We start from the raw sequence: 52,532 nt of genomic DNA, 5'->3' as shown, positions 1-52,532 counted from the left end.
AAAACTCATCTCGGAATCGATCAAAGAACAAAGCATAAGCTCTATCCATCTTTCAAATTCATGAGTATCTGGCACAACACTTGCACCAAACACCCACGCTTATCGGCTGTTAATTTTTAAAGAACATCTCGCTTGAGGCTTTTGCTTTTCAGCTTTTGCCTGATCTGTTTTGCTGCCTTGCTTGCAGCACCGTGATCAGCGAAGAATGCAATTATGGCATGGTTTCAAGGGGGTGCGCAAGCCTTTTCAAAAAAAGATCAAAAAAGTTGTGCGAGTCTCGGTTTCCAATGTTTTCGGACACCCAGGATCGGCTTGAGCGCCCGCGCCTCTTAGAGGGCGCGCACGGGGCTGTCCGGAGAGCATGGGTTCGATCCGGACGGGTTATGCGGGGCAGATCCACGCAACGGGCGAGCTGTGCGAACCAGGATATGACGCGCGCTACCCCGTCCATCTACCTCGTGACAGGCGTGAGGCATCAGGCAAGCTGGGCCGGACAGTGCACGCAGCCATGCCGAGCACCTGCCCCTGCGCGCGCCCTCATGTCGCCCATGCCCTATATCTATCAACAGTAAGGCTGCAGCGGCAACACGGGCAGTCGCAAGCCAGGGCGTCATCCGTCAGCGTCAGGCAGCCAGGCGCCGGGCATCGCCCTACGCCGTCAACTAGTGCGACACTCGCGCGGCAGCTGGCGCACGGCGCTGGCGGATCAGGCAACGCGGCCGGCCCTGGCGCCCGCCGCCCATGCCGTGGGCAGCCACGGGGAGCGAGGGATGAGGTGGGATTGCGTCTGTTCTTGAAGGATGTGGTGTTGAGCGAAGGGCTGGCCCTGGCGCTGCCGGAGGGTGCCGCACGGCATGTGCAGGTGCTGCGTCAGCAGCCCGGCGATGAGGTGGTGCTGTTCGACGGGCACGGCGGGGAGTGGACGGCCGTCATCACGCAGATGGGGCGGCGCGACGTACAGGTGGCTGCGGCATCACGGCAAGACGTGGACCGGGAGCTGCCCGTGGCCGTGACGCTGGCCCTGGGCATGCCCGCCAATGACCGCATGGACGCGCTGGTGGAGAAGGCCGCGGAGCTGGGGGTGGCTGGCATTCAGCCGCTGGTGTGCGAGCGCTCGGTGTTGCGCCTGGATGGCGAGCGTGCGGCCAAGAAGGTGGCGCACTGGCAATCCGTGGCGGAAGCGGCCTGCGAGCAGAGTGGCCGCACACGGGTGCCGGTGGTGCATGCGGTGCAGCCTTTGAAGCATTGGCTGGAGGCGGCGGGTGCAGGCATGCACCGAGCCACCTTGAGCTTCAACCCGAGGCTGTCGGGGCTGCAGTGGTTGCAGCAGGCGGATCGGCTGACGCCTCAGGCCTCACATCCTGGGCTGTGCTTCTTGAGCGGGCCGGAGGGCGGCCTGACCGATGCGGAGGAGAAGCGGGCCAGCGAACTGGGCTGGACGCCCGTCGGACTGGGGGCCCGTGTTCTGCGCGCGGACACAGCCCCGCTGATGATGCTGTCGCTGGTGGCAGGGCAGTTGGCCTGATCGGCGGGCAGCGTCCAGCGAACGGATTTGCTGGCATCGCCTCGCCCTCGATGCGCGCGCCATCCATGGGTAGCGCGCATGGAGCACGACACGCTCAATCCTCGCTGGCGTCTGCCTGAGACGGTGCTTGCGCCCGCGCGGAGCCCGAGACCAGGTCAAAGCGGAACAGGCGGCACTCGATGGGGCCGTTGAACATGACGACGCGGCGGCTTTCCTTGAGGCGCATGGCGCTGGGCAGCTTCATGTCAGGGCTGAGCACCCAGGCGGTCCAGCCGCCGTACTGGCGCTTCCAGTGGGAGGCCAGGCGGGTGAAGAAGTCGCTGGCGCCCTGCTGATCGACGAAATCCTCGCGGGCAGCACGAACTGCGCCCCCGTGGCCCGTGCCCTTGGGATCGATGCGTTCGCCATAGGGCGGATTGAACATGAGGACGCCTCCTTCGGCCGGGGCTGGGCGCTGCAGCGCATCGGCTGTCTTGAACTCGATGGTGTGCAGCACGCCGGCGCGCTCGGCGTTGCGGGTGGCGAAGTCGGTCATGCGGAAGGAGACGTCGCCGGTGTAGATGCGCACGGCCGGGGCATGAATGCGATCGCGCGCCTGCTGCTTGAGCTGCTGCAGGCCGCCCAGGTGGGCCGCGAAGGGGCGCAGGCGCTCGAAGGCAAAGCGGCGTTGCAGGCCGGGGGCGATGCCACAGGCGATCTGGGCAGCCTCGATGGCGATGGTGCCGGAGCCGCAGCAGGGATCGAGCAAGGGGCCGTCTTCAGCACGGCCTTTCCAGCCGGCGGCGGCGAGCATGGCGGCGGCCAGCGTCTCCTTGAGCGGGGCCTCACCCTTGTCTTCGCGCCAGCCGCGCTTGAAGAGCGCCTCGCCAGAGGTGTCGACGTAGAGGTAGGCCACGTCGCCATCGAGGTGCAGTTGCAGGCTGAGGTCGGGGTGACGGGTATCGACGTCAGGACGTTCGCCGAACTGGTCGCGCAGGTGGTCGCAAACGGCGTCCTTGATGCGCAGGCCAGCGAAGTTCAGGCTCTGCAGCGGGCTGTGGCGGGCGGTGACGTCGACGCGCAGGGTGTGGCGCGGGGTGATCCAGTCGTCCCACTGGACGCTGCGGGCCAGGTGGTAGAGCTGGTCTTCGCTGGCGTAGGGGCCGAGGGCGACGCGCCATAGCACGCGCTGAGCCAGACGGCTTTGCAGGTTGAGCAGGAAGACGGCACGGACCATGGTGAGCGCCAGCTCGCTGCTGAGATCAAAGGAGAGGTCCGTGGCACGACGCGGCTGTTCGGAGGGGGCGACGCGCACGCCGCCGCGCTCCGGAATGATCTCCAGGGGCAGATCGTGCAGCCAGGGGGCCAGTTCTTCGGCCAACAGGGGCTCGACGCCCGCGGCACAAGAGAGGAAGAGCACGGGAGTCAGGTCACGCCGAACCGGTGCGGGCGCCGGGCGCCGCTGGGCGCCTTGGCCCGGGCCGTCGCCATAGCGGCCGCCCGCGCCACCGCCTCGGGCGGGGCCATCGCGGCGCTCTGCCCCACCCCGGTCCTGCTGAGAGGCGCGGGAGGAAGGGCCGGGGCGGCGACGGGGGGGCGTGGAGTTCATGGCGGAAGGATAGCGGCTGAGGGCCGGCATCGCAGCCCCCAGGGTAGGTTGGTGTGGCGGTGGGCGCTCGGTCAAGCCAGCGCCGCGGCCCAGGCGCTTGGCTCAGAGGTGCCCGGGAGCGTCCTCACGCAGGATGGCGGACACGTCGGAGCGGAATTCGCGGCGGAACAGCACCCACAGCACGGCCAGGGTGAGCAGCATGAAGACACCCGGCGAAATGAACCACCCGATGACGGCGAAGGACATGTAATAGGCGCGCAGGCCGTCGGCGAAGCTTTCGGCGGCCAGGCCCATGAGGCGCCCAGCGCGATCGGCGTATTCATCCCGGTCGGCTACGCCGCTGTCGAAGACGGAGACGTTGGGCGCGGCCCCCACCACGATGGCGCCGAAGGAGTAGACGCGCATCGACCAGGTGAAGCGGAAGAAGGCGTACACAAAGACCACCAGCATGGTGATGATCTTCAGGTCGAAGATGAGCATGGAGGTGCGCGCGGCGAAGGGCAGATCCTGCACCAGCACATTGGCCTTGTCGCTGGTGCCCAGCACGGCCAGCAGACCACCAAGCACCAGGATGGTGGTGGAGGCCCAGAAGGACGGGCTGGCCGACAGGTTCTGCACCACGGCGGCATCAACGATGCGCTGATCACGGAAGGTGACCTGGCGCATCCACAGCTTGCGATAGTGGTTGGTGCTGGCCAGCAGGGTGCGCTGGACCTTGGCGCGCCAATCCGCAAACAAGGCATAGCCGATCCAGCCGCCGATGAACAGGGCCAGCGCCGCCCAGTCCTGCCAGGGCAAGACGGTGATGAGGTTGGTGATCAGGTTGGGCAGCTGCGGCATGGAAGCGTGGCGAAGAGGGGGTGGACGGCGGGCCTGCCTTGATGCGGCCCAGGCGGCTCAGAGCGCCTTGCGCAGGTTGGCCGGGGCGATCTTGAGGGCTTCGCGGTACTTGGCCACGGTGCGGCGCGCCACCTGGATGCCCTGCTCTTCGAGCATGCTGCTGAGCTGGCTGTCGGACAGGGGCTTCTTGGCGTCTTCGGCCGACACGAGCTGCTTGATCAGCGCGCGCACCGCCGTGCTGGAGGCATTGCCGCCGGCCTCGGTGTTAAGCGAGGAGCCGAAGAAGTACTTGAGCTCGAAGGTGCCGAACGGCGTGTTCATGTACTTGGCCGTGGTCACGCGCGAGATGGTCGATTCGTGCAGGCCGAGCTCGTCGGCGATCTCGCGCAGCACCAGCGGCTTCATCGCGATCTCGCCGTGGGTGAAGAAGTTCTTCTGGCGATCGACGATGGCCTGCGACACACGCAGGATGGTGTCGAAGCGCTGCTGGATGTTCTTGACGAACCAGCGGGCCTCTTGCAGACGCGAGCTCATGCTGGCGTGGCCTTCGGAGGCGGCGCTGCCACGCGGCGCGCGGCTCTGCTTGAGGGCCTGGGCGTAGAGGTCGTTGATGCGTAGCTTGGGCATCACGTCGGGGTTGAGCACGACCTTGAAGCCGCGGCCGGACTTCTGCACGATGACGTCGGGCACGATGATGTTGGCCTCGGCACGCGTGAAGGGGCGGCCCGGCTTGGGTTCGAGCTGCACGATCATGCCCTGCGCTTCCTTGAGCAGGGCCTCGTCGGCACCGGTCGCGGCCATGAGCTTCTTGAAGTCGCGGCGGGCCAGCAGTTCGAGGTGGCTCTTGCAGATCAGGATGGCAATGGCCTGGGCCTCGCAACGCTCGCGGGCGCGCAGCTGCAGGATCAGGCACTCGGACAGGTCGGCCGCGCCGACGCCCAGAGGGTCGAGGTTCTGCAGCCAGCGCAGGGCGCAGCGCAGGCGCGAGAGCACCTCGTCGCGCATTTCTTCATCGGCGTCCTCGGAGAACAGGGACTCGGCGATCTCTTCGAGCGGGTCGGCCAGGTAGCCGTCTTCGTTCAGGGACTCGATGAGCATGTCGACCGCGGCCATGTCCTGCGGCGACAGGCGGGTGCCGCGCAGTTGCTGGCGCAGGTGCTCGGCCAGGCTGATGGCGATGCTGTTGCGCTCGAGCGGGTCGAAGTCGTCGTCATCGTTGTTGCGCGAAGGCGTTTCGCGGATGCCGTCGAAGTCGTCGCGCTCGGTGCCGTTTTCCCAGTCGTCGCGCTCGGTGGTGCCGAGTTCGGCCGTGTCCAGGCCAGTGCCTTCGGCCGCACTGTCGCCCTCGGACGAGGCGGCGCTCTCGGTCTCGCGGCTTTCCTCACGCTGCACGCGCTCGGACTGCTGGCGTTCAGCCTCCAGGCTGACCAGGCTGTTGTCGAAACCGCCTTCGTCCTCCGGCTCCAGGAAGGGGTTCTGCTCCAGCATCTGCTCGACCTCTTGATGGAGTTCGAGCGTGGAGAGTTGCAGCAGGCGGATGGACTGCTGCAGCTGGGGGGTGAGCGCCAGGTGCTGCGAGAGCCGGAACTGCAAGGAGGGCTTCATACCGCCAGCGCGCCTTACATGCGGAAGTGTTCGCCCAGGTAGACCTTGCGGACCTCGGCGTTGTGGATGATCTCGGAAGGGCGGCCTTCGGCCAGCACGCGGCCTTCGCTGATGATGTAGGCACGGTCGCAGATGCCGAGGGTTTCGCGCACGTTGTGGTCGGTGATCAGCACGCCGATGCCGCGTCCCTTGAGGAAGCTGATGATGCGCTGGATCTCGATCACGGCGATCGGATCGACGCCGGCGAAGGGCTCGTCGAGCAGGATGAAGCGCGGCTGCGTGGCCAGGGCCCGGGCGATCTCGACGCGGCGGCGCTCGCCACCCGACAGCGCCAGCGAAGGGCTGGTGCGCAGGCGCTCGATGCTCAGGTCGTGCAGCAGGGTGTCCAGGCGCTGCTCGATCACGGCAGACGTGAGCGGCTTGCCGCGCTCATCCACCTGCAGCTCCAGCACGGCGCGGATGTTCTCTTCCACATTGAGTTTGCGGAAGATGGAGGCCTCTTGCGGCAGGTAGCTCAGGCCCATGCGCGAGCGCTGGTGGATGGGCAGGCGCTCGACGCGCTGGCCATCGATGTCGATCATGCCGGCGTCGGCGCGCACGAGGCCCACGATCATGTAGAAGCTGGTGGTCTTGCCGGCGCCGTTGGGGCCCAGCAGGCCGACGACCTCGCCGGCGCCCACGGCCACGTGGACATCATGGACAACGGTGCGAGCGCCGTAGCGCTTCTTCAGGCCCTCGGCGCGCAGCTGGCTGGGGGCGGCGGCTGCCGGTGTGGCAGGCGCGGGGGTGGCGGGCGAGGCGTCCGGCATCAGCGGTTGCTCTCCAGCGCAGGTTGAGACAGGCTGCCGGAGGGCGCCAGTTTGGCGCCATCACGCGGCGCGGCATTGCCCGGTGCGGAGGCCGGATCGTTGCGGGGCGCGATCACGCCACGCACACGGCCGCCCGTCGTGGGCGATCCCGTGGTACCGCCGCCACTGCCGCCACCAGCCACCTGGAAGACCTCGGTGCGGTTGTCGTAGACGATGCTCTGACCCACGACCTCGTCGGCCACGGTGGCGCCATTGAGGCGGCGCATCACGGCGCGGCCCTTGAAGTAGACCTTGTCGCCCTGGCCGTCGTACTCGATGCGCTCGGCCTCGCCTTCGATGTATTCATCGAGGCCCTGGCGGCGCTGGCGGAAGTAGGCTCGCCCGCCGGCCCCATTGGTGGCCACGGCCGTCTGGGAGCCGTCGGCCTGCTGGCGCACCTCGACCTTGGCGGACCTCAGCACGATGGTGCCCTTGGTGATCTCGACGTTGCCGGTGAGCACGTTGACGCGCTGGTTGTCATCAACCCGGGCGTTGTCGGCCGCGAAATTGAGGGGCTGGAAACGGTCGGAGCTGTCGGCCCAGGCCGACTGGGCGACCAGGACGCCGCCAAGCGTCAGGGCCAGGCCAAGCACCAGGGCGGTGCGGCGGCGTTGGGGGGCAGCGGGGGGCAAAGAGGACACGTGCATGTGGCGAGCCACTATCGGCATGAATTTTGCATTCATTCTAGCCGCGAAGCCCGTGGCATGGACAGAGCCCGAGTGGGATGTCCATGCAAATCATCCGGAAAGATCCGGTGAGAGCCCCGCGAACGGGGCCTTAGGTGGGCAGTTTACTTACCCTTGCGTGCCAGGCCGATCAGGTAATCGGTGGTGGCCAGGGCCTTGTCGGGCGTGCCGTTGAGCGACACCGACGTGAAGTAGCGGCCGGCCACGCCGATCGCGGGCACGCCGTCGATCTTGTAGGCGTCCATCAAGGTGCGGGCCTGGGCCGACTTGGTCTGCAGCGCAAACGAGTTGTACATGGCCATGAACTTGGTCTTGTCCACGCCTTGCTTGGCCACCCAGTCGGCGATGAGATCAGGCTTGTCGAGCTTGAGCTGCTCCTGGTGGAGCGCATGGAACACCTTGGCGTGCAACGTGGGGATCAGGCCCAGGGCTTCGATGGCGAAGTACAGGCGCTGGTGGGCCACGAAGGGGTTCTCGCGGAAGGCCACGGGCACGCGCTTGAAGATCACATCAGGCGGCAGCTTGGCGGCCCAGGCGGCCAGCGAGGGCTCGAAATAGAAGCAGTGCGGGCAGCCGTACCAGAAGAACTCGACGACCTCGATCTTGCCGGCCGGTGCGGACACCGGCGCCGGCTGCGACAGCTTGACGTAGTTGGTGCCTTCGGCCGGCGTCTGGGCCTGGGCGGATTGCCAGGGGGCCAGGCCTGCGGCCATGCCAACGCCGGCGATCGCGGCGGTCTGCTTGGAAAACTCTCGGCGGTTCATCTAGACGGTGTCCTTTCTGTTCACTTCTGGACGCGCACCAGTGCCGTGTCGATGCCGCTGCCCGAGAGCTTGACCCGAACTTCCTCGGCCAGTTCCCTTTGGGCGAAGGGCCCCAGGCGGACACGGAACATGGTGCGGCCGTTGACCTCGCGCTCGGAGACGCCGGCCTCCAGGCCCAGCATCGACAGCTTGGCGCGCTGCTGTTCAGCTTCGGCCGAGTTGCCATAGGCGCCGGCCTGCACATAGAAGCTCAACGCATCGGCGGGCGGGTTGGTGGACACGGGTTCTCCGCCTGACAGGATGGCCGCGGGATTTCGGACAGACGAAGCGGCCGCGCTGGCCGGCTTGGCGGGCTCAGCAGGCTTGGCCGATGCCGCGGGCGTCGGTGCGGACGCCGCCGCGTTGGCCGGGTCCGTGGCCACGTCTTCGACGATGGGCTTGGGCACGGGCTTGGGCTTGGCCGGGTTGTTACCGTACAAGGGGGCGTTGGGGTCCCAGTTCTTGTTGTGCTCGGCCTCGGCCGCATCTTGCTCGGCCGTGCGCTGGGGCACCTTGTCGACGAAGGGCAGCGGCACCTTGGTGACGTACAGGGCCACGCCCAGCGCCAGCGCCAGGCCGATCAAGAGGCCCACGATCATGCCGAGGAAGAAGCCTCCGCGTTGGGATTTCATAGAGGAGCGTCCTTTGTTGGGGATCACATTTTGTCCGGTGCGCTGACGCCCAGCAGAGCCAGGCCGTTGCGCAGCACCTGGGCAGTGGCTGCCAGCAGGGCGACGCGCGCACGGGTCAGTTCGACATCATCGACCAGGAATCGTTCCGCCGCGTAGTAGCTGTGGAAGGCCCCAGCCAGGTCGCGCAGATAAAACGCCACATCGTGCGGAGCCAGGCCCAAGGCCGCCTGCGTGAGCATGTCGGGGTATTCGGCCAGCTTGCTCATCAGGGTGAGCTCGCTGGGCGCGGCCAGCAGCGCCAACTGGGCCTGGGACAGGCCGGCCAGATCACCACCACGCTCAGAGGTCCAGTCGCGCATCACCTTGCTCATGCGGGCATGGGCGTACTGCACGTAGAACACGGGGTTCTCGTCATTGGTCTTGAGGGCCAGGTCGACATCGAAGGTGAACTCGGTGTCGGCCTTGCGGCTGATCAGGAAGAAGCGGACGGCATCCTTGCTGGTCCATTCGATCAGGTCGCGCAGGGTGACGTAGCTGCCGGCGCGCTTGGATATCTTGACCTCCTCGCCGTTCTTCATCACGGTGACCATCTTGTGCAGCACGTAATCGGGCCAGCCCTGGGGAATGCCGACACCGGCCGCCTGCAGGCCGGCGCGCACGCGGGCGATGGTGCCGTGGTGGTCCGAGCCCTGGATGTTCACGCACTGCACGAAGCCACGCTCCCACTTGGCGATGTGATAGGCCACATCGGGCACGAAGTAGGTGTAGCCGCCGTCGGACTTGCGCATGACGCGGTCCTTGTCGTCACCGTAATCGGTGCTGCGCAGCCACAGGGCGCCGCCTTCTTCGAAGGTCTTGCCGGCGTCTTTCAGCTTTTGCACCGCCGCCTCGACCCGGCCCGAGGTGTACAGGCTGGATTCGAGGTAGTAGTTGTCGAAGCGGACGCCAAAGGCCTTCAAGTCCAGATCCTGCTCGTGGCGCAGGTAGGCCACGGCGAACTGGCGGATGCCGTCCAGATCATTAACGTCGCCGCTGGCGGTGAACTCGCGGTCATCGGCCTTGACGGTCTTCTTGGCCAGGAAATCGCGGGCGATGTCGGCGATGTAGTCGCCGTTGTAGGCGGATTCGGGCCAGTCGGCATCACCGGGCTTGAGCCCCTTGAGGCGCGCCTGGGTGGAATTGGCCAGCGTGGTGATCTGCACGCCGGCGTCGTTGTAATAGAACTCGCGGGTGACCTGCTGGCCCTGCGTCTCGAACAGGTTGCACAGGGCATCGCCCAAAGCGCCCTGGCGGCCATGGCCCACGTGCAGCGGGCCGGTGGGGTTGGCCGAGACGAACTCGACCAGCACCTTGCGCTCGGTGGCGGGCTGGCAGCCGAAAGCGGCGCCCTCGGACAGCACATCGGCCACGATGGACTGCTTGGCCTCGGGCTTGAGGCGCAGGTTGATGAACCCGGGGCCGGCGATCTCGACCGCCGAGACCCACTGCTGCACGGCCGGCTGGGCCTGCAGGGCGGCGACGAGGGCCGTGGCCAGCTCGCGGGGGTTCTTTTTCAGGGGCTTGGCCAGTTGCATGGCGGCGGTGACGGCCAGGTCGCCATGGGCGGCCTGCTTGGGCGCCTCGAACACGGGGGTGAAGAACGCATCGGCGTCGGGCGCCGCCTGGCGCAAGGCCTCACCCAGGGCCTTCAGGAGATCACGCTTGGCTTGAATCATGGGGGCATTTTACGGGGTGGCCCCAACGGGGCGCCCAAGCGGCAGAATGTCACGAAATGCCGGTGCGCGGGCGGGCTTTTCGTGCCATGAAACCCTGGGCCGGCATGGAAAGATGGGGCCATGGAAGCCATCGACATCGAACTGGGTGCAAGCCGCCTCGGCAAGTACCAGATGATCCGCCGCTTGGGCGAAGGCGCCACGAGCGAGGTCTTCCTGTGCCAGGACGACTTCTTCCAGCGCGAGGTGGCCTTGAAGCGCGTGCGCTCGGCCGCGCTGATGGACGCGGTGGACGGGCCCGTCTACGCCCGCTTCTTCGCCGCCGAGGCCGCCCTGGTGGGCCGCCTGCAGCACCCCAACGTGGTCCAGATCTACGACGCGGTGGCCGATCCGACCTCACCCTACGTGGTGATGGAGTACGTGCCGGGCACCACGCTCAAGAGCTTTTGCCGGCCGGACAACCTGCTGCCGCTGGAGCTGATCGTGGAAATCGGCTTCAAGTGCGCGATGGCGCTGAGCTATGTGTACAAGCAGGGCCTGATCCACCGGGACGTGAAGCCCGCCAACATCCTGGCCATCACCAACGCCCAGGGCCTGGTGACGGACGTGAAGATCACCGATTTCGGCAGCGTGCTGAACCTGCAGGCCGATGCCACGCAGGTGCACCAAGTGGGCTCGCTGGCCTACATGTCGCCCGAGCAGCTCGAAGGCGAGGTGCTGGACAGCCGGGCCGACATCTACTCGCTGGGCGCCGTGCTGTACCACCTGATCGCCGGGCGGCCGCCCTTCGAGGCGAACTCGCAAGCTGTCCTGATGAACCAGATCTACAACCAGACGCCCGCCCCGCTGACGGGCATGCGCGCCGGTGTGAACCAGGCCGTGGACGACGTGCTGCAAAAGGCCCTGGCCAAGGACAAGAACGACCGCTACCCGCACTGGGATGCCTTTGCGGAGGCGCTGTCGGACCTGGTGTCCAGCCACAAGGTGCCGCGCGGACACCTGCAGGGCGTGCTCGATTCGGAGCGCTTCAACCTGCTGCGCTCGCTGGATTTCTTCATCAGCTTCGGCGATGTGGAGCTGTGGGAGGTGGTGCACCGCGCCAAGTGGCAGCGCTTTCCCTTCGGGCACTCGCTGTACAAGCGTGGCGAGGAGGGGCGCACCTTCCACATCATCGCGCAGGGCAGCGTGGAGGTGTTCCGCAATGGCAAGCGCGTGGCGCTGCTGGGCGCGGGCACCTCGGTGGGCGAGATGGCCTACCTGGCGCCCAACCCCGAGCTGCGCCGGCACAGCACCGACGTGATGGTGTCGGAGCCGGCCACGACGATCTCGTTCACGCCGGAGACGCTGGGCCAGCTCAGCCCCAACTGCCGACACCTGTTCGACGAGGCCTTCATCCGCGTGCTGGTGCGGCGCCTGCATGCGGCGCACGAGGCGCTGGCCCACCCGCGGCGGATCATGTAGCTTCGGTTCAGTCGCGCCGGGCACCCCCGATGGCGCTCGATAGAATCTGCGGCACCCGAACAGCCCGCAGGAGCGCCCGATGTCAGGCCATGGATTCCACGTGCACGGACCGCACGACCACGAGATCGAACACGTGGCCCAGCATGGCGGCGACAACTTCACCTCGCGCGTGGCGGTGCTGACCGCCGTGCTGTCGACCATCGGCGCCATCTTCGGCTACATGGGCGGGCACTCGCAGAACGAGGCGCTGATGTTCAAGAACGAGGCCGCGATCCAGAAGACCTCGGCCTCGAACCAGTGGAACTACTACCAGGCCAAGAGCAACAAGCAGAACCTGGCCGAGCTGTCGGTGACGCTGACCACGGGTGAGGCGCAGGCCAACTTCAAGCAAGCCGTGCAGCGCTACACCAAGGAAAAAGAAGACATCAAGCGCGAGGCCGAGAAACTGGAAGAGCGTGCCCACCATGCCGACGAGCAGAGCGAGCACGCCATGCACGAGCACGAGCGCTGGGCCTTGTCGACCACCTTGCTGCAGATCGCCATCGGCCTGTCGGCCATCACGCTGCTGTCGCGCAAGCGCTGGATGCTATGGACGGTGTACATCTCTGGCGGGCTGGGCCTGGCGGCCGGTGCGGTCGCCATCATGGGCGCCTGAGGCCTGGGCAGCCTGATGACAAACGCCCGTTTGCTGCCAGAAATGCTGCGGTGGGCATGCGCCATGGCCCTGGGCTGGGGCACAGCCGCCTGGGCCGCCGAGCCCACCGCGCCGTGCCGCATCGCCTTCGACCTGGGATCGTCGGGGATCCGTGCGGGCAGCACCGCATCGACGGCTGAACCCCGCATGGACCTGGACGTGCTGGCGGCCGTGAACAGCGGCACCGGCATCGACGCCGTGGTGCCCCACACCGCCGTGGCCCTGCGCGTACTGCGCGAACAGGGCCGCTGGCCCGACTGCCATGGCCAGGTCGGCGTGGGTTTCTCGGCCTGGCGGCTGGCCTTGCAGCGTGAACCGGACGACCTGATTCAGGCCCTGCGCAACATCCGCCGGGCCAGCGGGGTGTCGCTGCTGATCTCCGCCCCCGCGCAGGAGGGCCACTACGGCTATGCTGGTGCCCGCCAGGCGCTGGGAGATCGGCTGGGCGAGCGCCGGGTGCTGGACATCGGCGGCGGCAGCCTGCAGGTGACGGGCCCGCAGGCCGTGTTCGGCGTGCCCTTGGGGCAAAAGGCCTGGCACCGCCTGCTGTGCCAGAGCCTGGGCCGCGGCGACGAGGTGCCCTGTGCGCTGCAACCCTTGTCCGCGGCCGAACTCACGCGGGCACGCCAACTGGCCGAGACACAACTGCAAGGCCTGCCTGCGGCATTGGGCACCCCCTTGGACATGACAGCCACCACCCGGCCCGTGAGCCGGGGCGTGGCCCCCGCCGTGCACCGGCTGCGCCAGACACCCGCCGAGAACCGGCTGGCGCGCACCGACCTGACGGCCACCATCGAGGCCTGGGCCGGCCAGACAGGCCAGGCCCTGGGCACGGCCGCCGGCTTGCCTGCGGAGCACACGGATTTTTTGATGTCCGACATGCTGCTGGTCGAAGGCCTGATGACCGCTGCCCGCAGCGACACGCTGATGGTGGCCGAGGCCAGCACGACCAACGTGCGCGGGATCTTGTCCGACGAGCGGGCCTACCACTGGGCACAGCGCTACGAGTGCTACCTGGCCCGCCTGCGCACACTGGGCGAGGCCGCCTACGCCAGCGATCCGCTCACGTGCGGCGCCGCGCGCTAAAGCGCCCCCCCCTGCACGGCCACCACGTGGGTCTGCACATCGATCGAGGTCAGGTAGATCTGCCCCTCGCCCAGATCGCTCTCGTAGCGGTGGACGGGCTGTTCGATGTAGACCGGTTCGCTGCGGTAGTAGCAGGTGAATGGATCTTCTGTCTCACAGTAGTCGAGCACCTGTTCGTCATGTGAGTACACCTGCTCGTAATGATCAAACACCTCGACATAGCTGATGTCTGCCCAGGCGGACAGCTCGCCCGCGATCTGCGGCGCTACCACCCCGCCGTAGTAGGCATCGATGCTGAAGCTGTCGCCCCCGACATTGCCATTGAGCAGCACCTCGCCAGTGGACCACTGGATGGATTGCGCCTGGACCAAGGTGGCCACCCATGGCAAGGGTGGCGGCCAGAGGCGACGCGTCATCCGGATCAGGGCGCGCGGCGTTGAGACCACACTGGCGAGCCCCGCCAGCGCCCGCTAGACTGAGACGACAACCACCCCGCAACCTACGGAGAGTTCCCATGCGCCTGATGATCGCCGCAATGACCCTGGCCCTGACCGCCAGCCTGGCCCACGCCGCCGACGCCACCTGCGAGGCCAAGGCCGCCGACAAGAAGCTGGCGGGCGCCGCCAAGAACAGCTTCGTCAAGAAGTGCGAGAAGGACGCGGCCAAGAGCACCTGCGCCACCACCGCTGCGGACAAGAAGCTGGCCGGCGCCGCCAAGAACAGCTTCATCAAGAAGTGCGAGAAGGATGCTGCCGCTGGCGCTGCCCCGGCCGCCTCGAAGTAAGCAAGAACAGGCGTCGGTCAGGCCTCACGGCCTGGCCGATGCGCCGGGCACCAGCTGATCGGGGCGATCAGTGTGCCCACACCCCGCGCGCCAGCAGCACGGCCGCCAGCGGGATCAGCATCACCAGGTGCGCCTGCACCATGATCAGCTTGCGGACCTTGCGCACCTCGGCCTCAGGCGGCAGCGCGCCGTTCGCGTCGACCGCCTTGCGCCAGCGGATGAAGGCCCGTGTCGGCGCGATCGAGATCAGGCCCACGATCACGAACAGCGTCACCTTGATGTGAAGCAGCGGCTGGTGCCAGTACCACTCGAAGCCCTTGGCGCCCCAGTAGGTGCGCGCGAAACCCGTGGCCAGCACGGCCATGGCCGCCCCCATGTAGATGATGTCCACGCGCGCCAGACGGCGCACCACGGCGGCGTTCATCCATTCGGGGCGGCACAGCGCGGCCTCGCTGGTGATGAAGACGACGAGCGTGAGGATGGCCACGAAGTGCGCGTAGGCCAGCAGCGATTCAGTCAACATGGGGACTCCTGGACGAGGTGGACCAGTATGCCGGGTCGCCATACGTGGCCTTGATGAAATCGATCCACAGGCGCAGGCGCACGGGCAGGTGCTTGCGCTGCGCGAAGACGGCGTAGATGCCGTTGGGCGGCGCAGCGAAGTCATCCAGCACGCTGACCAGGCGGCCGGCGTGCACATCGGATTCGACCTCCCACCACGAGCGCCAGGCCAGCCCCAGGCCTTCCAGGCACCAGGCGTGCAGCACCTGGCCATCGGAGCAGTCGAGCTTGGTGGCGGGGCGCACATAGGCGGTCTGGCCGTCGATGGTGAAGGCCCAGCCGCGCGTCTGGCTGGCCTCGGAGCTGAGCGTGAGGCAGTCGTGGCGGGCGATGTCGGCGGGCACCATGGGGCGGCCGTGGCGCGCCAGGTAATCAGGGCTGGCCACGCACAGGCGGCGGTTGTCGGCCAGGCGCACGCTGACCAGGCTGGAATCGGGCAGGTCGCCCACGCGCACGGCGCAGTCGAAGCCTTCGTTGACCAGATCGACCAGCCGGTCGGCTAGGTTCAGCGAGATCGACACCTCGGGGTGCTGGGCCACGAAGCTGGGCACCAGCGGCGCCACGTGCCGGCGCCCGAAGCCGGCCGGCGCGGTGATGCGCAGGTGGCCGCTGGCCTTCACGCCCCCGGCGCTGACGCTGGCCTCGGCGCTGGCCAGATCGGCCAGCAGGCGGTGCGCGTCTTCCAGAAAGGCCGCCCCCTCGTGCGTGAGGCTGATGCGACGGGTGGTGCGCACCAGCAGCTTCACGCCCAGGCGTTCTTCGAGCGCGTCGATGCGGCGGCCGATCACGGCAGGCGCCACGCCCTCGGCGGTGGCCGCGGCGGTGAGGCTGCCCTTAGTGGCCACGGCCACGAAGGATTCGATCTGCTTGAGTCGGTCCATGGGCTGGGATGCTGCCTGATCTTTGCGTAAAAGTCATGAATCCCATGACTTTTAGCCCCGGTAATGTTCAGCCAAGTATCGAATAAACTGGCGACATGGCAAAGAGGGACTTGGCCGCTGCGGCCTCGCGCTCCTCTCGATTCGCCTTCTTCAGACTCCCCTTTTTTTGCGACCCACCTATTCGACGAGGTTACCCATGACCGCACGCACCACCGTCCATGGCCTGCAAGTGGCCACCGAGCTCTACCGTTTCATCGAAGACAAGGTGCTGCCGGGCACCGGCGTCGACAGCGCCAAGTTCTGGGCGGGCTTCGACCAGATCGTGAACGACCTGGCCCCCAAGAACGCCGCACTGCTGGCCGAGCGCGACCGCATCCAGACCGAGATGGACACCTGGCACGCCGCCAACCCGGGCCCGATCAAGGACTTCGGCGCCTACAAGGCCCACCTGGAAAAGATCGGCTACCTGGTGCCCGTGCCCGGTGACGTGAAGGCCACGACCACCAACGTCGATGCCGAGCTGGCCACGCAGGCCGGCCCGCAGCTGGTCGTGCCCATCCTGAACGCCCGCTACGCCCTGAACGCCGCCAACGCCCGTTGGGGCAGCCTGTACGACGCCCTGTACGGCACCGACGCCATCAGCGAAGCCGACGGCGCCGCCAAGGGCCCTGGCTACAACGAAGTGCGCGGCAACAAGGTCATCGCCTGGGCGCGCAACTTCCTTGACCAGGCCACGCCGCTGGAAGCTGGTTCGCACAAGGATTCCACCGGCTACACCGTGGTCGGCGGCAAGCTGGTCGTCGCCCTGGCTGGCGGCAAGACCACCGGCCTGAAGAACCCCGCCCAGTTCCTGGGCTACCAGGGTGATGCCGCAGCCCCGAGCAGCGTGCTGCTGGTCAACAACGGCATGCACATCGACATCCAGATCAACCGCAACACCCCCATCGGCCAGACCGATGCCGCCGGTGTGGCCGATCTGGTGCTGGAATCGGCCGTGTCCACCATCCTGGACCTGGAAGACTCCGTCGCCGCTGTCGATGCCGAAGACAAGGTGCTGGGCTACAGCAACTGGCTGGGCATTCAGCAAGGCACGCTGACCGAATCCGTCGCCAAGGGCGGCAAGACCTTCACCCGCGCGCTGAACCCCGACCGCGTCTACACCGGCGCCAATGGCGGCGAAGTGAAGCTGCACGGCCGCTCGCTGATGTTCGTGCGCAACGTGGGCCACCTGATGACCAACCCGGCCATCCTGTGGGGCGCCGAAGGCAAGGAGATCCCCGAAGGCATCATGGACGCCGTGGTGACCACCACCATCGCCCTGCACGACCTGCAAGGCCACGGCAAGCTCAACGGCCAGGCCATCCGCAACTCGCGCACCGGCTCGGTCTACATCGTCAAGCCCAAGATGCACGGCCCCGCTGAAGTGGGCTTCGCCGCCGAACTGTTCAGCCGCGTCGAACAGCTGCTGGGCCTGCCCGACAGCACCGTGAAGCTGGGCATCATGGACGAAGAGCGCCGCACCTCGGTCAACCTGAAGGCCTGTATCGTCGCTGCCAAGAGCCGCGTGGCCTTCATCAACACCGGCTTCCTGGACCGCACCGGCGACGAGATGCACACCGCCATGCTGGCCGGCCCGATGATGCGCAAGGGCGACATCAAGAACAGCGCCTGGATCGCCGCCTACGAGCGCCGCAACGTGCTGATCGGCCTGCAGACCGGCCTGCGCGGCCGCGCCCAGATCGGCAAGGGCATGTGGGCCATGCCCGACCTGATGGCCGGCATGCTGGAGCAGAAGATCGCCCACCCCAAGGCCGGTGCCAACACCGCCTGGACGCCCTCGCCCACCGCCGCCACGCTGCACGCCACGCACTACCACCAGGTGAGCGTGGCCGACATCCAGGCCGACATCGAGAAGAACGGTGAAGACCCGCAATCGCTGCTGGACAAGCTGCTGACCATCCCCGTGGTGGAAACCGCCAACTGGTCCGACGCCGACAAGCAGCAGGAGCTGGACAACAACATCCAGGGCATCCTGGGTTACGTGGTGCGCTGGATCGACCAGGGCGTGGGCTGCTCCAAGGTGCCCGACATCCACAACGTGGGCCTGATGGAAGACCGCGCCACGCTGCGCATCTCCAGCCAGCACGTGGCCAACTGGCTGCACCACGGCGTGGTGACCGAAGCGCAAGTGCGCGAGACCTTCACGCGCATGGCCGGCGTGGTGGACAAGCAGAACGCCGCCGACCCGGTCTACAAGCCCCTGGTGGCCAACCCCAACGGCGTGGCCTTCCAGGCTTCGCTGGACCTGGTCTTCAAGGGCAAGGAACAGCCCTCGGGTTACACCGAGCCGCTGCTGCACGCCTGGCGCCTGAAGGCCAAGACTGGCGTCTGATCCTCAGCGCCCCCAGTGAAAAGGCACCCTGCTGGGTGCCTTTTTCATGTGTCCACCCCATGCCATGGCCCTGGCGTCATCCATGAACTTCAAAACAGGCGCTTGACCGTGGCCGTCACGGCATCCGCCTGTCGCCCGGGGGTGAAGCGCCTGCTGGCCTGCAGCACCAGCGTGTAGCCCTCGGCGAAGTACTTGGACTGGGTGAACGCCACCTCGCTCACACCTTCGCTGCGCCCCAAGGGACGATCGATGTGGGACAAGGTGAGGTGCGACTTCATGCCATAGACCTCCCGCACGATCGCACCGATCACCGGATTGACATAGCCGTAGCCACCATGGCGAACGCCCAGGCCGGCGTTGGCCAGCGCGTAGACATCGACGTCAGACAATGGGCGCCAGGCAGCACCCAGGCCACCCTCCATGAGCAGGGCCGTCCGGTCTTCGAGTTCGCGCCCGGGTTGCGACTCCCAGCCCACCTTGAACTGCCCTGACCAGCCGCCGGTGAAGGCATCACGAGGCAGCACCGACTTGGCCGCGTAGATGGTGAACCGCTCCAGGCCCACACGACCAGTGTCGAGATCCACCCGCAGTTCAGTGTCGAACAATCGAAGCTCGTTCTCGCCGAAGTACTGCTCGTTGTCGTCGGCCAGGGTGTGGGACACGGGCAGGACACCCACGGTCAATTGCCGGCGGCCGCCCTGCTGGTGCTTGAACCCGAGGCGCACCTGCGAGTCCTGGGGCGACTTCACGGGATCCTTGCGCGGCATGGCCTCCACGGCGTAATCCGCATAGGTGGCCGATTTCAACGCCTCGATCGCATCCCGGTACGAGCGCCAATCGGCTGCCGGGCGGGCCTCGTGCTCATGCAGGTACTGGTTGTAGGCCGATGCCAGCTCAAGGGACAGGTAGGACTGCCTCGATGCCGCCTGCGCGGGATCGACGATGTCGGTGCGCCCGGACTGAACGGCCTCACGCACCCGGTCGGCCACACCTGCAGGCAAGGCGGGCGCGATGGCCCTGACCCGCCAGCGCGCAGGCGCACGCACGATGGTGGTCTCCACGGCACCGGCCTGGCTCGCCAGCTTGACGATGTCCTTGGGCGTGTCGATCCAGGTGTCCTGCGACAGCATCCCGGGCCAGGCCACCGCCACGATGTGCTTGATCAGCGTCGCACAGTTGTGCCGGTGAAAGAAATAGGTGAAGGACGATTGCTTTAGTTCGATCAGGTGGTAGCGCACCAGCGTGCGCTGCGCCTCATCCAGCCGCAGTTCGTACTCCCACAGCGTGCGCTGCTCCCTCTCCACGTACTGGCTCACGTCCTGTGCGTAAGGCGACAGGGCGAAGTACCCCTGCTTGCCGATCACCAGGCTGTCGAACAGCAGCTTGGGCAGGTTGAAGGTGGCGGCGTCCGTATAAAAGGAGATTGCGTGCTCGCGCTCGACGCCTTGCGCGTCCGGGCCGGCCACCTTGAGGAACAGGTGGCCCATCATGCTGGAGGGCTGCGCCAGGTTCTCCGACGCGAACACCAGGGCGACATGGTCAGCAGGTGCCCTGCGCAGGAACTCCTGCAGTTCCTCACAGTGATCGAGCGGCAGGGCCGGCAAGCCCAGGCGCTGCGTCAGCCACGCATGGCGCGCCGGAAAGCGACAAAGCATCTCCCGGGATCGCACACCATAGAGGGCTTCAATCGTCGCATCCAGTTCGGATGAGGCCGAAGGATTCGGCATGGAGAGCAGGAAACCTGCATCTTCCAGGGTGGGGCGCCCATGCACCAGATGGAGCAAGGCCGCCCACACGGGATCATTCGCCAGGCCCTGCGCGCGCGCCATGGCCTGCAGGGCCGGCACATCGTGCCCAACCACCTGGGCACGCGCTGGCGGAACCCAGCCAAGCACGCCCATCAGGCCGATCAGCCCCGCGAGCCCGGTGAGCACACGCACAAAAAAGGCGGCCCGAAAGCCGCCCTGGCCCAGCCAGCGGAGCATCACTGACCGCAGGAGATCACCACGTTGTCAGCGTACTTCCACATCTTTTCGGTGGAGTAGTCGGTGGTCGAACCGAAGGCGCCGCCCGACAGGATGTTGATGAAGAACTTGGGATCGACCGAGCTTTCCACGGCGGTTTCCTTGGCGCAACCTTCGGTGCTGGAGGTCACGATCTTGGAGGCCTTGGCACGCTGCAGCGCGACCACGCCAGGCGTGGTGAAAGTCTTGCCGTCCACCGAGCCTTGCACGGCCTTCCCGTTGGAGGCGGACACATTGACCTGCTGCGTCTGCTCATTGAGGATCGAGGCGCAACCGGTCATCAGGACGACCGAGCCCATGGCGACATAAAAAGCCAACTTCTTCATAAAGATTCCTGGTGATGTAAATGACAGATGACGAATGACTGTCATACCCCGCAGATGACGACATCACGGCCGGATAAGGCTTCTTCTGGCACGGCAACGCCACACCGCTCCCGTCACTGGTTCGATGCTGGAACTGTCATGCAGACGCTTGGGTGCAGCAGGGGATCACGTCGCCCTTTTGACCTGCCCTCTCCCTGGTACTACTGGTCGGGTCGGATTCTATGAGTTCAGGAGACATTCACCATCCAGGGTTTGTCGCTCGATGCGCCGGTTGTGGCGAAGTAAATACACATTTACATACAAACGCGGGGAGTCAAACAGACACCGCGCCCTTCGCACGGTTCCTGCATTGGGTCTCAACCCCTTGCCCGGAGCCCCGCCATGCCCTCAGCCCCCGCAGTGGTCGTCATCGGTGCCGGATTCGCCGGCCCCCCCTGGTCCGGACGCTGGAGCGGCGCTGGCCCATTGGCGCACGGATCACGCTGATCTCTGACGAGAGCTACACCACCTTCAACCCCATGCTGCCCGAGGCCGTGGGTGCCTCGGTGTTCCCCGAGCAGGTGGTGGTGCCGGTGCGCGAGATGCTGCGTGCCGGCCATGGCTGCCGCTTCATCATGGGCAGCGTCACCGCCGTGGACACGGCCCAGCGCACCCTGCGCTGCCACTCGCTGGCCGGTGAGTTGAGCATCCCGTACGACCACCTGGTGCTGGCCTTCGGCAACCGCGCCAAGCTGGACATGCTGCCCGGCATGGCCGAGCACGCGCTGCCGCTCAAGACGGTGGGCGATGCCATGCACATCCGCAACTCGGTGCTGCGCCGCCTGGCCCGCATCGAACTGGAGAGCGACCCGGCCCTGCGGCGCTGGCTGGGTCACTTCATCGTGATCGGCGGTGGCTTCTCGGGCGTGGAGGTGATCGGCGAGCTGGTGGACTGCCTGGCCAGCATCCGGCGCTACTACCTCAAGTACCCAAAGGTGCAGGCCGACGAGCTGCGCATCACCGTGCTGCACTGCACCGACCGGCTGCTGCCGGAGCTGTCGCCGCGCCTGGGCGCCGCCGCGCTGGAGTCGCTGACCAGGCGCGGTTTGGAGGTGCGCCTGTGCACGCGGACCGAGGCCCTGAGCCCGCACGGCGTGACGCTCAAGACCGGCGAGCAGATCGAGGGCCAAACCCTGATCTGCACCATCGGCACCGAGATCAACCCGCTGGCGCAGATGCTGGACCTGCCCCTGCAGCAAAGCCGCATCCTGACCAACGCGGATCTTTCAGTGCAAGGCACGCCGAACATGTGGGCCCTGGGCGATTGCGCGGCCGTGCCCAACGCGCACGATGGGGAGTTGTCGCCACCGACTGCGCAGTTCGCGGTGCGCCAGGCGCGGCACCTGGCGGACAACCTGATCGCCATGTCGCAGGGCCGGCAGACGCAACCTTTCAGCCACCGCTCGCGCGGGATGATGGCCTCCATCCGGCATCTGAAAGGCGTGGCCGAGGTGGGTGGTGTCGCGTTGACTGGCTGGCCTGGGTTGTGTGGCGGGCCTACTATCTGTCGCAGATGCCCTCGTGGGGGCGGCACCTGCGCGTGTTCCTGGAATGGGCCTGGGGCAGGTTCTACCCGCCGGACATCACGCACCTGCGTTTCACGCGCAGCCATGAGCAGCGGGGCGGGCAGCTGCCGCAGGCTGTGGCGGATGAAGAGCGGGGGGCACGCCAGACCGACACCTGGGCCACGTCGGATCAACACACCGGCACCTGAGGTCGGGGTTCACCCCCCCCATCCAGGCAGGCGCAACGGATGACATCCTGCGAGATAATTTGATAATCATTCTCATTCAAATCATCTGCAACAGGGGAAGACGCCGATGCCCGACCTCATCCGCGAGTTGCTGCTGCACTACCGCGACCTGTTGCGACACTTGAAGCACAAGCTGCGCAACCCCGACGATGCGGCCGACATCGCCCAGACCACCTTTGCGCAGGTGTACCAGTACGCCCTGGCCGCGCCGGGCAGCGCGTCGGCCATTGAGTCCCCCCGGGCCTTGCTGTTCCGCACCGCACACAACCTGTGCATCGACCAGGCCCGGCATCGGCAGGTGGTGCAGGCCTGGACCGACGAGCGCACGGCCCTCAACCCGCATCCCTCTGCGCCATCGGCCGAGCACATGGCCGCCTATCGCCAACTGGTGGAGCGCGTGGTCGAGCTGCTGGAGCAACTGCCGCCCCGCCGCCGCGAGGTCTTTCTGCTGTTCCGCGCCCAGGGCCACACGCAGACCGAGATCGCGCAGCGCCTGAACATCACCGAGGCCGCCGTGGCCAAGCACGTGGTGCGCGCCACGCTGGACTGCGCCCGCGCCTTCACCGAGCTGGCCGATGGGCTGCCAGTGCTGGTGGAGCCGCACATCCGCGCCAGCACCCAGCCCATGCTGGCGGAGGAGCGCGCATGAACCCGGCCAGCACCCTGCCCCTCAGCGCCTCGGAGCGCCTGATCGAACACGGCCTCAAGCTGATTGCCAAAGCCGCCGTGGAGCCCCCTGACGCGGCCGAGCGTGCCCGCGCCTCGTTGGCCAAATGGCGCCTGACATCCCCCGCGCACGAGGCCGCCGCCACCGAAGCCCAACGCCGCTGGCAATTGCTCGGGGGCATCGCCGCCGATGTGCGCGATCGCTTCGAGCCGGCACCACCCGCCCCCTCACGTCGACAGGCCTTGCGTGGCCTGGCCGCGTTCGCGGGCTGCGCCGTGCTGACCGGATCGGCCGGGGGCTGGTACTGGTGGCGTCAGCCGGTGTTCGAGCAGCGCTATGCCACCGGCACCGCCGAGTTTCTCACCGTGGCCCTGCCTGACCTGGGCCATGGCACGGGCAGCCGCCTGGACCTGAACGCCCGCACCCGCGTGTGGGCGCGCCTGTACCGCCACCAGCGCGTGGTGGTGCTGGACGAAGGCGAAGCCCGCTTCGACATCGCCCGAGACCCCGAACGGCCCTTCCTGGTCGACACCCGCCTGGGCCGGATCACCGTGCTGGGCACGGCCTTCACCGTGAAGGACCGGGGCGGCCCGGTGTCCATCCATGTCGAGCACGGGCATGTGCGATTCGATCCGCGCGTCAAGCCCGGCGAGCCGGCCCTGCCCACGGTGGACCTGCGTGCCGGGCAGGCGCTCACGCTGCGCCCGGGCCAGCCCGCGCAGCTGCGCTCGGCCATCGACGCGGGCCAGGCCAGCGCCTGGCGCGATGGCTGGCTGGTGTTCGACAACACCCGCCTGGACGAAGCACTGCCCGCCATCAATGCCCACCGCGCCCAGCCCATCACGCTGGCCGACGACAGCGTGGGCCGCCTGCCCCTGACCGGGCGCTTCAAGGCGGCCGACTCCGCCAGCCTGCTGGCCGCGCTGCCCGCCATCCTGCCGCTGAGCGTGCAGGCCCTGCCCGATGGGCGCGTGGCCTTGCGCGCTACAAGAAGCAACCCGCCGTGAACAGACCCTGTCCTTGTTTTTCGCGCTGATCCGTCTCTACAGGTGAATGCCCTTGGCGATTGCTCCCGCGACCGCCACAGACACCTTGTAAAACGGAGTTCCAGTCCATGTTGTTCACGACACGCCAGCGCCTGCTGACGCTCGCCCTTGCCGGCTGCTTCGGCAGCCTGCTCGCCACCCACCATCCCGCGGCCCTGGCGCAAGCGGCCAGCCAGGCGGTCGACATCCAGTTGCCCGCCCAGAGCCTGGCCAGCGCCCTGGCCGGCCTGTCCAGCCAGACGGGCGCGCAGATCTTCGCGCCGGGTGATTTGGTCTCGGGCCGAACCGCCCCGGCCATCTCTGGCCGGCTGACGCCCCAGCAGGCCCTGGGCAAGCTGCTCGAGGGCTCGGGCCTGCGTGCCCAGCCCGGCACGAATGGCTCGTTCACGCTGCACCCCGCGCCGCTGGAAGACAGTGCGCTGCCCCCCATCAAGGTGCAGGCCCGCGCCATTCAGGAAGACGCGCAGGGGCCGGTCAACGGCTTGGTGGCCCGTCGCAGCGGTACCGGCACCAAGACAGACACCGCCTTGATCGAAGTGCCGCAATCGATCTCCGTGATCGGCCGTGAAGAGTTGGAAATGCGCGGGGCGCAGAGCGTGATGGAAGCTCTGCGCTACGTGCCCGGCGTCACGGTGGACAGCTACGGTGTCGAAACCCGCGGCACCGAATGGGCACTGATGCGTGGGTTCGACGCCAACGCCACCAGCACCCTGGTGGACGGACAGCGCCTGGCCCGGAGCCAATGGATCAACTTCCAGACCGAGACCTATGGGCTCGAGCGCATCGAGGTGCTGCGAGGCCCCGCCTCGGTCACCTATGGCCAGGTGGAAGCGGGCGGCACCATCCACCGCGTGAGCAAGCGCCCTGATGCCAACGCCCCAAGCGAGGTACTGGTGCAGACCGGCTCACATGGCCGCAAGCAGATCGCGGCCGACCTGGGAGGCGCCCTGGATGCCAACGGCACGCTGCGGTACCGTCTGGTGGCGCTGGCCCTGGACACCGAGAACCAGATGAAGTTCGACAACGGTGACCGTGGCAGCAATGAGCGCCTTTACATCGCGCCATCGCTCACCTGGAAGCCATCGGCCGCCACCACCCTGACCCTGATGGCCGAGCAGCAACACAATGTCGTCAAGGGATTCTCGCTGTACGTGACCACACCCAGTCGAAGGGAGGGCATCCTGACCGGGGATCCCGACTACCTGCGCTACGAGCAGAACCAGACCCTGCTGGGCTACCAGTTCGAGCACCATGTCAACGACACGTGGACGATCCGCCAGAACCTGCGCTATGCCGAATCGGGCGTGAACAACCACTTCATCTTCAAATACGACATCACAGGCAACACCGTGCCACGTGATGCCCGCTACGCGGACGACAACCTCAACCAGATCGCCTTGGACACGAATGTACAGGCCCGTTTCGGCCAGGGCCTCGTGGCACACACCGTGCTGCTCGGCATGGACTTGAGCAAAGTCGGCACCAACTACAAGGAGTGGTGGTCCACGCCGGGAAGCACGCCGTCGCTCGACCTGGACAACCCCGTACATGGCGTGCCAATGCCCACCCCCAGCGTGCTGTCCGCCATCCGCTCACGAGAGACCGATTCGCGTCAACTGGGTCTGTATGCGCAAGACCAGATCAAGATCGATCAACGCTGGCTGGTCACACTGGGCGGCCGGCATGACGAGGTCCGCACGGACACACTCAACCGCGGCCTGCTCGATCGCCGAAGCGACAAGGCTTTCAGCGGCCGCGCCGGCCTGACTTACCTGGCCAGCAACGGCCTGGCCCCCTACCTCAGCTACGCCGAATCCTTCGTACCTCAAAGCCTGAAGACCAGCGCGGGCGAGCCGTTCAAGCCCTCGCGCGGCAAGCAATGGGAGGTCGGCGCCAAATACCAACCCGCCGATGGCCGCAGCCTCGTCACCGTAGCCCTGTTCGACCTGACCAAGACCAACGTCATGTCATACGACGCTGGCGGAGCCTTGTTCCAGTCAGGAGAGATCCATTCACGCGGCCTGGAACTGGAGGCCAAGGCTCGGCTGGCGCCAAACCTCGACCTCCACGCCGCCTACAGCTACACCGACGTCAAAGTGACCAGAGGCGTGGACCTCGACCTGGGCAAGGTGCCAATGCAGGTGCCGCGTCAGCTGGCATCCATCGGCATCGACCATGCCTTGGGCGGTGCGCTGCAAGGCTTGAGCCTGGGGGCGGGTGTGCGCTATGTGGGCAGCCGCTACGACGACCTGGAGAACACCCAGTCCACGCCCGCATTCACGCTGGTGGATGCGGCCATCCGCTATGACCAGGGACCCTGGCGCCTGGCCCTGAACGTGGCCAACCTGTTCGACAAGGACTATGTGGCTTCGCGCGCCCAGGGTGGCTACTACCCTGGTGCTGAGCGCAGCTTCACCTTGACGGCCAGGTACCGCTTCTGAGGTCTTTGACACGCCGCCTGGGCCCGAGCCGACAGTGGGCCGTGCTGGCCCACCGCTGGGCCGGGCTGGTCATGGCCGGCTTCCTGTTGCTGGCCAGCCTGACCGGCAGTGCACTCGCGTTCAGGGACGAACTGGATGCCTGGCTGGCACCTGAACTGCGCCTGGTCACGGCCATGGGCTTGGACACCAAGGCCCGGGCCACATCGCTCGATCCCTTCGCACTCAGAGCGCGGGCTGAACAGGCTTTGCCCCCCGGTGCGCGACTCGACGGTGTGCAACTGCGCAGCGAACCGGGCCACACCGTGATGCTGCGCGCCACCGGCCCAGGCCTGGGGTATGACGAGGTCTACGTCAACCCGCACACCGGCCACATCCAGGGCACGCGCCACAGTGAGGCCAACGGCATGGCGCCAGCTCAGTTGATGCCCTTCCTGTTCAAGCTGCACCACTCACTGGCCCTGCCCGGCCTGTGGGGCACGCTGCTGCTGGGCCTGGTCTCACTGGTGTGGACGATCGACTGCTTCGTGGGCGCCTGGCTGACCTGGCCTCGTGCCCGCCCCGCCCTGCCGCGCTGGGGGTCGGCCTGGCGCGTGAAATGGCGCGCCGGCTGGCAACGTGCCAACCACGACCTGCACCGTGCAGGCGGCCTGTGGTTGTGGGCCGTGCTGCTGATGTTCGCGTGGTCCAGCGTGATGTTCAACCTGCGGGATCCGGTCTACCAGCCGGTGATGGGCGTGGCGTTCAAATTCGACGACTCCTGGAGCAGCGTACCCGCCCGCGCAACGCCCGCCATGCATCCCGGCCTCGATTGGCACGCCGCGCACCAAGCGGCCCGCCAGGTGATGCAGACCATGGCCACCCGCCACGGCTTCACCATCGACCATGAAGAACGCCTGCTGCTCAACCGGCACAAGGGCGTCTACATCTACATGGTGCAAAGCAGCCTGGACTTGCGGCGCACCATCGGCAACACCGCCGTGATGATCGACGCCGACACGGGCGCCTGGCGCGGCCAATGGCTGCCGACGGGCGGCCCCACCGGCAACACCGTGAGCAACTGGCTGGGCGCCCTGCACATGGGCCATGTGGGCGGATTGCCCTGGCGCATCGCCGTGGCGTTGAGCGGCCTGCTGGTGTGCGGGCTGAGCGTGACGGGCGTGCTGGTCTGGTGGGTCAAGCGCCGCGCGCGGCGCCACCGCCCCCAAGGCCTCAAGCGGCCACGGCCTTCCACGCCGCCAGGGCCAGCGTCTCGCGGTACTTCTTAGGCGAGGGCATGCCCGTGCTGCCGGCCAGCCAGGCGCGGCAGTAGCTTTGCACCGGGCCCATCACCAGCGAAGGCATCACCTCGCAGGGAATGTCGGCCAGCACGCCGGCGCGGCGGTGCGGCTCGAACCACGCCAGCAGGGCCAGGTTGCGCTCACGCGCATGCGTGGCCAGCTCATCAGCACGTGGGCCGCCGGCCACCACGCTGCGCGCCTGGAACAAAAACCGCGCGCGATCCGGGTGCGCCACCACCCAGTCCAAGTAGCCCATCACCAGCGCCTTCACGCCGGTGGGCACATCTTTCGACCTGGCCAGTTGCGCCTGCACACCCTGCGTCTGCTCGGCCAGGATGTCGAAGAACAGCGCGGCGATGATGCCTTCCTTGCTGCCGAAGTGGTGGTAGATACTGCCCACGCTGGCGCCACAGTGCTGGCGCACCATCTCGATGGAGACGGCCTCCAGGCCGCCTTCGGCGAAGCAGGCCAGCGCCGCGTTCAGGATGTCCTGGCGGCGGTCGCCTGCGGCAGCGCCCGAGGCGTGATCAGCAGTGGCGGTGGATTTTCGGCTTGCCATAGAACGTGATTCTAGAATACGATTCTAGTCGCTGTCCCCCACTTTCATTTTCGATTCGAGCGCCCATGCCCCCCACATCGCTGCCCGGCCACTCGCTGTACCCGCACCTGCTCAAACCGCTGGACCTGGGCTTCACCCAGCTCAAGAACCGCGTGCTGATGGGCTCCATGCACACCGGCCTGGAAGATGGCCGTGACCTGAGCAAGCTGGCCGCCTACTTCCGCGAGCGCGCCGAAGGTGATGTGGGCCTGATGGTGACGGGCGGCTTCTCGCCCAACCTCGCGGGCTGGGTCAAGCCCTTCGCGGGCACGCTGTCCACCTCGGGCGCGGCCAAGCGCCACCAGACCGTGACGCGCGCCGTGCACGAGGCCGGCGGCAAGATCGCGCTGCAGATCCTGCACACAGGCCGCTACGCGTATCACCCCTTCGCGGTAGCTCCTTCGCGCATCCAATCGCCCATCTCGCCGTTCACGCCCTTTGCGCTGTCGGCGCGCGGCGTGGAGCGCCAGATCCGTGCCTTCGTGAACTGCGCGCAGAAGGCGCGCGAAGCCGGTTACGACGGCATCGAGATCATGGGCTCCGAGGGCTACTTCATCAACCAGTTCCTGGCCCGCCACACCAACAAGCGCACCGACCAATGGGGCGGCGACTACAGCCAGCGCATGCGCCTGCCGGTCGAGATCATGCAGCGCACGCGCGAGGCCGTCGGCCGCGACTTCATCATCATCTACCGCCTGTCGATGATCGACCTGGTGCCCGACGGCTCCACCTGGGACGAGGTGGTTCTGCTAGGCAAGGCCATCGCACGGGCCGGCGCCAGCATCATCAACACCGGCATCGGCTGGCACGAGGCGCGTGTGCCGACGATCGCCACCAGCGTGCCGCGCGCGGCCTTCGCCTGGGTCACGCAGAAGATGAAGGCCGATCTCACCGCGTCGGGCCTGGACATCCCGCTGGTGACATCGAACCGCATCAACACACCCGAGGTGGCCGAGCAAGTGCTGGCCGATGGCTGCGCCGACATGGTGTCGATGGCGCGCCCGCTGCTGGCCGATGCGCACTTCGTCAAGAAGGCCGCGCAGGGCAAGGCCGACGAGATCAACACCTGCATCGCCTGCAACCAGGCCTGCCTGGATCACATCTTCAAGAACAAGCTGACGAGCTGCCTGGTCAACCCACGCGCCTGCCACGAGACGGAACTGGTGTTCCACAAGACACCCGCGCGCCGCAAGCTGGCCGTGGTGGGCGCCGGCCCCTCGGGCCTGACGGCCGCCACGCTGCTGGCCGAGCGCGGCCACGAGGTGCACCTGTTCGATGCGGCCAGCGAGATCGGCGGCCAGCTCAACATGGCCAAGCAGGTGCCGGGCAAGGAAGAGTTCCACGAGATGATCCGCTACTTCAACAAGCGGGTTCAGCTCACCGGCGTGCACCTGCACCTGGACACCCGCGTGGATGCCGCCGCGCTGCAGGCGTATGACGAAGTGATCGTGGCCACGGGCGTGAACCCGCGTGACCCGAAGATCCCCGGCCAGGACCACCCCAAGGTGCTGAGCTACATCGACGTGCTGCGCCACAAGAAGCCCGTGGGCCAACGCGTGGCCGTGGTCGGCGCGGGCGGCATCGGCTTCGACGTGGCCGAGTTCCTGGTGGCCGATGGCCATTCGGTGACGCTGGACCTGCCCGCCTGGCAGGCCGAGTGGGGCGTGACCGATCCGGCGCTTGAGCCCGGCGGCCTGCGCCGCGGCCAACCCGAGGTGTCGCCGCCTGCGCGCCAGGTGACGCTGCTGCAGCGCAAGAAGGGCAAGCTGGGCAACGGTCTGGGCAAGACCACCGGCTGGATCCACCGCAGCGCCCTGAAGATGAAGGACGTCGAGATGGTCGGCGGCGTCAACTACGAGCGCATCGACGACGAGGGCCTGATGGTGACCTACGGCGAAGAGCGCAAGGACCCGACCTGGATCCCGTGCGACAACGTGATCCTGTGCGCGGGCCAAGTGCCGCTGCGTTCATTGGCTGATGAGCTGGGCGCGGCAGGCAAGAAGGTGCACCTGATCGGCGGTGCGCTGGAGGCCGGTGAGCTGGATGCGAAGCGTGCGATCGATCAGGCCGCGCGGCTGGCCGCCACTTTGTAAGCCTGTTCAGGACGTCTTCGCGACCCACGCCAGCGGCGCATGCCGCATGAACCACCCCACCAACACCCACGGCCACGCCGGCACGCAGGCCGTGGCCGGCTCGCGCTCGATGGCCGCCACCAGCGCGCGGCAGCCGCTGGCCGTGTCCACCATCAGCGGGGTCTTGGCGGCCTTGCTGCTCAGCTCGGTCTCAATGTAGCCCGGGAAGATGGTGGTGACCTTGATCGGCAGGCGCAGCACATCCGCGCGGATGCCTTCGAGCAGGGCTGCGAAGCCCGCCTTGGTGGCCGCGTAGGTGCTGAGGTTGCGCGGCAGCCCGCGCATCGCGCTCATCGACGAGATGCCGACCAGGTGGCCGCTGTTCTGTGCACGGAAAATCTCCATGGCCGCCTCGCACTGCGCCAGCGCGGCGATGAAGTTGGTCTGCGCCGTCTGCAGGTTGGCGTCGAAGCGGCCCTTGCCCACGGGCTGGCCCTTGCCCAGGCCGGCGTTGACGATGACACGGTCGATCTGGCCGAACTCAGCCTGGAAGGACTTGAACACCTCGAAGACCTGGGCGTGGTCGTTCACGTCGAGCGGGCGCACGGAGATGCGCACACCGGCGTGTTTGGCCTCCAGCTCGGCTTTCAGCGCCAGCAGGCGGTCGGTGCGGCGCGCGCACAGGGCCAGGTGACGGCCCTTGGCGGCGAACTCGCGGGCCATGCCCTCGCCCAGGCCGGAGCTGGCGCCGGTGATCAGGATAGTCTGTCGCTGGGGCATGGCGTGTCTTTCAAGGCGCGGTGATCACTGAATCTTCAGGAAGGCCTTGAAGGCCGCCACGGTCTGTGCCGGGTCTTCCTCCTGCGGCACGTGGCCCAGTCCTTCGAACACCACCACCTGGCTGCCGGCGATGTCCTGCTTGAAGTGCGCGGCGTTGTCGGGCGGGATCAGGCCATCCTTGCTGCCCCACAGGATCAGCGTAGGCTGCTTCACGCCCTTGATCAGCGCAGCGTTTTCACCACCGGGTGACTGCTTGAAGCGCTCGCGCAGCGCGCCGCGGTTGCCTTCGCGCAGCGTGAGTTCGTAATAGCGCTCGACCAGCTCGGGCGTGACCTTGCTCGGATCACCATAGACATTGCGCACGCTCGATTCGATCATGCTGCGCGGCAGCACGTTGGCGATGATGGGGCGCAGCGCGGGAATGGCCGCCAGCTTGAAGCCGATGGGCACCGAGGTGGCCTTGTACGGGTAGCCGCCCGAATCGACCAACGCCAGCTTGGCGACACGGTCCGGGTAGGCCTGCGCCGTCATCCACGACACGGAGCCACCGAAGGAGTTGCCCGCCAGCACGACCTGCTTGAGGCCCAGTTGGTCGAACACGTCCTTCATGAAGCCGGTGTAGCGCGTGAGGCGGTAGTCGTTGTCGGGCGCGGGGCCGGTCAGGCCGAAGCCCGGCAGGTCGAGACGGATCACGCGGCGCTGGCCCTTGAGCGCATCGACCCAGCCATCCCAGGTGTGCAGGCTGGCGGAGGTGCCATGCAGCAGCACGATGGGCTCGGGGTCGTCCTTCGGGCCTTCATCGCGCAGGTGCACCTGCATGCCCTGCACGGTGATGAACTGCGAAGGTGCTGGCGCCCAGCGCGCTTTCAGCGACTCAACCGGGCGGTCAGGCGCCCAGGCCATGACCACGCCGCCCGCGATCAGCACCACAGCCAGCAGCAACATGCCGAGCACGGCCTTCAGCAATGTCTTCATCGGTGTCCCCTTGTTGTAGAAACGCGCCCTGCCCGGCGTCATGCCGGCAGGCCAGCCCTCAACGATAAGTCAAGAGCGCCTTCTCACCGCCCTCCAGGTGGGCGTGTTCGTTGATGGAGATGAGGTGCAACCCGTCGCGCCCGGCCAGCAACTTGGTCACGCCCGCGTTGGCCAGTGTCCAGTTGATGGTGAAGGCCTGCGCATCGCTCAGGCCCAGCAGGTGCGCGCAGATCACGCTGATGGTGCCGCCGGAGGTAAACACCAGGGTCGTGCCCTTGGGGTTGGTCTGGCGCACGATGTCGTCCAGCGCGGCCACGCAGCGGGCACGGAAATCGGCCCACGATTCGGCGTACTCGTGCGCGAACTCGCCCTCTACCCAGCGCGAGACCGCGCCCTTGAAGAAGGTCTGAAAGCTGCGCTTCGGATCACCCGACGCGGCCATCTCGCCCATCATCACCAGCTTGTCGACGTAGCGCGGCTCGGCCACTTCGATCACGTTCTCGTGGTGGAACTCGTTGACGCCCTGGTGCAGCGCCATCTGCAGGCTGCAGCCCAGCGTCTCCAGGCAGTTGATGGCCGTCTCTTGATGGCGCTTCATGCTGCCGCTGATGATCAGGTCCGGCTCCACGCCCCGCGCCTTGAGCGCCGCGCCCAGCACGCGGCCTTGCTCATGGCCCAGCAGCGAGAGCTGGTCGTAGTTGTTGCTGCCAAACGAGGCCTGGCCATGGCGGATGAAGTAGATGGCACCCATGGTGTGTCTGCCTTGTCAGCCGCGCGCACGCTTGATCAAGCCCTTGCAGCGCCAGTCCAGGTAGTTGGACATGATCCAGAAGTTCTTGAACGCGGGGTTGCGGGTCTGCTTGTAGTGGTAGCGGTAGTAGATCTGCTGCACGATCACGGCCAGGCGGAACAGGCCGTAGACCTCGTAGAAGGCCCATTGCTGGCGGTCGAGCTTGTGGCCGCTCTTGTCCAGGTAGTACTCAACCACCTCTTCGCGGCGCAGCATGCCGGGCAGGTGCGTGGGCTGGCGGCGTGTGGTCTGCAACAGGGCGTTGTCATCGGCGTGCACCCAGTAGGCCAGGGCGTTGCCCAGGTCCATCAGCGGATCGCCCAGCGTGGCCATTTCCCAATCGAGCACGCCGATCACCTTGGTCGGATCGCTTTCAGCCAGCACGACGTTGTCAAAGCGCCAGTCGTTGTGGATCACGACGTTGGCCACGTCCTCGGGCGTTCGCTCTTTCAGCCAGGCCATCACGCGCTGGTAGCTGGGCGTGTTCCAGGTGCGGGCCTTGGTGTAGCGGTCGCTCCAGCCCTCGATCTGGCGGCGGCAGTAGCCGCTGCCCTTGCCCAGGCTGTCCAGGCCGGTGGCTTTGGCGTCCACGCCGTGCAGCTCGATCAGCTTGTCGAGCACGTTCATGCACAGCTTGCGCGTGGTGGCCACATCCAGCGCCAGCCCCTTGGGCATGTTCTTGCGCGGGATGATGCCGGCAATACGCTCCATCACGTAGAACTCGCTGCCGGTGATGGCTTCATCCGCGCAGTGGCCGATCATGGTCGGCACCACGGGGTAGACGGGCTTGAGCGCGCTTTGCACGCGGAACTCGCGCCCCATGTCATGCGCGCCCTTGGCCTTGGTGCCAGCGGGTGGACGGCGCAGGATGTAGTCGCCATTGGCGTACTGAAGCCGGTACGTCCAGTTCGACGCACCGCCCGAGAACTGCGTGACCTCCGGCGCGCCCTGCAGGCCGGGCACCTGCTGCTTGAGCCAGGCATCGACGGCGGGCGTGTTCAGCTCTTCGCCGGGGCGCACGCGTCCGCCCCGGTCCTGCACGTTGGATGAAGCCGTGGTGGGTTGAGCCACCACGCTCACTTCATGACCCCGTACTTCATCAGTTCCAGGCGGGCGATCATGCCCTTGTGCACTTCATCGGGGCCGTCGGCCAGGCGGATGGCGCGGGCCTGGTTGAAGAAGGCCGTGAGCGGCGTGTCGTGCGAGACACCCATGCCCCCGTGCAACTGGATCGCGAAGTCGACCACGCTTTGCAGCACGTTGGGCGCCACCACCTTGATGGCGGACACGTCCGTCAGCGCGCCCATCACGCCCACGGTGTCGATCTTCCAGGCGGCCTGCAGCGTCAGCAGGCGGGCCTGGTCGATGGCCACGCGGGCCTCGGCGATGCGCTCGCGGTTGCCGCCCAGGTTGATCAACTGCTTCTTGAACGCGGTGCGGTCGATCGCGCGCTTGATGCCCAGCTCCAGCGCCTGCTCGGCCGCGCCGATGCAGCGCATGCAGTGGTGGATGCGGCCCGGGCCCAGGCGGCCCTGCGCGATCTCGAAGCCCTTGCCGGGCCCGACGATGAAGTTGGACACCGGCACGCGCACGTTGGTGAAGTGCACCTCGCCATGGCCGTGCGGCTCGTCCCACTCGCCGAACACGGGCAGCATGCGCTTGATCTCGACACCGGGCGTGTCCAGCGGCACCAGCACCATCGAGTGCTGGCCATGGCGACCGGCGTCGGCATTGGGCGTGGCCGCCATGAAGATGCCGATCTTGCAGCGCGGGTCACCCACGCCGGACGACCACCACTTCTTGCCGTTCAGCACGATCTGGTCGCCCTCGACCACGGCCGTGGCCTCCATGTTGGTGGCGTCGGACGAGGCCACGTCCGGCTCGGTCATGAAGAACACGGAGCGGATCTCGCCGGCCAGCAGGGGCTTGAGCCAGCGCTCCTTTTGCTCCGCGCTGCCGTACTTCCACAGCACTTCCATGTTGCCGGTGTCGGGCGCGTTGCAGTTGAAGATCTCGGGCGCCATCAGGCTGCGGCCGGTTTCTTCGGCGCTGAAGGCGTACTCCAGCACGCTCAGGCCCGCGCCCAGCTCCGGGTCGGGCATGAAGAGGTTCCACAGGCCTTCGGCGCGGGCCTTGGCCTTGAGCTCTTCCACACGGGGCGGGATGGTCCACTGCGTCCAGTCGCCGCCATGGCGCTTGGACAGGATCTCCTGCCAGTGCTGGGATTCAACGGGTTCGATGTTCTTCTTGATGAAGGCACGGACGGCATCGGCCGTCTTCTTGGCACGTTCACTGGGCTGGAAATCCATGGCCGCTCCTCAGGGGTGGTGGTCTGTGTGTGGCGCGATCCTACGCCGGGGCAGGTCTTGCAACAAATGATGAATTCTTATCGCAAGTCATGCGCCTGATGCATAGCCTGTCGGGCACCGGTGGCCACGCTGTCACGCATCCAGCGGTGCACCGGGTCGCCGTCGCGGTCGGCATGCCAGTACATCCAGATGCCCATGGGCGGCACGCGCACGGGCAGGTCCAGCAGCACCACGGGCAGGGCTTCGCACAGGCGCTCGGCGTAGGTGCGCGGCAGGGTCAGCAGGGCGTCGCTGGCGGCCACCACGTGGGCGGCGGCAAAGTAGTGCTGGCAGCGCAGGGTGATGCGGCGATCACCCTGGCCCAGAGCGGCCCAGACGGCCTGCAATGGATCAGCCTGATCGGGCAACATGCTCACCATCACGTGCCCTTGCTGAAAGTATGCACTCACATCAAGACCCTTCTTGAGCGCCGGATGTCCACGCCGCGCCACCACGGCCAGGGCCTCGTCGGCCAAGTGCGCGCCCTTGATGCGGCCAGCCACGCGGCGCTGGCGATCGATCACCAGATCCACCTCACCCAGGCTCAACAGGCGCTCCAGATCAGCCCGGGGCACGCGCACGCTGGCCAGGCGCACGCCGGGGGCGGTGTCGGCCAGGTGGGCCATCAGCGGCGGCAGGGTGATGGCCTCCATCACGTCGCGCATGCCCAGGCGCAGGGTGATGTCCAGCGTGCGGGGGTCGAAGGTCTCGGCCTGGGCCAGGCAATCCTGCAGGCCGCGCAGGTGGGCGCGCACCTCACCGATCACGCGGCGCGTGAGCTCGGTGGGCACCATGCGGTTGCCCTGGCGCACGAACAGCGGATCACCCCAGATGCGGCGCAGCCGGGCCAGCGCATGACTCACGGCGGGCTGGCTCAGGTGCAGCTGGCGGGCCGCGCCGGAGATGCCGCCATGCTCGTGCACGGCCTCGAACACGCGGAACAGGTTGAGGTCCAGCCGGGACCAGGGCGAGGGGGTCATCAAAGCATTATGAAAGAGGCTCGATGAGCGCCGCCCGCCTGAACCAGCCCTGTGCAACCCAGGCAAGACGCAGGTGATTCGGCCGCTTGTCACGCCACGAAGCCCCGCCTCGCGCGATAATGTCGTGTTGCCGACGCTGGTCGGCGCTACTGGAGCGATCACCTTGGACATCCCCCCTCGGTGACCGCCCACTCCGGCCACCTGGCCATCCCGCCCCGAACAACACGGTAGCGACACGGCCCCGCCGCGTCAGACCACAACAAGAGGCGTGGAGCCGGTGCGCGGGCCCCGCCGTTCGCATGCCTGCGCGCGGCCGCCGGCCCAACTGCGGGAGGGGGCGGACACCCATCACCCCCTCTCCCAGATCCCTGTGAGCGTGCAGTGCCGAGCGCCTGCCGCCCACGTGCCGGAGTTCCCATGCTCAACGTGTTCACGCTGGCCAACGGCCGGCTATTCCAAGAAGAAATCGACCGCCCCGAGGACCTGCCCCCGGTCAACCCCGTCTGGGTCGACCTGGAAGATCCCACGCCGGAAGAAAAAGGCTGGATCGCCGCGCGCTTCAACCTGTTCATCCCCCAGGACATCATCGACGACGACCTGGAGGAATCCGCCCGCTTCTATGAAGAAGAAGGCGCCATCCACATCCGCTCCGACTTCCTGATCGACGACGACGAGACCCCGCGCAACGTGCGCGTGGCCTTCATCCTGCACAACAACGTGCTGTTCTCGATCCACCGTGAAGATCTGCCGGTGTTCCGCCTGCTGCGCATGCGCGCCCGGCGCATCCCCGCCCTGATCGAGGATTCGAAGGACGTGCTGCTCAAGCTCTACGACGCCGACGCGGAATACTCCGCCGACGCGCTCGAAGGCATCTACGACGAACTGGAAAAAGTCAGCAAGCGCGTGCTGCAAGACGAGGTGAACGACCAGGCCGCCGCCGAGGCCCTGGCCGCCATCGCCCGCCAGGAAGACTTGAACGGCCGCATCCGCCGCAACGTGATGGACACGCGCCGCGCCGTGAGCTTCATGATGCGCGCGCGCATGCTCAACGCCGAGCAGTTCGAGGAATCGCGCCAGATCCTGCGCGACATCGATTCGCTCGATTCGCACACGGCCTTCCTGTTCGACAAGATCAACTTCCTGATGGATGCGACCGTCGGTTTCATCAACATCAACCAGAACAAGATCATCAAGATCTTCTCGGTGGCCTCGGTGGCCTTCCTGCCGCCCACGCTGATCGCCAGCATCTACGGCATGAACTTCCAGGCCATGCCCGAGCTGAACTGGGCCTGGGGCTACCCCTTCGCCGTGCTGGTGATGATCGCCTCGGCCATCACGCCCTTCTGGTATTTCCGACGCAAAGGCTGGCTGAACTGAACCCCGCTGCTTCCCTGCCGCAACTGATGCGGCACCTGCCGCCCGGCCTCGGGCGCGTGATGCTGGGCACCGCCCTGGTGGTGCTGAGCTACAGCCTGCTCAACCCCGTGCTGGCCGTGCGCCTGCAGATGGCCGGCGCCAGCAGCACGGCCATTGGCCTGGTGGCCATGCTGCCCTTCATCAGCGTGGCCCTGCTGGTGCCGCTGGTGCCACGCCTGTTCGCGCGCATCGGCGTGGGCCAGGCTTACCGCATCGGGCTGGTGCTCGAACTCATCGCCTGCCTGGGCTACCTGGTGACGGACGCCTACCTGGCCTGGTGCCTGTTCGGCCTGCTGGCCGGCGTGGGCGCGGCCGCCGCCTGGAACGCCACCGAGGCGCTGATCGCACACAACGTGCCGGCCTCGCACCGTGGCCGCCTGACCGGGCTGTACCAGGCCGTGCTGGGCGCGGCCATGGCCGCCGGCCCGCTGCTGCCCGGCCTCACGCGCATCGATTCACTGCAGGCCAATGGCGTGGCCGCACTCGCCCTGGCCGTAGCCCTGGTGGTGACCGCCCCGGCCAGTGTGACCGCGCTCAAGGCCATGCACGATGATGGCCCGGTGATGGGCATCGGCGCGGCCCTGCGCTTCAGGCCGGCGCTGGTGTGGGCGGCCATCGTGGGCGGCGTGTTCGAGGTGGGCCTGGGCTCGGTCACCACGGCCTATGGCTCGCAGACCGGGCTGAGCCTGGCCGCTGCCACCTCCATCGCCGGCGCGTTGGGCATCGGCAGCTTCCTGCTGCAGTACCCCACGGGCTGGCTGGCCGACCACCTGCCGCCCCGACGTCTGTTCGCCGGTGGGGCCGCCCTGCTGGTACTCAGCGCGCTGGCCTTCACGCAGGCCGTGCACTGGCCCGTATTGATCTGGGTGTGCGCCGTGGCCTGGGGTGCCATCGGTGGGGCGCTCTACACGCTGAGCATGATCCGCGTGGCGCATGATTTCGCCGACACGTCCGCCCTGGCCGGTACCTCGGCCATGATCGCCGGCTACACGGCTGGCGGCGCCTTGGGGCCTATCGTTAGTGGCTGGGCCTTCGACCACCACGGCGTGGCAGGCCAGGGTCTGTGGCTGGGCCTGCTGGCCCTGAGCCTGCTGCTGCTTCAGCTGCGCCGGCCTGCATCCACCTGAGTGCTGGGCCCGGCGGTCAGCCGCTCGACGCGCAGCAGATCGGCCAGCACCGCGTGCAGTTGGGCCGCAGGCACCGGCTTGTGCAGCAGCACCGCGCCGCTGGCCTGAGCCTCGCGCAACCGCTCCACCGAGGTATCGCCCGTGACCAGCACACCCGGTATGGGCCGGCGCGCCCGCAGGCGCACCTGCTCGATCACCTCGCGCCCATTGCTGGGGCCGCGCAGGCGGTAATCGGCCACCACGATCTGCGGTGTGAAGCGGGCCATCAAGGCCTCGGCCTCCGGGCCTGATTCGGCCACCTCGCACCAGGCGCCCCACTGCGTGAGCAGGTCGGCCATGGCGCTGCGCACGGATTCGTCGTCGTCGACCACCAGCACGCGGGCACCACCCAGATCGCCGCCATCCAGCGCCAGCGGCGTGGGCAGCGGCAGCACTGCCTCGCGGCTGCGCGGCAGGGTCAGGCGGAACACCGAGCCCCGCCCCGGCACCGACGACACGGTGACGGACACGCTCATGGCCCGCGCCAGCCCATCGACGATGGCCAGCCCCAGGCCCAGGCCCTTGCGGCGGTCCCGCTCGGCGTTGCCCAGCTGGTGGAACTCCTGGAAGATGGCGCGGTGCTGGTGGCGCGGGATGCCCACACCGGTGTCCCACAGCTCGATCACGACGCGCTCACCACTTTCGCGCAGGCGGCAGGCAACCAGCACCCCGCCATGCTCGGTGTAACGCAGGGCGTTGCTGAGCAGGTTGCGCACGATGCGCTCGACCAGGGCCGGATCCGCCACCGCCACGGCGGGCGAAGGCCGGCAACGCAACGCCAAGCCCTGCACCTGCGCCTGGGGCGTGAACTCCTGAACCAGGCGTTCCAGCATGGGCTGCAGCGCGAAGGGCTGAGGCCGGGGCGTGATGACGCCTGCATCCACCTTGGAGAAATCCAGCAAGGTGCCCAGCATGTCGCTGGCGGCCTGGGCCGAGGCGTCGATCTGGCTGACCAGGCCGCGCTGGCGGCCCGACAGCCCCGTGCCGGCCAGGCTGCCGATGAACAGGCCCAGCGCATGCAGCGGCTGGCGCAGATCATGGCTGGCCGCGGCCAGGAAGACACCCTTGGCGCGGTTGGCGTTCTCGGCTTCGAGCAGAGCGTCCTCGGCCATCTGGCGGGCCTCCACCGCGCGCTGGGTCTGGTCACGCAGGCGCCCCACCAGGTCCGCGTTGACGAAGCGCAGGTCGATGGACTGGCGCACGGAACGCGCCGCCTGGTAGCCAAAGCCCAGCATGGCCAGCATGTAGGTGAGCGTGGCCAGGCCCATCAACTGTGCAGAAGGCTCAGCCGAACCCAGCAGCACCAGGGCCACCGGCGTGGCGCTGGTGACCAGGAACACAAAGGAGATGGGCAGTACCGAACAGAACAGCACCATGCCCCCGGCGTTGATGCCGGCCAGCGCCCCGATCACGAGGTTGGTGGTGTGGGGGTTGGGCGTGACCATGAACGCCCACGCGAAGTAGCCCCACAAGGTGCCCAGGCCCAGCGACACCATCAGCAGGCGGCGGGCATGCCGGCGCACCCGGGCTGGCGGAGCCCCCACGGCGGGGCGGGCGCGCAGCACCAGCAGGCCCAGCACACACACAGCCACCGCCAGCGCCCCCCAGATCACCACCTGCGGGTTCTGCGCCAGGCGCAGATGCATGCCAGCGAACAGCACCGTCACGACGATGGCCGCCAGCATGCCCATGGGCATGTTGCGATCGATCAGCCGCAGTTGCTCGGCCAGGTGCGCGGGCACGTCGAACCGCACGAAGCGGGTCAGGCCGCGCAGGCGGATGGGCGAGCCCTCAGGCCACATGGGGCGCACACGCTGCCAGGGCAGCGCGCTCGTCAGAGGGGATGGACAGCGGGGTGTTCATGGGGCCATGGGGCCGTGGGGCCTGTTGCACGTGTCACACGGATCACCCACACGGTACCGCAAGCGGCCCGGCCGTGGCGCGCTGGCGCCCCCCTTCGTCATGGGGGGCGCCACCCAGCCAGGGGTCAGCGAGGGATCACCCCTTGCGGCGGGCCTTGACGGCGTCGCTCAGGATCTGCAGCACGCGCTCGGAATCGTCCCAGCCGATGCAGGCATCGGTGATGCTCTGGCCGTAGGTCAGCTTGGACGCATCGTCCTTGCCCGGCGTGAACTTCTGTGCGCCGGCGCACAGGTGGCTTTCCACCATCACGCCGAACACGCGGGTGGAACCACTCGACACCTGCCCGGCGATGTCCTCGGCCACCACCACCTGGCGCTCATGCTGCTTGGAACTGTTGGCATGCGAGAAATCGACCATCAGCGAGGGGTGCAGCCTGGCGGCTTCCAGGTCCTTGCAGGCGGCGGCCACGCTCTCGGCGTCGTAGTTCGGGCCCTTGCCGCCACGCAGGATCACGTGGCAATCGGGGTTGCCGGCCGTCTCGACGATGGCGACCTGGCCGTTCTTGTGCACCGACAGGAAGTGGTGCGGGCGGGCCGCGGCCTGGATGGCATCCGTGGCGATCTTGATGTTGCCGTCGGTGCCGTTCTTGAAGCCGATGGGCGCGCTCAGGCCGGAGGACAGTTCGCGGTGCACCTGGCTTTCGGTGGTGCGCGCGCCGATGGCGCCCCAGCTGATCAGGTCACCGATGTACTGCGGCGAGATCACGTCCAGGAACTCGCTGCCGGCGGGCAGGCCCAGCTGGTTGATCTGCAGCAACAGCTGGCGGGCCATGCGCAGGCCTTCGTCGATCTTGAAGGACTCGTCCAGGTACGGGTCGTTGATCAGGCCCTTCCAGCCCACGGTGGTGCGGGGCTTCTCGAAGTACACGCGCATCACGATCTCGAGCGTGTCGGCGTAGTGCGCGCGGGCCTTGAGCAGCTTGCGGGCGTACTCGATGGCGGCGGCCGGGTCGTGGATGGAGCAGGGGCCGATGACGACGAGCAGGCGGTCGTCCTTGCCGGTCATGATCTTGCGGATGGCCTTGCGGGTGTCGGACACCAGGGTCTCGACGGCCGTGCCGCGGATCGGGAAGAAGCGGATCAGGTGCTCCGGCGGCGGCAGGGGCGTGACATTCTTGATGCGCTCGTCATCGGTCTTGGAGGTCTTGTCCGCGGGCGGTTCCCAGCCGGCGGAGGCGCTGCTTTGGGTCATGGTGGGCTTTCGTGAAGCTCTCGTGGAAGCTTGTTGAAGGGGACGGGCGGGGTGCCGGGAGTCGTCAGGAGGTCGAAAAAAAACCGCCGGGGACTCCGGCGGTCTTCAGGAACTTGTGTGGCTGGCTTATGCGTCTGCCACTCCTGCGCCGGATTGAGGCGGGAGTTGAAAGTACGCAAAGTAAAAGCGGGCCGAGTTCATGCCTCCAAATGTAGCACGAGTAAATGGCTTGTGCACAACCTAGGGATAGGGAGTTGCGATGGGCGGCATAGCCCTTGCAGAATCCGCCGCGTTGTTCACACACGCCTCAGGGAGAGGCTTCACACCATGAATTTCACCGACGCCGTCAAGACCTGCTTCAGCAAGTACGCCGATTTCACCGGCCGCGCTTCGCGCCCCGAGTACTGGTGGTTCTTCCTGTTCATCGTGGTAGGCAGCATCGTGCTGTCCTTCATCTGGACGCCGCTGAGCTGGGTGTTCTACCTGGGCGTGATCGTGCCCTCGCTGGCCGCCGCCGCGCGGCGCCTGCACGACACCGACCGCAGCGGCTGGTTCCAGCTGATCGGCTTCATCCCGCTGATCGGGCTGGTGGTGTTGTACTTCCTGGCATTGCCGCCCAAGGAGCCTAACCGCTTCTGAGCCCGTGTCCGAGTCGCCCCCTTTGGGAGCTGGCTCACCGGGCCTTACAGGGTGCGCACCACCCGTTCGCTGCCCTCTTGCAGGGTGCGCTCGGCCTGAGCCACCTGCTCGGGCGTGTCCGGGTGGGCCACGACGGCCCAGCGCCCCTGCCGCAGGTACTGGCGCACCAGGGCGATCACGCGGCCGTGGTCCGGGCGGATCGACAGCACGCCGCCTGCCAGCAGCCCGAAGGTGGTGCCGAAGCCCGCCATCGCGACCATGGCCAGGCCGGGCGAGCTGGTCACGCCCGGCTGCCCGGCGATCCACATCACCAGGCACAAGGCCACACCAGCCAGGAAGCCTATGACGCCGGCCAGCACGTGGGCGCGGATGATGGTGCTCCAGATGCCCCTCTCCTCGGGCTCCATCTTGCGGGCGAGCGCATCGGCGCGCTGCCAGGTGCCGTCAGTCGGCGCGAGCACGGCCACCTGCTGTTCATCGAAACCCGAGGCCAGCGTGAGGCGACGGGCAGCCTGTTCGGCCTGGGCGCGGGCGGGGAACACACCCGCCACCTTGGTGAGCGAGCGTTCTCCGAAAAATGCGTGCATCAGTTGTTGGGCCATGATGACACCTCCGTTCAGAATCCAACGCCGCCCCCATGCCGGCCAGTTGCATGCTTCACAGCTTAGGGCGGCAGGCAGGTGCCACCCAGCGGCCAACGCCGCAAGGCGGTGTCAGCGGCAGCGGCTTGGTGTGTGGGGATCGGCTGACGCAGAACTGCGGACAGCGCCCGTGAGGCACAGCCCGTGTCAGACCGGATCGGGCGGGGCCACCAGCCAGTGCAGGCTGAACAAGGCCTCCTCATCGCACCACACGGCCGCGGGCAGCAGGCCCGCCTGCAGGGCCAGCGCCTGGAAGCCAGGCACGGTGAACTTGTAGGAATTCTCGGTGTGGATGGATTCGCCCTGGGCGAAATCCACCGCCTCGCCGCAGACGTGCACGCGCTGGGCCTTGCGGCTGAGCAGGTGCATCTCGATGCGCTGCAGGCCGGGGTGGTAGTAGGCGTAGTGGTCGAAGGCGTCCAGGTCGAAATCGGCATCCAGCTCGTGGTTGGCGCGCAGCAGCACGTTCTTGTTGAAGGCCGCGGTGACGCCGGCTGCGTCGTTGTAGGCGCGGTGCAGGCGATCAGGGTGCTTGACCAGGTCGATACCGATCAGCAGCCCACCACCGGCCAGCAGGCTGGCGCACTGGCGCAAAAAGGCCAAAGCCTCGGCCGGATTGAAATTGCCCAGCGACGAGCCCGGGAAGAAGCCGACACGGCGCGCCGCCCCTGGCGCCAGGGGCGCCAGGCTCATGGGGCCGGAGAAATCGCCGGCCAGCGGTTGCACGGCCAGCCCCGGGAAATCAGCGCGCAGCGTGGCGGCCTGGCGGTGCAGGTGCTCGGCCGAGATGTCCAGCGGCAGGAAGCGCGTGGGCGCCTGCAGCGCGGGCAGCAGCAGGCGGATCTTGTGCAGCGAGCCGGCGCCGAACTCGACGATGTCGGCATGCGGGCCGATCTTGTCGGCCATGTCGGCCGCGTGGCGGCGCAGCAGCGCCATCTCGGTGCGGGTGGGGTAGTACTCGTCGAGATCGCAGATCAGGTCGAACAGGGCGGAGCCGCGCTCGTCGTAGAAGTACTTGGGCGACAGGCTCTTGCGGCGCTGGCGCAGGCCGGCCAGCAGGTCGTGGGCGAACACCGACCGCGCGGGGCCGAGGTCGGGCTGCAGCAATGCGCTCATGGGTGAGTCTCCTGGGGTACTGCAGTGGTTGGGGTGGGTTCTGGTGTGCTCAGCGGGGGGCAGATGTGCTCATGGCACATCCCGCGCCAGGCGCAGGCCGGCGCATTGCCAGCGGGTGGCCGGCGGGAAGAAGTTGCGGTAGGTGGGGCGGATGTGGCCCGGCGGCGTGAAGCGGCTGCCACCGCGCAGCACGATCTGATTGACCATGAACTTGCCGTTGTACTCAGCCGCAGCGCCCGGTGTGGGCGTGAAGCCGGGGTAGGCGGTGTAGGGCGAGGCGGTCCATTCCCAGACCTGGCCGGTGGCAGATGGGCTGGCATCCATCGCCGCCTCCCATTCGAACTCGGTGGGCAGGCGGGCGCCCGCCCAGCGGGCGTGGGCATCGGCCTCGTAGAAGCTGAGGTGGCTGGCGGGCGCATCCAGGTCCAGCGGCTGCCAGCCATGCAGGCCAAAGGCTTGCCAGGGTGCGCCAGGCTTGTCGGGCGCTTGCCAGTAGGCGGGGGCGGTCCAGCCCTGGCTCTGCACGCAGGACCAGCCATCGCTCAGCCACCAGCGTGGGTCGCGGTAGCCGCCTTCATCGATGAAGGCCAGGTGCTCGCGCACGGTGACGGGGCGCGTGGCCAGCTCGAACGGGCGCAGCCACACGGTGTGGCGAGGCTGCTCGTTGTCGAAGGCGAAATCGGGGCCGTCATGGCCGATGGCGGTCAGGCCACCTTCCAGGCGAAGCCAGCGGACATCGGCATGTTCGCCTTGGGCAACATCCGCTATGGCACCTGGGTGCGGATCCTGCGCGTAGCTTTGCCCGTTACCTGAGCCGACCTGCGCGAGCCAATCAGCGGCCCTGCGGTACACCGGCCCCACCGGGTTCAGTGAGAAGGCATGCAGGATGTCCGTGAGGATCAGCTCCTGGTGCTGCTGTTCGTGGTGCAGGCCCAGCGCCAGCGTGGGTGCCACGCGTGCCCAGGTGTCCTCATCGGCCTCACGGGCCAGCCGGCCCATGGCGCCGTCCACATGGGCGCGATAGGCCCAGACCTCGTCCAGCGTTGGGCGGCTGAGCAGACCGCGCTGCGGCCGCGGATGGCGCGGGCCCAGCGCCTCGTAGTACGAGTTGAACAGGTAGGCATAGGCCGGATCGAACACCTCGTAGCCCGGGGCATGCGGGCGCAGCACCAGGGTCTCGAAAAACCAGGTGGTGTGCGCCAGATGCCATTTGGCCGGGCTCGCGTCCGGCATGGACTGCAACTGGTGATCCTCAGGCGAGAGTGGCTGCGTGAGCCAGCGGGAATGCGCCCGCACCGCGGCGAACCGGTCCTGCCATGTGGTGCGACAGCCCGGTTCCGCCACGCTCACCACCGGCCCAGGTTGCGGATTTCCTGGTCGGCGTCCTGGCGGCGCAGGCTCTCGTTGATCAGGCGGCGCGGGTTGGCGCCCAGGCGCTTGGAGCGCTTGCTGGAGGCGCGGTAAGGCTCTCGTTCTTCGGCATGGCCATGGTGGCCGCCATCAGGGTGGCTGCCGACGGAAACGGCGCCGCGTTGGAACTTGCCGAGGTACTGCGGATTGCTGCTGCCCATGCTGATCTCCAGGGGATGAACGTTGACGACACGGTCAGAGCCAGTCTAGGGACTGGGCCTCGGGCGTGATGTCAGCGCGGCAAGCGACTCGCTGTGAGGGCCATCCTACAAAACTTCGGACACGGTGTGTGTGACATCAGCCCCAAGCCGGTGCATGGCCCGGGGCTTTCTGCACTGGCACAGAACTCGCTACAGCGTGCAGGTCGAAACCTGACCAGTCGGTCAACTTTCAGATCGCCATGAACGCCCCGGAGCCCCTTGTGCCCTTGTCGGACCGCGTGATCGACGCCTCCGTGGCTGCCCATGGCGTGTCGTCGTCCAGGGCGGCCGTGTCGGTGCGGCAGGCCAGCGTGGTCTATCCCGCGCCCGATGCGCCGGTGCGTGCGCTGCACGAGGTGAGCCTGGACATCCAGCCCGGCGAGTTCGTCTCGCTGATCGGCCCTTCGGGTTGCGGCAAGACCACCTTGCTGCGCGTGATCGCCGATCTGGAGCCCATCACCAGCGGCGAGGTGCTGGTCAACGGCCTGAGCCCGCACGATGCCCGCTTGGCACGCGCCTATGGCTATGTGTTCCAGGCGCCGGCCCTGCTGCCATGGCGCACGGTGCTGTCCAACGTGATGCTGCCTTTGCAGATCCAGGGCAGGCAGCCCGAGTCCTGCAAGGCGATCGCCCCGCGTGGGCCTGACGGGCTTCGAGAAGAAGTACCCGTGGCAGTTGTCCGGAGGCATGCAGCAGCTGTGGCGGTGTGAGCAGCGCACCGTGGTGTTCGTGACGCACTCGATCGCCGAGGCGGTGTACCTGTCCACGCGCATCGTGGTGATGTCGCCCCGGCCGGGCTGAGCGCACAGGCCACTGCACATGCGCATGAACACCCTGCTGCAACGCACCTTGCGCGACGCCGGCCCCGTGCTGCTGGTGACGCTGGTGGTGCTGACGCTCTGGTATGCCCTGGCCGTGTGGCTCAACGCGCCCGGCGTGATCGAGCACGAACTCAAGCCCGGCTGCCCCGACATCTCGCCCGTGCAGGTGATCGCCGGCAAGTCCGCCGACGTGATCGTGAACTGGATGCCCGACGCCCTGGTCGCGCGCGAGGCCGGCGTGCCGCTGGTCAACATCGCCCAGGTGTTCGACAAGTCCGGCCTGATGCTGACCTGCAAGAAGGCCTCGGGCGTTGCCACCCCCAAGGACTTCAAGGGCAAGACCCTGGGCGTCTGGTACGGCGGCAATGAGTATCCCTCCTGAACTGGATGGGCAAGCTGGGCCTCAAGCCCGGCACCGACGTGACCATCCTCAAGCAAGGCTTCAACATGGACCCGCTGCTGCAGAATCAGGCGGCCTGCATCTCCACGATGATCTACAACGAGTACTGGCAGGTGATCGACGCGGGTGTGAAGGAGACCGACCTGGTCACCTTCTTCTACCAGGACCAGGGCGTGGCCTCGCTGGAAGACGGCCTGTACGTGCTGGCCCCCAACCTGAAGGACAAGGCCTTCTTCGTGGCCAAGCTGATCAGCAACGCCAACACGCCCAAGATCGGCTACCTGGACCCGGCCGCCTACGAGCGCACGGTGAAGGTGCTGCTGGTCGGCGGCAGCTAGCCCGTGATCAAGAAGGATCCGGGCAAGGCCGCCATGAGCCACCTGGTGTGGGACGCGGCGGCAAAATAAGCGCCTATGCGCAAGTCCACCTCCGACGGGGCCGGGGCAGCGCCCCTGCCGTCGCCAGCCCCGCCAAGCCAATCAATCGGCCATCCTGCGCGCGGCCGAGCGCGTGTTCGCACGCACCGGCTTCGAAGGCGCCACGATGGCCGGCATCGCCAAAGAGGCCGGCCTGCCCAAGGCCAACCTGCACTACTACTTCGGCAACAAGCGCGACCTGTACCGCGCCGTGCTCGACGCGGTGCTGCACGACTGGCTTGCCCCGCTGGACGCCATCACGCCCGAGGCCGATCCGGCCCAGGCCCAGGCCCTGGGCAGCTACATCCACTTGAAAATGGCCCTGTCGGCCGAGCGGCCGGACGCCTCGCGCGTGTTCGCCAACGAGCTGCTGCACGGCGCCCCGGTGGTGGGTGAGACCCTGCACACCGAGCTGCGTGCCATGGTGGTGGACAAGGCCCGCGTGATCGACGGCTGGATCGCCGCCGGCCGCATGGCCCCGGTGGACAGCACCCATCTGTTTTTCACGATCTGGGCCGCCACCCAGACCTACGCCGATTTCGACGTGCAGATGCGCGCGGTACTGCCAGAGGGGCGACCGCTCACCACGGCCGCTAGCAGCGCGCCACCCAGCACGTGCGGACCATGGTGCTGCGCGGCTGCGGGCTGGCGCCTTGAGGGCGCTCTTGTCCTGCCCGCCTCCAGCAACATTTGCAGCAACACCCTCGCTCAGCGACGCTTGCCGCCCACCGCCACCAGCGCGCCCCCCACCACGATCACGGCCACGCCGGCCCAGGTGGGGATATTGACGTCGCGCTTCTCATCGACCGAGAGCGCGATGGGGCCCAGCTGGCCCTTTTGCGTTTCCTTGGTGTAGCTGAAGGTGCCCATGGCCAGCGCCGCGGCGCCCGCCACCAGCAGCACGATCCCGATGATGCGAGTTGCGTTCATGATGTGGTCCCTTTCTCGGTGTCCTGTGTGTTGTCCGATGCGGCCTTTGGAATGCCTGTGAGCGAATGTTGCCCATCGCCCGACAAATGCGCCGTCGGCATCGGCCCAAAGCGTTGTCAGGCAATGCCCACAACCTGGGTGCGGGATCACCAGGCGGGGCCCGGTAACATCGGCGCCCTGACCCGTTTGTCTCCCCGCTCATGGACCCGGCCTTCGATTGCCAGCAATGCGGCGCCTGCTGCGCCAGCTTCCGCGTCTCGTTCTACTGGGCCGAGGCCGAGAGCGCGCATGGCCCCGGCACCTTCGGTGTACCCGCCGCACTGACCGAACCGCTCAGCCCGCACCTGCTGTGCATGCAAGGCACCAACGCCCGCCAGCCCCGGTGCATTGCGCTGCAGGGCCCGGTGGGCGGGCCGATCGGCTGCACCATCTATGAGCACCGCCCCTCGCCCTGCCGCGAGGTGATGCCGGGCGATGCGCAATGCCTCAAGGCGCGCGCCCGCCACAGCCTGCCCCACTGAGTGGGCCTGGCCCGGCGCACACGGAGTCGGGCTTGCAAAATTCAATTTGAGGCCATCACTGCAAGATTGCGGGGCTGACGCAACGCTGAGACGAGCCATGCGGTCAGCACGGCCAGCCCGACAACGACGCCAGCACACGCATGCCCCTGCACGAATGGCGAGCCCTGCTGGGCCGTGCCATGGCCCTCACGGGGGACGCGGAACTGCCCCTGCGCGTGGCCTCGGTGCTGCGCCCCTACCACTTCGGGCTGCTGGGCTACCTGATCATGACCGGCGACACGCTGGGTGACGTCGCCCGCAGCCTGGAGCAGTACGAGCAATTGCTCGACGGGCTTAACGAGGCCCGCCTGGTCTGGCGTGAAAACACCATCGACATTGAATGGATACCCCTGATCGAGAACCCCGAGCCCATGTTCTCGCAAATGTCGATGACCACCTGAGCCGTGATCGCGCGGTTTCTCACCAACCGCCCGGACCTGCAGGCTACGGCTTATTTCGAATTCCCTGCACCGGCCAATATTGATATCTACCAGAGCATATTCGGCAGACCTGCGCTTTTCAGCCAACCCATGACCCGGATCGAGTTTCCGGCAGAATATATGGACCTGCCCGTCGTGCAGCGCAACCCGCGCATGCACGAGTTGCTGCGCGACCAGGCCGATGCGCAGCTGGAGCAACTGATCCCCAACGCCAGCCTGCTGCGCAGCCTGGAAGAGCGCCTGCTGTCGGCCCCTGCCGATGCCCGCCCCGACCTGCCCCAGTTGGCCGAAGCCGTGGGCCTGTCGGCGCGCAGCCTGCAGTACCGCCTGGAAGACATGGGCCTGAGCTACCGCGCCCTGCTGGACAACGTGCGCCGCCGCCAGGCCGAGCGCCTGCTGCGTGATCCGCGCCAGTCGCTGCACGACATCGCCCTGAGCCTGGGCTTTGCCGACCAAAGCGCCTTCCAGCGGGCCTTCAAGCGCTGGTGCGGGCAATCGCCCGGCGAGTACCGGCGCAGCAGCCGCACCTGATCAAGCGAGGCCCTCAAAGCCCCGGCAGAGGGCATCACGCCAAGTCCCTGATGGCATCTCGAATGGCCAGGCCCGTTACGCTGCGCCCAGGTGTGATGCACGCAACACGCACGCGCACCCGCCTTGTGCAAAACGCGCCCCAAGAACCGCACATCGGCCTATCATGGCCAGATCACACAAATAAGACGGGGATGGTCCATGAAGCTGTCCATTGCCACCAAACTCGCGCTGAGTTTCCTGCCGGCACTGCTCGCGCTGCTCACGGTCGGCTGGTTTTTTTACGATCGGCTCGATGACATCGCCGAAGACCGCCAGTGGGTGATCCACACGCTGGAGGTGCTGCAAGAGATCGACCAGGTCGAAGGCCATCTGGCACGCACCGAAGGCAGCGTGGCCTCCCAGCGCCTGAGCGGCCGTGACGAGTTCCGCCACCGCGCCCGCGAGGCCGCCGCCCAGGCCACCACCTCGCTGCAGCAGTTGCGCATGCTCACGCGCGACAACCCCGCGCAGCAGGCCCGCGTCGGCCAGGCCGAAGTGGCCGTGACCACCTACCTGGGCGAACTGCTCGGCTCGATGGACGTGCCGCGCGACAACCTCCTGCTCGATCCGGACCGCCACCAGGAGCAACCCTCTCGCCAGGCCCTCGGCGCCGTCGCCGATGTCGAGCGCACCCTGCTGCGCGAGCGCCGCGAAAAGCAGCTCGTCACCCTGCAGCGCAGCAACCAGGGCGTGCTGATCGGCACCGGGGTCGCCTGCGCGATCGTCTGCCTGATCGGCCTGGCGGTGGTGCGGGCCATCACGCGCCCGCTGCTGCGCCTGGAAGCCGGCGCGCAGCGTGTGGGAGAGGGCGATTACACCCACCGCGTCGAATCGCACACCCATGACGAGATCGGCCGCGTGGCCACGGTGTTCAACCGCATGGTCGAGCAGATCGAGACGCGCGAGCAGGCCACGGCGCAGGAAGCCTGGGTCAAATCCCAGCTGGCGGGCTTCAACCAGCTGTTCCAGGGCGGCGGCACGCTCACCAGCATCACCGAGGCCACGCTCTCGCGCCTGGCCGAGGTGCTCAAGGCGCCCTTCCTCGTGCTCTACCTGCGGCAGGACGATGCGCAGGGCCAACCCTTGCTGGTGCGCTGCGCCCATTTCGCTGCCCAGAGCGCGCCCGAACGCATCACCGAAGGGCAAGGCCTGGCGGGCCAATGTCTGGCCGAGGCCAAGCCCCTGGTCGTGTCGGAACTGCCCGAGGGCTATGTGAAGGTCAGCTCGGCGCTGGGCTCCACCCCGCCGCGCCAGCTCTACGTCACGCCCATCCTGTTCGAATCGCGCGTGCGGGCCGTGCTGGAGGTGGCGCTGCTGCAGCCCCTGAACGAGGCCCAGACCGATTTCCTCGCGCGCTTCAACGTGGCGCTGGGCCTGGTGCTCGACACCCTGGAGGCCCGCCGCGCCACCGATGCCGCGCTCAAGACCCAGACCGAACTGGCCCGCACGCTGGAGCACCAGCGCCAGGCCCTCCAGGAAGGCAACGAAGAGCTGGCCCTGCAGAGCGACCAGCTGCGCGCCTCCGAACGCCTGGCCCGCGAGCAGCAGGAAGAGTTGCGCCTGGCCAACGAAGAGCAGCACCAGGCCAACAAGGAGCTGCGCGAGCTCACGCAGACGCTGGACCTCAAGGCCCGCCAGCTGGCCGAGACCTCGGCCTTCAAATCCGAGTTCCTGGCCAACATGAGCCACGAGCTGCGCACCCCGCTCAACAGCCTGCTGATCCTGTCCAAGCTGCTGGCCGAAGATGGGGACACGCCGCTGTCGCCCAAGCAGCAACAGTACGCCCGTACCATCCACGAATCGGGCACCGACCTGCTGCAGCAGATCAACGAGATCCTGGATCTGGCCCGCATCGAATCGGGCAAGGTGCGCATCGATGTCGAGCCCATGGACTACGCCGAGGTGGTGCGCCTGGCTGAATCCGGCTTCCGCCATGTGGCCCAGGCCAAGAGCCTGGACTTCACCATCGAGCTCGATCCGCAACTGAGCCCCGGCCTGAACACCGACCCGGGCCGGCTGTGGCAGATCCTCAAGAACCTGCTGTCCAACGCCTTCAAGTTCACCTCGCAGGGCGGTGTCACGCTGCACATCTCGCGCGTGCCTGGCCTGCCGCCCCACGAATCGCGCGTGGCCATGACGGTGGTGGACACCGGCATCGGCATCCCGCCCGAAAAGCAGGCGCTGATCTTCGAGGCCTTCCAGCAAGGTGATTCGGGCATCTCGCGCCAGTACGGCGGCACCGGCCTGGGCCTGTCGATCAGCCTGAAGCTGGCCAAGCTGCTGGGCGGCAGCGTGGCCGTGCGCAGCGAGCCGGGCAAGGGCAGCCGCTTCAGCCTGGAGCTGCCCGAAGGCGGGCCGCCCAACGAATCCACCGTGGCGCCGCGGCCTCCGGCCGATGCGGGTGATGCGGCCCCTGCCACCTCACCCGTGTCCCGGCCGCTCACACCGCCCGGCCTCTCGGTGGTGCCTGCGCGCGCAC

Annotated in this window: 48 protein-coding genes and 1 pseudogene; 23 read left to right on the top strand and 26 right to left on the bottom strand. The window is 67.3% G+C overall.

The window, feature by feature from the left end; genetic code table 11:
* Positions 1-775 precede the first annotated feature (775 nt).
* Complete coding sequence (locus WAQ08_RS13380) at positions 776-1,525, top strand: 16S rRNA (uracil(1498)-N(3))-methyltransferase (RefSeq protein ID WP_422192077.1); 750 nt, start codon at positions 776-778, stop codon at positions 1,523-1,525.
* A 94-nt stretch (positions 1,526-1,619) separates the two neighbouring features.
* On the opposite strand, the gene WAQ08_RS13375 is transcribed toward WAQ08_RS13380, so the two are convergent.
* From WAQ08_RS13375 to argS, 8 genes are all read right to left on the bottom strand, one after another.
* On the bottom strand, positions 1,620-3,113 hold the full coding sequence (locus WAQ08_RS13375; RefSeq protein ID WP_422192076.1) for a THUMP domain-containing class I SAM-dependent RNA methyltransferase: 1,494 nt from the start codon (positions 3,111-3,113) through the stop codon (positions 1,620-1,622).
* 102 nt (positions 3,114-3,215) lie between these two features.
* Positions 3,216-3,953: a DUF599 domain-containing protein gene (locus tag WAQ08_RS13370; RefSeq protein WP_422192075.1), complete on the bottom strand. Its 738-nt coding sequence runs from the start codon at positions 3,951-3,953 to the stop codon at positions 3,216-3,218.
* Positions 3,954-4,010: 57 nt separating this feature from the next.
* A complete protein-coding gene (locus WAQ08_RS13365) occupies positions 4,011-5,558 on the bottom strand; it encodes an RNA polymerase factor sigma-54 (RefSeq protein WP_422192074.1) in 1,548 nt (515 codons plus the stop codon).
* 14 nt (positions 5,559-5,572) lie between these two features.
* Entirely contained in the window at positions 5,573-6,367 is a 795-nt protein-coding gene (gene lptB / locus WAQ08_RS13360) for an LPS export ABC transporter ATP-binding protein (protein ID WP_422192073.1), read from the bottom strand.
* Positions 6,367-7,047: a lipopolysaccharide transport periplasmic protein LptA gene (lptA, locus tag WAQ08_RS13355; protein ID WP_422192072.1), complete on the bottom strand. Its 681-nt coding sequence runs from the start codon at positions 7,045-7,047 to the stop codon at positions 6,367-6,369. Before lptA ends, lptB begins: the two co-directional genes overlap by 1 nt.
* A gap of 149 nt (positions 7,048-7,196) precedes the next feature.
* Positions 7,197-7,856: a thiol:disulfide interchange protein DsbA/DsbL gene (locus tag WAQ08_RS13350; RefSeq protein ID WP_422192071.1), complete on the bottom strand. Its 660-nt coding sequence runs from the start codon at positions 7,854-7,856 to the stop codon at positions 7,197-7,199.
* 20 nt (positions 7,857-7,876) lie between these two features.
* Positions 7,877-8,527, bottom strand: a complete 651-nt coding sequence (locus WAQ08_RS13345) for an SPOR domain-containing protein (RefSeq protein WP_422192070.1) — start codon at positions 8,525-8,527, stop codon at positions 7,877-7,879.
* A gap of 23 nt (positions 8,528-8,550) precedes the next feature.
* A complete protein-coding gene (argS, locus tag WAQ08_RS13340) occupies positions 8,551-10,242 on the bottom strand; it encodes an arginine--tRNA ligase (protein WP_422192069.1) in 1,692 nt (563 codons plus the stop codon).
* Between the two features lie 120 nt (positions 10,243-10,362).
* Between argS and WAQ08_RS13335 the strand changes: the two genes are divergently transcribed.
* From WAQ08_RS13335 to WAQ08_RS13325, 3 genes are all read left to right on the top strand, one after another.
* Positions 10,363-11,700 carry a protein kinase domain-containing protein gene (locus WAQ08_RS13335; RefSeq protein WP_422192068.1) on the top strand — a complete coding sequence of 446 codons (1,338 nt, stop codon included), beginning with the start codon at positions 10,363-10,365 and terminating at the stop codon, positions 11,698-11,700.
* Between the two features lie 79 nt (positions 11,701-11,779).
* Complete coding sequence (locus tag WAQ08_RS13330; protein WP_422192067.1) at positions 11,780-12,355, top strand: DUF4337 domain-containing protein; 576 nt, start codon at positions 11,780-11,782, stop codon at positions 12,353-12,355.
* A 15-nt stretch (positions 12,356-12,370) separates the two neighbouring features.
* Positions 12,371-13,480 (top strand): hypothetical protein, encoded by a 1,110-nt coding sequence (locus WAQ08_RS13325; RefSeq protein ID WP_422192066.1) that lies wholly within the window; start codon positions 12,371-12,373, stop codon positions 13,478-13,480.
* Here WAQ08_RS13325 and WAQ08_RS13320 read toward each other — a convergent pair.
* Positions 13,477-13,896, bottom strand: coding sequence for a hypothetical protein (locus WAQ08_RS13320; RefSeq protein WP_422192065.1), 420 nt, complete (start codon positions 13,894-13,896; stop codon positions 13,477-13,479). The two genes, WAQ08_RS13325 and WAQ08_RS13320, sit on opposite strands and share 4 nt — an antisense overlap.
* Positions 13,897-13,994: 98 nt before the next feature.
* On the opposite strand from WAQ08_RS13320, the gene WAQ08_RS13315 reads away from it, so the two are divergent.
* Positions 13,995-14,264, top strand: a complete 270-nt coding sequence (locus WAQ08_RS13315) for a hypothetical protein (RefSeq protein ID WP_422192064.1) — start codon at positions 13,995-13,997, stop codon at positions 14,262-14,264.
* A 67-nt stretch (positions 14,265-14,331) separates the two neighbouring features.
* On the opposite strand, the gene WAQ08_RS13310 is transcribed toward WAQ08_RS13315, so the two are convergent.
* Both WAQ08_RS13310 and WAQ08_RS13305 read right to left on the bottom strand, forming a co-directional pair.
* Positions 14,332-14,787: a DUF2214 family protein gene (locus tag WAQ08_RS13310; protein ID WP_422192063.1), complete on the bottom strand. Its 456-nt coding sequence runs from the start codon at positions 14,785-14,787 to the stop codon at positions 14,332-14,334.
* Complete coding sequence (locus tag WAQ08_RS13305; RefSeq protein ID WP_422192062.1) at positions 14,777-15,706, bottom strand: LysR family transcriptional regulator; 930 nt, start codon at positions 15,704-15,706, stop codon at positions 14,777-14,779. Before WAQ08_RS13305 ends, WAQ08_RS13310 begins: the two co-directional genes overlap by 11 nt.
* 196 nt (positions 15,707-15,902) lie before the next feature.
* On the opposite strand from WAQ08_RS13305, the gene WAQ08_RS13300 reads away from it, so the two are divergent.
* Positions 15,903-18,098 carry a malate synthase G gene (locus WAQ08_RS13300; RefSeq protein WP_422192061.1) on the top strand — a complete coding sequence of 732 codons (2,196 nt, stop codon included), beginning with the start codon at positions 15,903-15,905 and terminating at the stop codon, positions 18,096-18,098.
* Between the two features lie 89 nt (positions 18,099-18,187).
* Here WAQ08_RS13300 and WAQ08_RS13295 read toward each other — a convergent pair whose 3' ends face one another.
* Positions 18,188-20,083 carry a DUF4105 domain-containing protein gene (locus tag WAQ08_RS13295; RefSeq protein WP_422192060.1) on the bottom strand — a complete coding sequence of 632 codons (1,896 nt, stop codon included), beginning with the start codon at positions 20,081-20,083 and terminating at the stop codon, positions 18,188-18,190.
* The gene (locus tag WAQ08_RS13290; protein WP_422192059.1) at positions 20,083-20,448 is read right to left on the bottom strand and encodes a hypothetical protein; all 366 of its coding nucleotides are present in this window, start codon (positions 20,446-20,448) and stop codon (positions 20,083-20,085) included. Before WAQ08_RS13290 ends, WAQ08_RS13295 begins: the two co-directional genes overlap by 1 nt.
* Before the next feature lie 518 nt (positions 20,449-20,966).
* Between WAQ08_RS13290 and WAQ08_RS13285 the strand changes: the two genes are divergently transcribed.
* From WAQ08_RS13285 to WAQ08_RS13265, 5 genes are all read left to right on the top strand, one after another.
* A complete protein-coding gene (locus WAQ08_RS13285; RefSeq protein ID WP_422192058.1) occupies positions 20,967-22,244 on the top strand; it encodes an NAD(P)/FAD-dependent oxidoreductase in 1,278 nt (425 codons plus the stop codon).
* 63 nt (positions 22,245-22,307) lie between these two features.
* Positions 22,308-22,889: an RNA polymerase sigma factor gene (locus WAQ08_RS13280; RefSeq protein ID WP_422192057.1), complete on the top strand. Its 582-nt coding sequence runs from the start codon at positions 22,308-22,310 to the stop codon at positions 22,887-22,889.
* The gene (locus WAQ08_RS13275; RefSeq protein ID WP_422192056.1) at positions 22,886-23,914 is read left to right on the top strand and encodes a FecR family protein; all 1,029 of its coding nucleotides are present in this window, start codon (positions 22,886-22,888) and stop codon (positions 23,912-23,914) included. The genes WAQ08_RS13280 and WAQ08_RS13275 overlap by 4 nt, the downstream gene beginning before the upstream one ends.
* A 107-nt stretch (positions 23,915-24,021) precedes the next feature.
* Entirely contained in the window at positions 24,022-26,394 is a 2,373-nt protein-coding gene (locus tag WAQ08_RS13270; protein ID WP_422192055.1) for a TonB-dependent siderophore receptor, read from the top strand.
* Between the two features lie 5 nt (positions 26,395-26,399).
* Positions 26,400-27,659: a PepSY-associated TM helix domain-containing protein gene (locus tag WAQ08_RS13265; protein WP_422192054.1), complete on the top strand. Its 1,260-nt coding sequence runs from the start codon at positions 26,400-26,402 to the stop codon at positions 27,657-27,659.
* On the opposite strand, the gene WAQ08_RS13260 is transcribed toward WAQ08_RS13265, so the two are convergent.
* Positions 27,604-28,230: a TetR/AcrR family transcriptional regulator gene (locus WAQ08_RS13260; RefSeq protein WP_422192053.1), complete on the bottom strand. Its 627-nt coding sequence runs from the start codon at positions 28,228-28,230 to the stop codon at positions 27,604-27,606. The two genes, WAQ08_RS13265 and WAQ08_RS13260, sit on opposite strands and share 56 nt — an antisense overlap.
* 65 nt (positions 28,231-28,295) lie before the next feature.
* Here WAQ08_RS13260 and WAQ08_RS13255 point away from each other — a divergent pair, with 65 nt between their 5' ends.
* Positions 28,296-30,362 (top strand): FAD-dependent oxidoreductase, encoded by a 2,067-nt coding sequence (locus WAQ08_RS13255; RefSeq protein WP_422192052.1) that lies wholly within the window; start codon positions 28,296-28,298, stop codon positions 30,360-30,362.
* 6 nt (positions 30,363-30,368) lie between these two features.
* Here the strand turns inward: WAQ08_RS13255 and WAQ08_RS13250 are convergent, their stop codons facing one another.
* The 6 genes from WAQ08_RS13250 to WAQ08_RS13225 all read right to left on the bottom strand — a co-directional run bounded on the left by WAQ08_RS13250 (position 30,369) and on the right by WAQ08_RS13225 (position 36,214).
* A complete protein-coding gene (locus WAQ08_RS13250) occupies positions 30,369-31,121 on the bottom strand; it encodes an SDR family oxidoreductase (protein ID WP_422192051.1) in 753 nt (250 codons plus the stop codon).
* A gap of 24 nt (positions 31,122-31,145) precedes the next feature.
* Positions 31,146-32,096 (bottom strand): alpha/beta fold hydrolase, encoded by a 951-nt coding sequence (locus WAQ08_RS13245; RefSeq protein WP_422192050.1) that lies wholly within the window; start codon positions 32,094-32,096, stop codon positions 31,146-31,148.
* 58 nt (positions 32,097-32,154) lie between these two features.
* Positions 32,155-32,847: a histidine phosphatase family protein gene (locus tag WAQ08_RS13240; RefSeq protein WP_422192049.1), complete on the bottom strand. Its 693-nt coding sequence runs from the start codon at positions 32,845-32,847 to the stop codon at positions 32,155-32,157.
* Positions 32,848-32,862: 15 nt separating this feature from the next.
* A complete protein-coding gene (locus WAQ08_RS13235) occupies positions 32,863-33,957 on the bottom strand; it encodes a phosphotransferase family protein (protein ID WP_422192048.1) in 1,095 nt (364 codons plus the stop codon).
* Between the two features lie 5 nt (positions 33,958-33,962).
* On the bottom strand, positions 33,963-35,195 hold the full coding sequence (locus WAQ08_RS13230) for an acyl-CoA dehydrogenase family protein (RefSeq protein WP_422192047.1): 1,233 nt from the start codon (positions 35,193-35,195) through the stop codon (positions 33,963-33,965).
* Between the two features lie 77 nt (positions 35,196-35,272).
* Complete coding sequence (locus WAQ08_RS13225) at positions 35,273-36,214, bottom strand: LysR family transcriptional regulator (RefSeq protein ID WP_422192046.1); 942 nt, start codon at positions 36,212-36,214, stop codon at positions 35,273-35,275.
* Between the two features lie 417 nt (positions 36,215-36,631).
* Here WAQ08_RS13225 and corA point away from each other — a divergent pair, with 417 nt between their 5' ends.
* Positions 36,632-37,591 carry a magnesium/cobalt transporter CorA gene (gene corA, locus WAQ08_RS13220; protein ID WP_422192045.1) on the top strand — a complete coding sequence of 320 codons (960 nt, stop codon included), beginning with the start codon at positions 36,632-36,634 and terminating at the stop codon, positions 37,589-37,591.
* A 26-nt stretch (positions 37,592-37,617) separates the two neighbouring features.
* Positions 37,618-38,757 (top strand): MFS transporter, encoded by a 1,140-nt coding sequence (locus WAQ08_RS13215; RefSeq protein WP_422192044.1) that lies wholly within the window; start codon positions 37,618-37,620, stop codon positions 38,755-38,757.
* Here the strand turns inward: WAQ08_RS13215 and WAQ08_RS13210 are convergent.
* Together WAQ08_RS13210 and WAQ08_RS13205 are read right to left on the bottom strand one after the other, a co-directional pair.
* Entirely contained in the window at positions 38,730-40,598 is a 1,869-nt protein-coding gene (locus WAQ08_RS13210; protein ID WP_422192043.1) for a hybrid sensor histidine kinase/response regulator, read from the bottom strand. The genes WAQ08_RS13215 and WAQ08_RS13210 overlap by 28 nt on opposite strands.
* 196 nt (positions 40,599-40,794) lie before the next feature.
* On the bottom strand, positions 40,795-41,910 hold the full coding sequence (locus WAQ08_RS13205; protein ID WP_422192042.1) for a 3-deoxy-7-phosphoheptulonate synthase: 1,116 nt from the start codon (positions 41,908-41,910) through the stop codon (positions 40,795-40,797).
* Between the two features lie 327 nt (positions 41,911-42,237).
* Between WAQ08_RS13205 and WAQ08_RS13200 the strand changes: the two genes are divergently transcribed.
* Positions 42,238-42,549 (top strand): DUF805 domain-containing protein, encoded by a 312-nt coding sequence (locus WAQ08_RS13200; protein ID WP_422192041.1) that lies wholly within the window; start codon positions 42,238-42,240, stop codon positions 42,547-42,549.
* Positions 42,550-42,593: 44 nt separating this feature from the next.
* Here the strand turns inward: WAQ08_RS13200 and WAQ08_RS13195 are convergent, their stop codons facing one another.
* The 4 genes from WAQ08_RS13195 to WAQ08_RS13180 all read right to left on the bottom strand — a co-directional run bounded on the left by WAQ08_RS13195 (position 42,594) and on the right by WAQ08_RS13180 (position 45,877).
* The gene (locus WAQ08_RS13195; RefSeq protein WP_422192040.1) at positions 42,594-43,151 is read right to left on the bottom strand and encodes a hypothetical protein; all 558 of its coding nucleotides are present in this window, start codon (positions 43,149-43,151) and stop codon (positions 42,594-42,596) included.
* A gap of 186 nt (positions 43,152-43,337) precedes the next feature.
* The gene (egtD, locus tag WAQ08_RS13190; protein ID WP_422192039.1) at positions 43,338-44,306 is read right to left on the bottom strand and encodes an L-histidine N(alpha)-methyltransferase; all 969 of its coding nucleotides are present in this window, start codon (positions 44,304-44,306) and stop codon (positions 43,338-43,340) included.
* 69 nt (positions 44,307-44,375) lie between these two features.
* On the bottom strand, positions 44,376-45,659 hold the full coding sequence (gene egtB, locus WAQ08_RS13185) for an ergothioneine biosynthesis protein EgtB (protein ID WP_422192038.1): 1,284 nt from the start codon (positions 45,657-45,659) through the stop codon (positions 44,376-44,378).
* Entirely contained in the window at positions 45,653-45,877 is a 225-nt protein-coding gene (locus WAQ08_RS13180; RefSeq protein ID WP_422192037.1) for a hypothetical protein, read from the bottom strand. Before WAQ08_RS13180 ends, egtB begins: the two co-directional genes overlap by 7 nt.
* Positions 45,878-46,116: 239 nt before the next feature.
* Here WAQ08_RS13180 and WAQ08_RS13175 point away from each other — a divergent pair, with 239 nt between their 5' ends.
* The 8 genes and pseudogenes from WAQ08_RS13175 to WAQ08_RS13140 form a co-directional block, all read left to right on the top strand.
* Positions 46,117-46,626, top strand: a complete 510-nt coding sequence (locus WAQ08_RS13175) for an ATP-binding cassette domain-containing protein (protein WP_422192036.1) — start codon at positions 46,117-46,119, stop codon at positions 46,624-46,626.
* 109 nt (positions 46,627-46,735) lie between these two features.
* Positions 46,736-47,119 (top strand): ABC transporter substrate-binding protein, encoded by a 384-nt coding sequence (locus WAQ08_RS13170; protein ID WP_422192035.1) that lies wholly within the window; start codon positions 46,736-46,738, stop codon positions 47,117-47,119.
* Between the two features lie 5 nt (positions 47,120-47,124).
* Positions 47,125-47,475, top strand: a complete 351-nt coding sequence (locus WAQ08_RS13165; protein WP_422192034.1) for a hypothetical protein — start codon at positions 47,125-47,127, stop codon at positions 47,473-47,475.
* A 172-nt stretch (positions 47,476-47,647) separates the two neighbouring features.
* Positions 47,648-48,409, top strand: coding sequence for a TetR/AcrR family transcriptional regulator (locus tag WAQ08_RS13160; RefSeq protein ID WP_422192033.1), 762 nt, complete (start codon positions 47,648-47,650; stop codon positions 48,407-48,409).
* Between the two features lie 274 nt (positions 48,410-48,683).
* Complete coding sequence (locus tag WAQ08_RS13155; RefSeq protein ID WP_422192032.1) at positions 48,684-49,004, top strand: YkgJ family cysteine cluster protein; 321 nt, start codon at positions 48,684-48,686, stop codon at positions 49,002-49,004.
* A 137-nt stretch (positions 49,005-49,141) separates the two neighbouring features.
* Positions 49,142-49,606: pseudogene (locus WAQ08_RS13150) on the top strand (AraC family transcriptional regulator ligand-binding domain-containing protein); the annotation flags it as partial.
* Positions 49,604-50,014: a helix-turn-helix transcriptional regulator gene (locus WAQ08_RS13145; RefSeq protein WP_422192078.1), complete on the top strand. Its 411-nt coding sequence runs from the start codon at positions 49,604-49,606 to the stop codon at positions 50,012-50,014. The pseudogene WAQ08_RS13150 and the gene WAQ08_RS13145, both read left to right, overlap by 3 nt.
* 198 nt (positions 50,015-50,212) lie before the next feature.
* The coding region (locus WAQ08_RS13140) for an ATP-binding protein (protein WP_422192031.1) at positions 50,213-52,532 on the top strand (2,320 nt) is incomplete at its 3' end.

It is taken from the genome of Aquabacterium sp., assembly GCF_049274795.1.
In the GTDB taxonomy this organism is placed as follows: domain Bacteria; phylum Pseudomonadota; class Gammaproteobacteria; order Burkholderiales; family Burkholderiaceae_C; genus Aquabacterium.
This window is presented reverse-complemented; position numbering and strand designations above follow the sequence as displayed.

Bases quoted from the DNA above. Each gene is read 5' to 3' on its own strand.
- WAQ08_RS13260 (WP_422192053.1), bottom strand. From the start codon at position 28,230: ATGGCAAGCCGAAAATCCACCGCCACTGCTGATCACGCCTCGGGCGCT.
- lptB (WP_422192073.1), bottom strand. From the start codon at position 6,367: ATGCCGGACGCCTCGCCCGCCACCCCCGCGCCTGCCACACCGGCAGCC.
- WAQ08_RS13145 (WP_422192078.1), top strand. From the start codon at position 49,604: ATGGACCTGCCCGTCGTGCAGCGCAACCCGCGCATGCACGAGTTGCTG.
- WAQ08_RS13205 (WP_422192042.1), bottom strand. From the start codon at position 41,910: ATGACCCAAAGCAGCGCCTCCGCCGGCTGGGAACCGCCCGCGGACAAG.
- corA (WP_422192045.1), top strand. From the start codon at position 36,632: ATGCTCAACGTGTTCACGCTGGCCAACGGCCGGCTATTCCAAGAAGAA.
- WAQ08_RS13365 (WP_422192074.1), bottom strand. From the start codon at position 5,558: ATGAAGCCCTCCTTGCAGTTCCGGCTCTCGCAGCACCTGGCGCTCACC.
- WAQ08_RS13280 (WP_422192057.1), top strand. From the start codon at position 22,308: ATGCCCGACCTCATCCGCGAGTTGCTGCTGCACTACCGCGACCTGTTG.
- WAQ08_RS13350 (WP_422192071.1), bottom strand. From the start codon at position 7,856: ATGAACCGCCGAGAGTTTTCCAAGCAGACCGCCGCGATCGCCGGCGTT.
- WAQ08_RS13245 (WP_422192050.1), bottom strand. From the start codon at position 32,096: ATGAAGACATTGCTGAAGGCCGTGCTCGGCATGTTGCTGCTGGCTGTG.
- WAQ08_RS13255 (WP_422192052.1), top strand. From the start codon at position 28,296: ATGCCCCCCACATCGCTGCCCGGCCACTCGCTGTACCCGCACCTGCTC.
- argS (WP_422192069.1), bottom strand. From the start codon at position 10,242: ATGATTCAAGCCAAGCGTGATCTCCTGAAGGCCCTGGGTGAGGCCTTG.
- WAQ08_RS13225 (WP_422192046.1), bottom strand. From the start codon at position 36,214: ATGACCCCCTCGCCCTGGTCCCGGCTGGACCTCAACCTGTTCCGCGTG.
- WAQ08_RS13315 (WP_422192064.1), top strand. From the start codon at position 13,995: ATGCGCCTGATGATCGCCGCAATGACCCTGGCCCTGACCGCCAGCCTG.
- WAQ08_RS13200 (WP_422192041.1), top strand. From the start codon at position 42,238: ATGAATTTCACCGACGCCGTCAAGACCTGCTTCAGCAAGTACGCCGAT.
- WAQ08_RS13310 (WP_422192063.1), bottom strand. From the start codon at position 14,787: ATGTTGACTGAATCGCTGCTGGCCTACGCGCACTTCGTGGCCATCCTC.
- WAQ08_RS13155 (WP_422192032.1), top strand. From the start codon at position 48,684: ATGGACCCGGCCTTCGATTGCCAGCAATGCGGCGCCTGCTGCGCCAGC.
- WAQ08_RS13195 (WP_422192040.1), bottom strand. From the start codon at position 43,151: ATGGCCCAACAACTGATGCACGCATTTTTCGGAGAACGCTCGCTCACC.
- WAQ08_RS13180 (WP_422192037.1), bottom strand. From the start codon at position 45,877: ATGGGCAGCAGCAATCCGCAGTACCTCGGCAAGTTCCAACGCGGCGCC.
- WAQ08_RS13275 (WP_422192056.1), top strand. From the start codon at position 22,886: ATGAACCCGGCCAGCACCCTGCCCCTCAGCGCCTCGGAGCGCCTGATC.
- WAQ08_RS13295 (WP_422192060.1), bottom strand. From the start codon at position 20,083: ATGCTCCGCTGGCTGGGCCAGGGCGGCTTTCGGGCCGCCTTTTTTGTG.
- WAQ08_RS13175 (WP_422192036.1), top strand. From the start codon at position 46,117: ATGAACGCCCCGGAGCCCCTTGTGCCCTTGTCGGACCGCGTGATCGAC.
- WAQ08_RS13165 (WP_422192034.1), top strand. From the start codon at position 47,125: ATGGGCAAGCTGGGCCTCAAGCCCGGCACCGACGTGACCATCCTCAAG.
- WAQ08_RS13215 (WP_422192044.1), top strand. From the start codon at position 37,618: ATGCGGCACCTGCCGCCCGGCCTCGGGCGCGTGATGCTGGGCACCGCC.
- WAQ08_RS13250 (WP_422192051.1), bottom strand. From the start codon at position 31,121: ATGCCCCAGCGACAGACTATCCTGATCACCGGCGCCAGCTCCGGCCTG.
- WAQ08_RS13170 (WP_422192035.1), top strand. From the start codon at position 46,736: ATGCGCATGAACACCCTGCTGCAACGCACCTTGCGCGACGCCGGCCCC.
- WAQ08_RS13325 (WP_422192066.1), top strand. From the start codon at position 12,371: ATGACAAACGCCCGTTTGCTGCCAGAAATGCTGCGGTGGGCATGCGCC.
- WAQ08_RS13290 (WP_422192059.1), bottom strand. From the start codon at position 20,448: ATGAAGAAGTTGGCTTTTTATGTCGCCATGGGCTCGGTCGTCCTGATG.
- WAQ08_RS13300 (WP_422192061.1), top strand. From the start codon at position 15,903: ATGACCGCACGCACCACCGTCCATGGCCTGCAAGTGGCCACCGAGCTC.
- WAQ08_RS13270 (WP_422192055.1), top strand. From the start codon at position 24,022: ATGTTGTTCACGACACGCCAGCGCCTGCTGACGCTCGCCCTTGCCGGC.
- WAQ08_RS13305 (WP_422192062.1), bottom strand. From the start codon at position 15,706: ATGGACCGACTCAAGCAGATCGAATCCTTCGTGGCCGTGGCCACTAAG.
- WAQ08_RS13370 (WP_422192075.1), bottom strand. From the start codon at position 3,953: ATGCCGCAGCTGCCCAACCTGATCACCAACCTCATCACCGTCTTGCCC.
- WAQ08_RS13285 (WP_422192058.1), top strand. From the start codon at position 20,967: ATGCTGCCCGAGGCCGTGGGTGCCTCGGTGTTCCCCGAGCAGGTGGTG.
- WAQ08_RS13230 (WP_422192047.1), bottom strand. From the start codon at position 35,195: ATGGATTTCCAGCCCAGTGAACGTGCCAAGAAGACGGCCGATGCCGTC.
- WAQ08_RS13375 (WP_422192076.1), bottom strand. From the start codon at position 3,113: ATGAACTCCACGCCCCCCCGTCGCCGCCCCGGCCCTTCCTCCCGCGCC.
- WAQ08_RS13345 (WP_422192070.1), bottom strand. From the start codon at position 8,527: ATGAAATCCCAACGCGGAGGCTTCTTCCTCGGCATGATCGTGGGCCTC.
- WAQ08_RS13210 (WP_422192043.1), bottom strand. From the start codon at position 40,598: ATGTGGCCTGAGGGCTCGCCCATCCGCCTGCGCGGCCTGACCCGCTTC.
- WAQ08_RS13335 (WP_422192068.1), top strand. From the start codon at position 10,363: ATGGAAGCCATCGACATCGAACTGGGTGCAAGCCGCCTCGGCAAGTAC.
- egtD (WP_422192039.1), bottom strand. From the start codon at position 44,306: ATGAGCGCATTGCTGCAGCCCGACCTCGGCCCCGCGCGGTCGGTGTTC.
- WAQ08_RS13320 (WP_422192065.1), bottom strand. From the start codon at position 13,896: ATGACGCGTCGCCTCTGGCCGCCACCCTTGCCATGGGTGGCCACCTTG.
- WAQ08_RS13330 (WP_422192067.1), top strand. From the start codon at position 11,780: ATGTCAGGCCATGGATTCCACGTGCACGGACCGCACGACCACGAGATC.
- WAQ08_RS13240 (WP_422192049.1), bottom strand. From the start codon at position 32,847: ATGGGTGCCATCTACTTCATCCGCCATGGCCAGGCCTCGTTTGGCAGC.